The following is a 57,671-nucleotide window of genomic DNA, read 5'->3' on the forward strand; positions in this document are numbered from 1 at the left end:
TTATAAGTCCAATAAATTTTTGACTGAATAACGGCAATGATTTTTTTCATGATTAACCCCTTCTTTCTTTTTTATTTCACATTGGCATTAGAACAACCTGGAGAACGAGTTTGCTTTGCAATCAAGCATGTCGTTTTTGGCAGCCTTCATCTCGATATATTCCCCGCGTGAGAGCCTATTGGTTTGAACCGTAATGGTAAATAAAATCATATTGATCCTCATGTATTTTCACCTCCTGTAGTCGCATTTACGCACCATCCTTATACCTCCAATAAATGTTTGGCGGAACTGCAATGATTTTTTTCATGATTAACCCCTTCTTTCTTTTTTATTTCACTTTGGCATTAGAACAACCTGGAGAACGAGTTTGCTTTGCAATCAAGCATGTCGTTTTTGGCAGCCTTCATCTCGATATATTCCCCGCGAGAAAGCTTATTTGGTTGAATCGTAATGGTAAACAAAATCATATTGATCCTCATGTATTTTCACCTCCTGTAGTCGCATTTACGCACCATCCTTATACCTCCAATAAATGTTTGGCGGAACTGCAATGTTTTTTTCATGATTAACCCCTTCTTTCTTTTTTATTTCACATTGGCATTAGAACAACCTGGTGAACGAGTTTGCTTTGCAATCAAGCATGTCGTTTTTGGCGGCTTTCATCTCGATATATTCCCCGCGTGAGAGCCTATTTGTTTGAACCGTAATGGTAAACAAAATCATATTGATCCTCATGTGTATTCACCTCCCGTATTTTTAGATTCCTTCGTTAAAATTCCCTTACCAGCCTTAACAATCATCATGAACTCCTCCTTTTCGGTTCCTAGCCGCTTTCGCACAAAAAACCGCAGATTTACTCTGCGGTTTCCAAAAGGGCACACCTGTCCCTCAGACTTCTTATGTTTTGAAAGCGTAAAAAGCCGCAGAGCATCATTCAGCACTGCGGTTTATTTGTATACATACGAATATTAAATCCGTGTGAAATGCCTAAACCATCGGCCGAACTTGCCATATGAACTTGTTAGGTTTGATTTGAACCATTTGAGTTAAGACAGTCATTGTGTTCGACCTCCCATAGAAATTATTTACATGTAAATTATATCCAATGATTTCTGCTAAGTAAATAGGTAAATGAAAACTTTTTGATACTTCTATAAAAACAGGCACTTGTACCACTATACCCAGCAAACCATAAAAAAATACCCAATAAGGCCACTTTATATGTGGACTCATTGGGTATTGGTTAGTATTCTTCTTCATCTGCTTTCTTTTGATATTTAGCAGATAATCCAAAAAACGCTGCGGACCCGAATAATGCGACAGTTGCTGATGCAACAAGAATCTCTCTCGATGATATGCTTACGCCTTCTTTCGGCAGGACGGAGCCGGTGAAGAAGAAAAAGCTGATTATCAAGAGCGTGACCGCAAATCGTTTGTAATCTTCGACCTTCGCTTTCATAGCCAAAGCTCCTCTCCACATAAACGCTAAAACAATCTTATCATGAAGAGTGTTGTTGCCTAACAAGCAATTAATGACAAACCTGCCAAGTGAGAATCTTATTTCCCTAATGCCTTGACCATTTGCATCGCTATATGCGCTGAATGGCGTGCTGCCTTGTCTAGGAATTGTTCAAAGGAGACATCACTCTCTTTTCCGGCAATGTCGCTTAATGCACGTGTAACCACAAAAGGAACGCCAAATTGGTAGGCTACTTGGGCAATCGCTGCCGCCTCCATTTCTACTGCTTGAAGCTCAGGGAACTGTCCTCTGACAAAATCAGCACGTACAGGATCTGACATGAACACATCGCCTGTCACAATCAGTCCTTTTCCTGCCTGGACGCCTTCAATTCCAGCGGCAATCCCTGATGCGAGCTCCACAAGCTTCTCATCTGCAACGAAACCAACCGGAAGTCTTGGTACTTGTCCATATTCATAGCCAAAAGCTGTTACATCCACATCATGATGCCTTACCTCTGTGGAAATGACAATATCTCCAACATTCAATTCAGGATTATATCCTCCTGCAGACCCGGTATTAATGATGAAATCAGGTTTGAACTTTTCTAATAAGACCGCTGTTCCCATTGCGGCATTCACTTTACCGATGCCTGATTTAAGCAGAACAACATCCGTTCCAAACATTTTGCCAGATGTGTATTCCGTGTTAGCAATAACCACCGATTCACTCTCTTCAATATTCTCGCGTAAAACCGCAACTTCTTCTTCCATTGCGCCGATGATGGCAATCTTCATAATCTAATCTCTCCTTTTATTCTATGTAATCATTAAAATTTCTTCAGTTTAAAATGGACTGCTGCCGAATATGTTGGCTTGCCTTCGGGACTCGTATAAATTTGGTAGGATACCGTATGGACGGTCAGCATGATGGCTTTATTATGGTCAATCTGTTCCTCTATTTGCCTCTCGAGTGCTTTAGGGCTTGATGCTTCAAAGATTTCAATCTTATCTTCAATCAAATCTAATGAGAATTCCATCCGAGCTTTTCCTCCTGTTTATTCTGCCATGCAAAAAGCCGAGTTTCCAACCCTCGGGAAACCCGGCACGCAGAAGCATTAATTCTTATCGTTCGTCTTTAGCTTTTCTACCTTGGTCGGTTTCCATCCTTCACCATCTACCCATTGGATATAAACACGGTAAGTGGAAGAATTATCACTTGGACTGATGGTTCCGACAGCTGTATCAGGCGACCCCCCGTTACCGAGCCAGTACACATTCATGCCTTCCTGACTAATACCTGCACCATAGGCAAGAGCTTTCTCCATTTCCTGCCAGTCAACAGACCCTTTTTCATACTGGGTTACATGGTCGCCGCTTTGCTCAGTGCCGACAGGCTCCCAGGCTGAGTCTGAATAAGCTTCCTCTACATTGCTGTCTGAAGGTGTTTCCTCTTTAATTTCAGATTCCTTCTTTTCGTCCTCTGCATCAGCGGAATCCTTGTCATCAGATGTCTCTTTGTCAGCGTCGCTTTCTTTCTCTTCATCCGACTCTTCCTTATTTGCTTGATCATCTTCAGAATCGGTTGCAGCGCTATCCTCATCCTCCTTGGATGCGGCGTCATTATTATCATTGCTGTTGCTGTTATTTGCTGTATCTGATGATGTTTGTGGATCATTGCTGGTGGTTTTATCGTCATTTCCACCGGTGAAAATAACTGCACCGACCACGACAATCAAAAGTACAACAACAGTTATTAAAATATTATAGACTTTATTGACCTTTTTATCTTTGCGCTTTGCAACGCGTGAGGAATAACGATCCTTTGCCATAACCTCTTCCTCCTCGCTTATATTGGAATACCCATTATTTTATCATGGATTTCTTTGTCCTAAAAGTTATTCAATCTTTTGTAAATTATTCTCTCCGTCTGTATGTATTTGATAGATTCCATTGACTATCTCCAGATAAAGCGAGCTAATGGAAGCCGACTGCCCGCCTGTTTCCAAATTAACGACCACCATGGCGTACTTTGGTTCCCGAAATGGAAAATAACCGGCAAACCATTTATTATACAGCTTGCTTTCCTTCTCCCCAACCTCTGCCGTTCCACTTTTTCCGGCAACCTCATATTTAGCTGATCTCAACATCCCGGCTGTCGCAAGCGGTCCTTCTTCGGTAACCACACCTCGGAGCAATGACTGAAGCTTTGCTGCAGTCACAGAAGAAACCACGTTTTTCTGCCCCGGCTGCTGTTTAAAATGAGCAATCGTAAGCCCATTATCATCCACCGCCTTTAAGGCCGCCCGCACCATCATCCTTTCTCCTCCCCTCGCAATTGTGGCCATCATATTTGCAGCGGCAAGCGGAGTTACCTTCACATCCAATTGCCCTATAGATGTATTCGCCACGTAATTAGGATCCTCCTTCATAGCGGTATCCTTCCAGACCGTGCCCTTCCGCTCCTCCGGCAGCTGATGGAGGACAGGGGTACGAAAGACGCTTCCCGTCCATCCATTCAAGTCTATTAATCCGAGCTTACCTGCATAGCGTTCGATCATTTCTGGATCCTTTTCAGCAAGTTCTTTGCCTAGTACCCCAAATACCTGGTTGGAGCTTAATGCAAAGCCTTGCTCAAAGGTCACTTCACCAAGTCTTCTTCCTGTTTGGCCATCAACTTCCCGCCCCAAGTGATCAAGATTGCCATTAAAGATTCTGCCCTCAAGGGGAATCCCCTCTTCCATCGCTGCGGCAGCGATGACTGTCTTGAAGATGGAGCCAGGTGTTTGCGGCAGTAGCATTTGATTCATATTGCCCTGAGCATGAATGTCCTTATCATTTTGCTCAGGCATAGAGACCATGGCTAGGAGATCATTCGTTTGAATATCAAGAATGACAATCCCGCCCTTTTTCATATGATGATTCTTGGCCGTCTCCTCTGCCAGTCTTTGTATATCACGGTCAATAGTGGTTTGTATATTAACTCTTTCTCCTGTTCCGCTTGTATCTAGATACCGGACATCAACCCCAAAAAGAGGCAATCCGTTAGCCGCTTTGTGATAAAGAAGACGTTTAGACCCATTCCCCTTCAAAAAGAGCTGGAAGGCCTTCTCTAGACCTGAGCTGCCAACCTTTGTTCGATAATCAGTACTGTCAAAATCCTGTCCAGCTGTATGAGCGGAGTCAATTACTTCTTTATCCAGCGTTAAAGTACCCAGTAAATGTCCGGCCATCGCCCGGTCTTCGGCAAACCGCTTTTTGACCGCTATGATACCTGGAATATGTAAATCATTAATTTCTTTGATTTGACTGTCACTAAGCTCAAATATTTTCTTGTCCTCAAGGATAAACGGTTCATCTGCTTTCTGCAGCTTTTGTTCAAGCTGCCGTACATCCAAGCCGACAATCGCGGCAAGCTCTTCTTTTGGCCAATCTAAATGTCTCACAAATGGAAACATCACAAGGACAGCTCTCTCCTGATAGGATATCGGTTTCCCATTACGGTCAAGAAAGCCGCCCCTCCCATCATCAAGAGAAATTTCATCAATCCGCTGCTGAACGCTTTTTTCCAGTAAGTTGATTCCATGCTTTGAATAATCCTTTGTTTTCACTAATTGAATCTCGACTAATTTGGCGATACATAAACCCATTGCGAGCAGGATGGAGACCGCTGTAAAAAGGATTCTCTTTTTCATATTCGGACACCTCTGTCCTATTGTTGGCAGCAGAGATTCATTTCAAACACATAATTGTCAGAAAAAAGAAAAAGAACTGCCAATCGGCCGCAGGATATGCAGCCGAAAAGGCAGTTCATTCATAGTCATTACAATCCTTATTGGACAGAAACAATCACAACTTCCATGTCTCCGCCTGGAGTGGCAACAGTAACTTTGTCGCCAGGCTTTTTGCCCATTAGAGTGCGGGCAATCGGAGAATCATTGGAGATTTTATATTCAAATGGATCTGCCTCTGCAGAACCTACGATTGTGTATGTTTCTTCCTCGCCGTCAGGCAATTCTTTGAAAGTGACAGATTTTCCAAGTGTTACGACTCCATCCTGCGCCGCTTCGCTGTCGATAATCTGGGCATTACGAATCATATTTTCAATGGTTGTGATTCTGCCTTCCACAAATGCTTGTTCTTCTTTTGCGGAATCATATTCGGAGTTCTCAGAAAGGTCACCGAAACTGCGGGCAATCTTGATACGTTCAACCACTTCTTTACGTTTAACTGTTTTTAAGTGTTCTAGTTCTTTCTCAAGCTTCTCTTTTCCCTCTTTAGTCATAGGAAATACTTTTTCAATTGCCAAGAAAATTCACTCCTTCTGTACTTTCACCATGCAGCAAAGTAAGCTTCTGGTGATACATGTATATATATTCACCGTGTTTATATGTATATACCTGATGGTATATTAATTGCGCGTTTGAAAATCAAACGCGCAAAAGCTCTCTTTGTTAGCTTAGTGGGTTTTTCAGGATTTGTCTATTGATTTTATCAAATTATTTATAAAATTGTTCATTTTTATGTGGAAAATATTAGAAAAAATCAACAATAATCCGAAAGTTCTATAACATAGACTTTTGTTCTAGTATCGTTTGAATCTTCGTCACCATTAAATCAATTGCAACAAAGTTATGACCGCCTTCAGGAATGATGACATCAGCATACCGCTTTGTCGGCTCAATAAATTGATTATGCATTGGACGCACGACAGAAGTGTATTGCTCAATGACAGAATCAATGGAGCGTCCTCTCTCCTTAATATCACGCATCATACGGCGGATAATACGGAGGTCGGCATCAGTGTCAACAAACAATTTGATGTCCATTATATCACGAAGGCGCTCATCTTCAAGGACAAGGATTCCTTCAAGGATGATAACATCCTTCGGCTCGACATGGATTACTTCCTCAGATCGTGTGTGCATCGCATAATCATAGACCGGCTTGTCAATGCTCTCATAATTAAGCAATTTATTGATATGCTCAAGAAGAAGATCATTATCAAATGCAAGCGGATGATCATAGTTTGTTTTTAAGCGCTCCTCAAATGGGAGATGGCTTTGGTCTTTATAGTAATAGTCCTGTTCCAAAATCATAATGGAATGGCCTTTAAATTTCTCATAAATCGCCTTCGTTACACTCGTTTTCCCTGAACCCGAGCCTCCAGCAACCCCGATGACAATCGGTTTAGTCATAATGGATTAATTCCCCTTTCTCATCATATCATATGGATGAACCGGTTTATCGACCTTCAAACGAACAATCATTAATGGGTGTCTGGCAGCATCAAGCTCATTGCCTTCCTCATCCCAGATCGTCCCGACAATTTGCTTAAAGTTATCGATGTGCGGGCCGAAGAATTCAATCTCGTCCCCCGGTTTGAAATAGTTTCGTTGTTGTAGTGTTACCATGGATGTGTCTTCATCATACGATAAGACAAGCCCGGCGAAATCATATGTCGTTTGTTTGCTATGATTGCCAAACATTTGCTCTTTATAGCTTGGTACGCCTTCAAAGAAAGCCGGTGCCGTTTCACGGTTGGCGCATTTGTCCAATTCCTGGGTCCATTCCTGCTTGAAGACGAAATTGTCCGGGTCAGCACAATAAGCGTCAATAACCTTGCGATAAACGCTGACAACTGTTGCGATATAGTGGATGGATTTCATCCGCCCTTCAATTTTCAAGCTGTCAATACCCATTTCAATCATACGCGGGATGGACTGAACAAGCGTAAGGTCTTTCGGACTCATGGCAAATGGCGAGTCCCCTTCCTCGAATAACGGCTTCTCTCCTTTCTCTGTTTCTGCATATAGATCATAATCCCAGCGGCAGGACTGACAGCAGCCGCCGCGGTTTGAATCACGGGCCGTCATATGATTGGAGAGGGTGCATCGGCCGGAATAGGCTATACACATTGCCCCGTGAATAAAAGTTTCAATCTCAATGTCGACCTTTTCCTTCATCTCGCGAATCTCATCTCCGCTCGTTTCACGTGCAAGCACGACACGGTCCAGGCCCTCCTCCTTCCAGAACTGAACAGCCTTCCAGTTGGAGAGAGATTGCTGTGTACTCAAATGTATCTCTAGCTTCGGCGCTGCCTTCTTACACGTTTCAATAATGAGCGGATCCGCGACGATAATACCTGTCACACCTGCGGATTCGATATCTTTCAAATATTCTTCAAGACCTGGAATATTTTCATTATGAGCAAAGATATTTGTTGTTACATAAATCTTTGCACCGTATTGATTCGCAAAGTCTACGCCTTCCTTCATTTCAGCAATCGAGAAGTTACCCGCATTTGAGCGCAGACCATATTCCTGTCCGCCGATAAAGACGGCATCTGCCCCATAACGGACAGCAATTTTTAATTTTTCAAGGTTACCGGCAGGAGCCAGTAATTCCGGTTTCTTCACGATGATGCGTTTTCCATCTACCACTTTTGATATTTGCTTCTCCATAACGGACATTTGGTCTTCCCCCATTTCCTTGTTAATAAACTGTCTCCTTAAAGAAGAATCCCGTATCTAACATTCTGTTTTCAGGCTGCAGGCTTTCTGCCTCTTCAAGCAGGCTGTCTTTTACATCCTCATAGGCATCAGGATCCTCTGCGCAAAGGTCAATTGCCTTGCGGTAAAGCTTGGTCACCCCGATGAGGTATTCAGGCTTCTTGAGAACTCCATCAATCTTGAAGGAATCAACGCCTGCTTCTACCATTTCCATGAGCTCATCAATGATGCAGATATCATTCGGACTCATGATATGTGTTCCATTCTCATCTTCAAAGATTGGATACTTCGTATTCCGTTCAGGGTCATGGAGGAAAAGATGCCCATCTGCTTCTAAGTCATCTACCTTCATATTTCTGCCCTGATAATTAAAGTAATTGCCAATCAGGCGGCGTTTGGATTGGAACATAGCCGTCATTCCGTGCACTTGCACTTCAATTTCAACCTCTGCATGCTCCTTTGTTTCAACAATGGCATCCATATTGATTTCACGAGCTAACACAGCCCGTTTAGCCCCCTTCTGCCCCCAATAATTGCATGTGAACCAGTTTGTTGCTGTTGTTTCTGTATTCCAGTGCAGCGGCATATTCGGCGCTGCTTCCCGTGCTGCCATTAAGACAGCCGGATCCCCGAAAAGGACCGCGTCTGCTCCTGCCTCAGCAAGGAAACGTAAGTAATCTGAAAGCTCATCAACCTTTTCATTATGAAAGATGGCGTTCATCGCCACATATACCTTCCTGCCGCCCTTATGGGCAATCTCAATAGCAGCTTTCACAGCCTCACGATTAAATTCTCCAGCAAGCCTTAGCCCGTATCGTTGTTCCCCGATGACAAATGCATCTGCACCTGCCTCCATTAACGGTTCGATATCTTCTATCTGTGTTGGCGTTACTAAAAGTTCAGGCTTTTTCATGCCGAATCCCCCTTTTTCATGCTGATGGCTAATCCATCTCCAACTGGGAGAATAACTGTCTCATAATCTTCGTTTGAGATTAGCCATTCATTGTATCCTTTAATCTTCTTCACAAGATTCCTTGTTCGCTTGGATTCGATGGATTCCAAATCCTCCGCGACCAGTCCCTTAAAGAGTACGTTATCCGTGAAGATAATCCCTCCTGGGACAAGATATTTTTCATACATTTCAAAGAAGCGCTGATATTGTCCCTTTGCTGCATCAATAAACAGGCAGTCAAACGGTCCTTTCTGAGAGACAAGCTCCTCGGTTTCAAGGGCATCTCCCTCAATGACGGAAATACGGTCTCCCATACCGGCTCTTTTGATATATTCATGGGCTCTGCCTAAACGTTCTTCATCACGTTCAATTGTCACGATGGCTGCATTCGGCAATGCATGAGCCATTCTCAAGGCGGAATAGCCTATCGCCGTACCAATCTCTAATATATTTTGCGGTTTTTGGATTTTTAGAATCTGCAGAAGCGGCTCCATCCCCGATAATTCCATAATCGGTACACCATTAGCTTTCGCATAAGCTTCCATTTCCATTAGAAGATCATTACGCATCGGGGCATGAGCTTCCAGATAGCGGTCGAGATTCTCATTCATCCTGATTCCTCCAAATCCTTAAACTTCCTTTATCCCAAAAAAATGAGAAAGCCTAAAATGGCTTTCTTACATTCGTGTCGTAATTTTACACTTCGACTATTTTAGCATAGATAGGTTGGGGAAGGGAAATGTTTCTTCTTAACAATCCTTCCCCCAAATAATGCTAATTATTCGTAATATGCTTTGCCTTATCCTTATTATGCTCTTCCAATGTTTCATTAAAGAGTACTTCACCGGAAGGAGTTGCTAAGAAATACAAATCCTTAATGTCAGCTGGATTGAGCGCAGCGGCAATAGATGTTTCTCCTGCATTGGAAATCGGCCCCGGTGTCAATCCTTTGTTTCGGTAGAGGTTATACGGTGAATCGACCTCCAAATCCTTATAGGTCACACGGTCTTTATGTTCACCGAGCGCATATAGGACGGTAGGGTCAGTCTGAAGCATCATATCAATTTCCATCCGGTTCCTGAAGACAGCTGAAATCTTATCTCGATCGGCCTGCTCAGTTGCTTCCTCTTCAATTAAGGAGGCCATGGTGAGGAGTTCATGGACAGTCCAGTCATCTCCCATTGCTTCTTCATATTTAGCGATGACTTCATTCGTCTTCTTAATCATCATGCTAAGGACAGATTCAAGAGAAGGCTCCTCCTCATAGATGTAGTAAGTCGCCGGGTAGAAATAACCTTCTAGCGGATAGCGGATATTCTTATCAAAGATTTCATCCGTAAGCAGATCCGGGTACCCCTTCATCATGCTGTTGATAAATTTCTTATCATTCATCACATCAAGGACTTCCTTCGACTTTATACCGAGCGTTTTGCCGATAACGGCAGCAATTTCTTCTAGGTCCCGTCCTTCTGGAATGGTAATCTTATAGGTTTCTGCAACCTTCCCATTCTTGATCATGTCAATTATTTCATCCAAGGTCATGGATGGTGATAAATTATAATTTCCTGCTTGGAATCCTGCCTCATTGTTAAACTTGATATAGTATTTAAAGATTTGTGCATTTTTTATGATCCCGTTCTCCTCCAATATGGAAGAGATGGTCGAAACCCCAGATCCAATTGGTATCTGAACCTTAACGGTTTCCTTATTATCCGGATCAACCGGCTTTAAAGCTGATGAAATGTAGAAATAACCAGCTGCCGCGCCCACAATCACGATGGCAATAAACACAGCTAAGGATATCAGTACGATTTTTCTGACTACCTTCGCTTCACTCTGTCTTTCTAAAAGCTTCATTTTCATCTCGCTCTTCCATTCTTGTTTATCTTCACTCATTTAGCTGCCCCCTTCAATAAGGCATTTCCCCATGACTCGAATTGCCCTCTTTATTTATTGCAAAATATACCGGAACCTGTCAATGAAATTACAAGAAATTTGTAAAAAAAATCCCGTTCTTCCTTTATTATATTCGCATATTTCGCCATTCTTTGCAGTAAATAACAAAAAAACTCTTCCGATCACCCTTGATCGGAAGAGCCATAAAAAAGAAGCTTATTCTTCTTCATCTTCAAAGAATGTATTGATGACTTCTTCAACCATCGCCCATTCTTCATCATCTTCAATATCGTTCAATGTGCCGACTTCTCCGCTTTCATCCGGGATATAAGAAGCAACATGAATTAAATCTTCATCATCATCTGTTCCTACTGGAGCAAATACAACATATTGTTTATCGTAATCATCTAATTCAAATGTAAGCAAAATCTCATGTAATTGCTCATTGCCTTCTTCATCAATAATTGTAATCATGTTTTCTTCCATTTCAATCACCTCTAGTTTAATTAAAGCTTCCCGCTGTCCAGAAAACCTTGCAGAATCAAGACAGCCGCCATCTTATCAATCACTTTCTTGCGTTTCTTGCGGCTGACGTCTGCATCCAAAAGCACGCGTTCAGCAGCCATTGTCGTTAATCGCTCATCCCACAAGACAACAGGCACTTTGTAGCGTTTCTCAAGCTTCTCAGCATAATGCTTGCTTGCTTCGCCTCTTGGACCAATGGTTCCGTTCATATTCTTCGGCAAGCCAACCACAAACTTGTCCACTTTATACGGTTTCAGCACCTCATCAAGCCGCTTCAGCCCAAGTTGATTCTTCTCTTCATCAATGGCAATGGTCTCCAAGCCCTGGGCTGTCCATCCCATCTCGTCACTAATGGCCACACCCACGGTCTTTGAGCCAACATCCAGACCGACTATTCTCATTCTTATCCCTCACGATGATGCTTTAAATACGATTTAACTAATTCTTCAATAATCTCATCACGCTCAAGCTTGCGAATGAGATTACGCGCATCTTTATGGCGCGGAATATAAGCCGGGTCTCCCGATAGCAAATAACCGACAATTTGATTGATCGGATTATAGCCTTTTTCATTCAGAGCATTGTACACTTCCATGAGGACCTCGCTAACATCATGCTCGAAGGAATCATCTGGAAAATTAAATTTCATTGTCTTATCAAATGAACTCATCTTTGCACCCCGCTTCCTATTTGAGAACAAGCTATTCATCGTTCCTTACACATTGTACACTAATTGAACCTGATTATAAACGTCAAGAACCAAGCTTATTGTTTACCGTCCATATGTCTAACATACCACCACTTGCTAGAAATGGAAAGCGAGAGGGCAGGTATTCCCTGCCCTTCTCATCCCATCTATTAGTGCGCTTCAACCAGTTCTTTCACGGCTGCAAGAGCAGCATCCAATTCATTTGGATTCTTACCGCCAGCCTGCGCCATATCTGGACGGCCGCCGCCTCCTCCGCCGCAGCGTGTGGCCACTTCCTTAATGATCTTGCCTGCATGATAGCCCTCATCCACTAAATCCTTCGTTACAGCAGCAATCAAGTTAACCTTGTCGCCTTGTACACTACCGAGAACAATAACGGAAGAACCAAGCTTCTGCTTCAAGTCATCAGCCATATTACGTAAATTGTTCATATCCTGCGCTTGAACCTTTGCAGATAAAACCGTTACCCCATTAATTGTTTCAGCTTTGGATTGAATATTGCCTGCTTCAATATTGGATAGCTTCGCAGCCAAGGATTCATTTTCCTTCTGAAGATCCTTTACCTCTCCAAGCAAAGAATCAATCTTCCCTGGAAGGTCCTTAGGATTGGCTTTAACCTTTGCCGCCGCTTCGCGCAAAATGCTGATTTGCTCTGTCAGCTGCTGGTAAGCTGCCTCACCTGTCACAGCTTCAATCCGTCTTGTTCCTGCGCCGATACCAGATTCAGAAACAATCTTGAACAAGCCAATGGCAGAAGTGTTTGGCACATGGCAGCCGCCGCACAATTCTAAGCTGTAATCGCCAACTTGAACGACGCGAACGATATCTCCGTATTTCTCACCGAAGAGAGCCATCGCACCCATCGCTTTTGCTTCAGCAATTGCTTTATTTGAGATGGATACATCGATATTTTTCCAAATCTTATCGTTAACAATTTGCTCAATTCTTTCAAGCTCCTCTGCTGTCACTTGACCGAAATGAGAGAAGTCAAAACGAAGACGGTCAGGCTGAACAAGGGAACCTGCTTGGTTAACATGTGTGCCGAGCACATCCTTCAGTGCTTGGTGAAGCAAGTGTGTAGCCGTATGGTTTTTCGTGATTTTGCTGCGGTTAGCCGCATCTACCTGGGCCTTTCCAGTTGTCCCTTCCTTCAACAATCCATATTCAACAACGGCTGTGTGAAGGTTTTGGCCATTAGGCGCTTTTTGAACATCCTTGATGAAGATACGTAAATCATCGTTCTCAAAGAAACCTCTGTCAGCAATTTGTCCGCCGCTTTCAGCGTAGAATGGCGTACGGTCGAAGATGATTTGTACCTCTTCACCAGCCATCGCATCTTCCGCTCTTTCACCGTTTTTGATGATGACGCTGACACTTGCCTTACATTCAAGCTGGTCATAGCCGATGAACTCGCTATCAACTTTGATGTCGCCTAGGATTCCGCTTTGAACCTGCATGGAATCAACATCCTGGCGAGCTGCACGGGCACGTGAACGCTGTGCCTCCATTTCTTTCTCAAAACCAGCATGGTCCACTTTCATGCCTTCATCTTCAGCATATTCTTCTGTCAATTCAACCGGGAACCCGTACGTATCATACAAACGGAAAATATCGGAGCCGCTGATTGTATCGCTGCCCTTCTTCTTCTCTCCTTGGATGACCTCAGATAGAATTGCCAGACCATCGTGGAGCGTCTCATGGAAACGTTCCTCCTCATTGCGGATAACTTTAGCAATGAAGTCTTGGTTCTTCTTCACTTCTGGATAGTAATCAACCATGATATCAGCCACCACAGGAACTAACTCATACATGAACGGCTTATTAATGCCGATTTTCTTCGCAAAACGAACGGCACGACGGAGCAATCTGCGAAGAACGTATCCGCGTCCTTCATTAGATGGAAGGGCTCCGTCTCCAACTGCAAAGGCAACCGTACGAATATGGTCAGCAATCACGCGGAAAGCAACGTCTTTCTCACGAGTAGTACGGTACTTCTGACCGGAGATTTCTTCTGTCTTATGAATGATTGGCAGGAAGAGATCCGTATCAAAGTTTGTTTCTCCATCCTGGAAGATGGACGCCATACGCTCTAAGCCCATGCCTGTATCAATGTTCTTTTTCGGCAGCTCAGGATATTCACTGCGCGGAATTTCCGGATTAGCATTGAACTGGGACAAGACGATATTCCAGATTTCAATGTAACGGTCATTTTCTATATCTTCTTCAATCATGCGGATTCCGATATTCTCAGGATCATACTTTGTACCGCGATCGAAGAAAATTTCTGTATCCGGGCCGGACGGGCCTTCCCCGATTTCCCAGAAGTTATCTTCAAGAGGAATTAGGTGGTCATCTGGCACACCAAGACTTCTCCATACATCATAGGAGTCCGTGTCAGCTGGGTAGTAGGTGATGTAAAGCTTGTCCTTTGGCATTGCGAACCACTGTTCAGATGTCAAAAGCTCCCATCCCCACTTAATCGCATCTTCCCGGAAGTATTCCCCGATGGAGAAATTGCCGAGCATTTCAAAGAACGTATGATGGCGGGCTGTCTTCCCGACATTCTCTATATCATTTGTCCGAATAGACTTCTGTGCATTCGTGATACGCGGATTATCCGGAATGACCCGGCCGTCAAAATATTTCTTCAATGTAGCAACACCAGAGTTAATCCAAAGAAGCGTTGGGTCATCTACCGGTACAAGGGATGCACTCGGTTCGATCCTATGTCCTTTCTCTTGAAAGAAATCCAAAAACATTTGGCGAATTTCTGCGCCTGTCATATACCTCATTTTTCTCTTCCTCCTTAAAATTGTACACAAAAAAGCCCTCGAACCCCATAAACAGGGACGAGAGCTTGACTCGCGGTACCACCCTGATTGCGAAACCTTCAGTCTCGCCACCTCGGAAACCTTAACGCGGTTTGAACGGCAGGTTTTTTCCTGCATTCCGGACTAGCTTTCTGTTTCTCTTCTTCAAAAGTCTCTTCCAGCCAAGGAGACTTCTCTCTAATTCGTGCAAAAAATGTCTGCACGTTGCTGAAGGGCTTAAACATACTTTGTTCCATCAACATTTTTTCGTTAATTCCGTTATATTTTGGATTATAGTCATTCCTTTTTTCTTTGTCAATCGAATGAGGGCAGTTTATCCCTTATTCGTTAATAATTTTCTATGGGCCAGCATGACCTTAACCAGAGCTAAGATTGGCACGGCTAAAATCAAGCCAGCCACTCCAGCCGCCTTCCCTCCGACAAGCAGGGCAAAGATAATAACCAGCGGATGCAGCTTCAATGTCTTGCCCATGACGATAGGCGATATAACATTGCCCTCGAGAAACTGAAGGACAATAATGATGCAGGCAACTTTAATTGCCATGCTGCCTGAAATCGTTAAGGCAACCAGAATGGCCGGCACTGCTCCTATAAAAGGGCCAAAGTAGGGAATCACATTCGTCACGCCAATAATGAAGCTGAGCAAGAGCGGATAATTCATCCCGAACAAGTAAAACAGGATCGCCGCACTCGCCCCGATAATCAAACAGACAAGCAGCTGTCCACGTATATAGCCACCAAGAGAGCTGTCGACATCGGTAAGGAAACGCCTCGTTTGTTCCCGCTTTCTTTCAGGGATGAGCAGGAGTCCTTTTTCAAGCAGCCGCTCGCTGTCCTTTAATAAATAGAAGGAGATGACTGGAATCAAGACAATCAAGATCAATACATCCGACAAGCCGCTTAGAGCCTCAACCAGCACATTGACTGATTCACCAAGTCTCAGTTCCATCGTATTGATGATTGACTCAAGCCGGTCATGCAGCCCAAATGGCCAGCCTGTCGTATGGGTATGAAATTTCATAATATACATTCGATATAATTCTGCCATCTCAGGGGCCCGAACGGCGATATCGTTCAATTGATCGACAAAAATGGGGATTCCCTTATATATGCCATAACCCGCCAAACCAAACACAACTAGATAAAGCAGCGTGATTGCTAAACCGCGGTTCATTCCACGAATTTGCAAATAGCCAACAAGCGGGTGAAGCAGATAACTGATGAACGCTCCGAATAAAAAGGGAGAGATTGCCGTCATGGCAATTTGCAGAACAGGCATCCACATAGGCCTGAGCAAATAAAAGACAAACAGCACAATAAATAAAAGCAGAAAGAAGCCTAGCCTGTAAAACCATTTCACTTGTATGTTCATCGTTCCCACCTCTTTACTATTCTTCTAAACGAGCTAGAAAATATGTAAAAAGAGACTTAAAAAAAGACTGCGGCTCCCTAAGGAATGATGCCGCAGTCTAAGCCTTTATAAAATATGTCGTTTGACGAATCGTTTCATTTGCCTTTTGCGTTTTCTGTACATGCCGTTGGACATATTGCCAAAGGCCATGCCCGCTCCAAAGCTAATCATTGAGGATACCATACGGTTCATACGTCAATCACCTCGGGTTCGTCCGCCAAAAATTATAGGCTTATTTGCCGGTCATCTTCACTGAAAAGGTCATCTAAGGAGCTCAGCAATCCATCCTCTTCTACTTGATGGACATGCATGACTCCCTTGCCGATGGAAAGCTCCACAAAGCAATTCCAGCAATAGAATTGATTGACCCCGATCTTTCCAATATCCTTGCTCGCGCAATTTGGGCATTTCATCATTACCTTCACCTCGTTCTTTCAATCAGTCCTTAGGTTTCAGCATGCCCTTTTATTGGAAAAAACATTCAAGAAAATGTCCGGCAATTGCTAGTTTAGCCAGAAGTCATGAAATCATAAGGTGTAACGTTTTCCATTCCAATCATCGGATCGGTCGCAAAAAGACGCTCCTCATACGTCATTTCTGCCATCACTTCCGCATTAAGCGGCATGTCGCCTTGGTCGGCCAGCTGTTGATTATTGGAATGGCTGTCAGAAGGTTTTACTGCTGCAAACCCCTCTTTAAGTTTCTCAAGCAAGGTTGTCTTTCGCTCTTCCTCTCCGCTTTTTGAGACGCCATAGCGTAAGGCTTCTTCCTCTCCGCACAGGATGAGGAATTGCTTGCTGCGTGTGATAGCCGTATAAATTAAATTTCTTCTCAGCATGCGATGATAGCTCTTGACGACAGGAAGGATAACAATCGGGAACTCGCTCCCTTGTGATTTATGGATGGAGCAGCAATAAGCATGGGTAATTTGATTTAATTCCTGCCGCGTATACTTCGCTTCAATTCCGTCAAAGGAAACATGGATTTGGTCAACCTTATCTTCATTTTCCTTTGCATAAATAATAGCGATGATCTCCCCCATATCTCCGTTAAAGATACCGTTTTCCGGCTGGTTGACAAGTTGAAGCACTTTATCGCCAACCCGGTAAATACTATCCCCAAAGGCGAGCTCCCGCTTTTTCTTTCCATGGTTATCATTCAGTATTTCTTGCAGCAAGACATTCAGCGCATCAATGCCTGCACTTCCTCGGTACATCGGGGCAAGCACCTGAATATCTTTGGAGGCAAAGCCTTTCTTCCGGGCATTCATGACCACCTGCCTGATAACGTCAGCTACCTGATTTGTTTGGCAGGCAAAGAAGGACCGATCCTTTTGAGGCTTACGGATATCTGCTGGAAGCTGTCCCTTCTTGATTGAATGGGCAAGCTGAATAATCGATGAACCATCCTCTTGGCGGAAAATGGATTCAAGCCGGGTCACCGGGATAACAGCCGAGTCCAGCAAATCCTTCAGCACCTGTCCTGGACCGACAGAAGGCAATTGATCCTCATCCCCGACGAGAATCACTTGCATATCATCAGGAATGCACTTAAACAAGTGATTGGCGAGCCATATATCGACCATCGACATCTCATCGACAATTAAGAGCCTGCCCTGAATCGGATTATCCTCGCTCCGCTGCACATCTGACCCATTCCAACCAAGAAGGCGATGAATCGTGACAGCAGGGAGTCCCGTTGATTCCTTCATGCGCTTGGCGGCGCGCCCGGTTGGGGCAGCAAGCACGAAAGGATACGGATGCTCCTTGTCATAATCTTTTGGATTGAGCGATACACCATGCAGTTCGGCATAGAGCTCAACAATTCCTTTAATGACCGTCGTTTTCCCTGTGCCAGGTCCGCCGGTCAAAATAAGCATGGGGGAGTGAAGCGCCTTAAAGATAGCATCCTTTTGCTCCTCTGCATACTCCATTCCAATCCGTTCCTCAAGCTTGCCAAGCTCGAGCAGGAATTCCGCCTCAGGGAATTGCTCCTCATAGCCTTCCTGGGACATGATTCGCTTTAGGTTCGTGACGATGCCTTTTTCCGAGAAATACAGGGAAGGAATATAGAAACGCTGTTCTTCCCCAACCAGCTTGCCCTCTTCAGAAAGCTGGACCATCTGATCCGTTATCATCTCATAGGTAATCTCGACCTTCTGATTCTTCTCCAGGAGCTCCTTCACTCCGACCAGCAAAGGTTCTGCCTCAAGATATGTGTGGCCGTCCTGCATGCAGAAGCGGTCCAGAATATAGAGAATCGCTGCCTTGATCCGGGATGGATGGCTTCCCCCAAGCCCGAGCGTCTGCCCAATCTCATCTGCCTTCGCAAAGCCAATGCCTTCAATCGTTTCGACCAATTGATATGGATTGGATTCGATTATAGAGATCGTATCCTGCTTGTACACCTGGTAGATTTTCATGGACAGCTGGGGACCAAATCCTAAGCCGGATAAGGAAATCATGATTTCCTCAAGACCTTGATTTGCTGCTAGCGTATCGTATAATTCCTTTGCCTTCTCTCCGCTTAACTTTGGAATCTGGTCCAAGACCGACGGATTAGCCAGGATTTTAGAAATGGCCTTCTCCCCTAGCTTATCGACAATCAGCTCGGCTGTTTTTTTTCCAATTCCCTTAAACATAGAACCGGATAAATAAGCAATGATGCCATCCTTTGATTCAGGAAGCTCCCGCTTAAAGCTGTCCACATTGAACTGAAGGCCGAATCTAGGATGCTCCTTCATCTTTCCGTAAAACGTATAGATTTCTTCCTCATGAAGGGCGGGAAAATAGCCTGTAATGACAGCCTCTTTCTCTTCATATGGAATATTCGTATCCTTTACCCTTATGCGGGCTACTGAGTATAAATTTTGTTCATTATGAAAGATGGTGACTAAGTGTGTTCCTTTAATAAAAGGCTTGTCATTGTCCGTAAAGACAAAGGACTCCTGTTCCACTTTCATCATCTCCCATTCAGCTTAATTCTTTCATTTGCTTCAATCCATTTGCCGCAAGCATATGGTCCGGCTGGATCTCAAGCGCCTTTTCGAATAATTCAATTGCCTTATTCACATCTCCCTTAACCCCGCCATAAGCGACACCGAGATTAAAATAGGCATCAGCATGATTCTCATCCACTTCGAGCGTCTTTTTCCATGCCTCAATCGCCATATCATACATTTCTGCCCCCGCAAGCGCCAATCCGTAATGGAATTTTGCTTCCGCATCTGTTTCATTCAGCTCAATGCTGCGCTGGAAGTATGGCAGCGCCAATCGAGGCTGATCAAGATGCAAGAGACAAAGCCCCAGCATGAACATCGTATCTGCTGACTCCAGACCTTTCTTGATGGCTTGCTCATAGCAATCCTTTGCCTTCAGCAAATCATCCTGATCATAATAAATGCCGCCTAGACCGTAATACGCTGTTGCTGCCTGCGGATCAAGCTCGATGGCTCTTTCGAAAAACTTGATGGCTCTTTCTGTATCATTCATGGATGCTAGTACATTTCCAAAATTGATATAGCCGATGGGATCTTTTGGATTTTCTTCTATCATTTCACCAAAGATTTTTGCTGCTTCCTCCATTTTACCTTGTTCCATATATTGAATTGCTAATTGATTTTTATCCATTGCTGTTGTTCACTCCTACTATTCTTACGATAATGAATGCCAATAGTATACCATAAAGGGCCTAACTCTTTCCCTCAATCCATCAACAAGTGTTCTCCATGTTCTCTTTTCATCGAATAAGGGTATAAATTCAGTGTAACTTTCAACATAGGAGGACTACACAATGAGGAAACTAATCATCATTATCCTAACCGTATTCGCCATCGCCGGCATTGGATACGGCTTGTATGCCTATCAATTTGATGCAGACTTAAAGCCTGCTAACGAGAAGTCTATCATCGCACTTGGGGACTCCTTAACCTATGGGATTGGAGACAAAACGGAGCAAGGCTATATCGGCCAGCTGCAGAAAAAGCTCAATCAGCAAAGCGACTATTCGTTCACTATTCGTAATTTTGGGATACCCGGTCAGGAATCAAGCGACTTACTTAAACAATTGGATTCCATGAAGGTCAATGAAACCTTTAACGAGGCGGATTGGGTCATTGTATACATAGGAACAAATGATTTACGCGTCGCCACAGGCGGCAACTTCCAGACCATCTCCAAAAAGGCAATCGCCCAAAAGAAAGAACAGTATACGAAAAATATGGAGGAAATTTTGCCTGCGATCCGTGGATTCAATTCTTCCGTCCCCATTATTGTTGTCGGTCTTTATAATCCATTCCAGCAGAGCGAAAGGCTCAATGAGATTGTGAGTGATTGGGATGATTCCATCCAAGAAATCACCGAGCATCATGAAGATACATACTTCATTCCGACAAATGATTTATTTACGGATAAAAATAAAGAAGACTATTTTAGTGATGCCCTTCATCTAAACCATAAAGGCTATAAATTGATTGCTGACCGCATCGGCAATTATATGGAGGAAGAAATGCAATAATAGCAAAAGTTAAGGTTGGGACATAACTAGATTTGCAGTGCCCAAAAAATATTGTATAAAATTTCATTAAACGAAAGGCTTAGTTGATCTAAAGCGTTGATTTACGTTGCAGGTGGTTGCGCACCTAGGGCGGTCGGGGAGCCTCCTCGAGTGCTTGTTCGCATCTGCGGGTTCTCCCCTGTCCGCTAATCTAAACAAGGAGTCAACCGTCTGAAACGTTAATCACCGATATTCTAATAACACTATATATCTATAACGGAACTAAACTAAAAACCGAACTATTTTAATAGCGTAACTCAAAATATTCGGTTTTTTAGTTGTTGGAAACCTGCCGCCCCTCTTTCCATTCTTATCCATATCACTTCATACCCGGATTTCCGTTACCCTTATAATTCCCCCCTCTGCTGTCATCAAATAGCCCATAGAAAGATATATAAATCCCGCAGATACCAAACATTATTCAAGGAAGCTGTCCAACCGTCTCTTTGGTTTCAGCGCCACATACCATGAAAACTAACCCTTTCGTTTAACAGAGCCTAAAAAACACGAGGTCTTGGCATGCTGTCCAATTCCTCGTGTTTTTCTTTTCGTTTATTTCACCGCGCTTGGGTCTTATCCTTTTCTACATGGCGCAGGATAGCCTTTACGATTTCATTAATGAGAATCGTCACCAAGGCACAGCCGAAAACAAGCAGCCATTCTTTAAAGCCAATCGTTTCTAATTTAAGTAAATTGGCAACTGGCTCAATATAGACGATAGCAATCTGCAGGATGACCACACCGATGACAGACGCATTCAAATAGCGATTATGGAATAATTCTGTCTTCCAGATTGGATCGCGCAAATGCCGGACATTAAAGACCTGGATATAGCTGATAAAGGTTAAGGCCATAAAGGCAATCGTCTGAGCATAACGTAATTGATAATCTGTCAACTCCTTGAAGTGGACATCAAAGATGGAATCGAATCCACCTGCCCACTGAACACCGACCAAGAAGGCCAATAAAGCAGAGAATCCAATTAAGAGACCGTTCATAATCATGAAGTAGACGGCGTTTCTCGTAAATATCCCTTCCTTTTTCGATCTTGGCTTTTCATCCATCACATGCCTGTTTGTGTCTACACCGAGGGCAAAGGATGGAATGGAATCTCCCACAAGGTTCAGCCAAAGAATATGAATCGTCAAAAGCGGGGTCGGCCAACCTAAGAGAATGGCAAATAACAGAACAAGCACTTCCCCGAAATTACTGGTGACAAGGAAGAGAATTGATTTACGGATATTGGCAAAGATATTCCTGCCTTCTTCAACCGCCTTGATTATGGTCGTGAAATTATCATCCATTAGCACCATATCAGAAGCACCCTTTGCTACATCGGTGCCACCGTCCCCCATTGCAACTCCAATATCCGCCTCTCTTAAGGAAGGTGCATCATTCACACCATCTCCGGTCATAGAAACAATATGACCATTTTCCTTGAAGGCACGGACAATCTGGACCTTATGCTCAGGTGAGACACGAGCGAATACACGTGTCTCCTTTGCCGCTTCCTTCAATTCCTCACTCGACATTCTATTCAATTGTGCACCCGTGATAACCTGATTATTATCCGGTGCAACAATACCAAGCATACGAGCTATCGCGACCGCTGTCTGAGGGTGATCGCCTGTAATCATCGTGACTTCTATTCCCGACCGATGGGCTCTTGCAATTTGCTCCTTCACCTCGGGCCGCGGAGGATCCATAAGACCCACAAATCCTAGAAGAATCATCTCATTTTCAATTTCATCATCATTTATGTTATGTATATCCGGTTCACTAATGGGCTTAATGGTTACGGCCATGACGCGCAGCGCCTTTTGTGACATACCGAGAACAGCCTGATCAATGATAGCCAAATCTTCTTTTGTTAGTTCCTTCACATTATTGCCCAGCTGAATTTTCGTAACCCGGGGCAGTAAGACATCAACCGCACCTTTCGTAATCGCCAAATAACCGCCTTCATAATGATGAATGGTTGTCATCCGCTTCCGGTCTGAATCGAAGGGAATTTCAGCAACCCTTGGATATTGTTCTTCAAGCTCCTGCTTTTCCTCTCCATTCTCATGAGCTGCCTTGACAAAGGCTATCTCAGTCGGATCGCCGGTTTCCTCCGGATAAAAGGTGGCGTCTGAACAGAGCGCGAGCATTCTCACAAGCTCTTTATCATCCTCCTCATAAGGATCTTCAACGGTTCTAGCCTGAAGATTAACGAAGCGTTCAACGACCTGCATCTTGTTCATCGTTAATGTGCCGGTCTTATCTGAACAAATCATACTCACAGAACCAAGTGTCTCAACTGCCGGCATTTTACGTACGATGGCCTTTTGCTTGATTAGTCTTCTGACCCCAAGAGCAAGAACAATAATGACCATCGTTGGCATACTTTCCGGCATGGCAGAAACAGCGAGGCTTGTGGCAATCAAGAACATCTCGCCAGGGTCCCTGCCTTGAAATAACCCAATGACAAAAAGGCCAAGACATAAGAGAATGGCATAAAGACTCAATTTCTTTCCGAGCTTATCCATGTTGATTTGCAGAGGGGTTTTATTGGTATCTTCCTCATGAAGCATAGCGGCAATCTTCCCGACCTCTGTTTGGAGACCTGTTGCAACCACGATTCCAACTCCGCGGCCATTCGTAATTTGGGTCGACATGAAGGCCATATTTTGATAATCACCGAGAGCGAGATCTGGTGAATCCATCTTCCATTTCTCATCTTTCAGAACCGGCAAGCTTTCCCCTGTTAGAGCAGATTCCTCAATCTCAAGGGAATGTGATTGGAATATTCTGATATCTGCCGGCACGGTTCTGCCTGCTTCCAGCAAGACTAAATCTCCCGGAACGAGCTGTGCCGCATCCACTTCTTTTACATGACCGCTTCGTCTAACAAGTGCTTTCGGTGAAGCGAGCCGTTTTAATTCCTCTAATGCACCTTCGGCTTTTTTCTCCTGAATGACGCCAATAAACGTATTCACAATAATGACAAACAATATAATGAGCGCATCACTCGGCTCCCCGACAATGAATGATACAACACCTGCTGCCATAAGGATGTAATTCAGCGTATTGTTCACTTGAGTCCAAATCATCTTCAGCAGGCTGTCCTTCTTCTCTGTCCCAAAATCATTTGGTCCATAAATGGCTGTTCGTTCAGCAGCATCTGTGTCAGTCAGTCCATCTTCAGTATTCGCTGCAAAGCGACTGAGCACCTGCTCCTTGGATAAAGCATATTCATACAGGTTCTTCTCCATCTCACTCACCCACATTATTTTATATGTATAATCAGCAATGAGCCTGCCCCGCTTGGAACAGACTCATTGCTTTGTATTTAATTACCCTACGTAATCTAATTTTACACCTTTTTTGTAGATTTCATCAATTGTTCCACCACCAAGGCATACTTCACCATCATAGAAAACGACCGCTTGACCAGGGGTAACCGCACGGATTGGCTCAGCAAAGATGACTTCTGCACGCTGGTCATCCAATACACGCACTGTCACTTTATTATCCGGCTGACGATAACGGAATTTCGCTGTACAGCTGAATTCATCTCCGGCTTTGCGAGGAGAAATCCAATTCAGCATAACCGCTTTAATTGAATCGGAATACAGGCTGTCATGATGGAAGCCTTGCTCCACATAAAGGACATTATTCTTTAAATCCTTGCCAACAGCAAACCATGGCTCGCCGCTTCCACCGATGCCAAGGCCGTGACGCTGTCCGAGCGTGTAGTACATGAGGCCTTCATGACTCCCTTTCAGCTCGCCGTCCATCGTCCGCATTTCGCCTGGCTTCGCTGGCAGGTACTGGCCGAGAAATTCCTTGAAATTCCGCTCCCCAATGAAGCAAATGCCGGTTGAATCTTTCTTCGTTGCCGTCGGCAGACCAGCTGCCAAGGCAATTTCACGAATCTTCGGCTTATCGTACTCTCCGATTGGGAACATGACCTTGCTTAATTGTTCTTGTGTCAATTGGTTAAGGAAGTACGTTTGATCCTTGTTGGAATCTAATCCACGGAGCATTTTGTATTCCCCGTCCTCATAGACAACACGGGCATAATGGCCTGTTGCTAAATAATCCGCGCCAAGGCTCATCGCATGTTCAAGGAAAGCCTTAAATTTAATTTCTTTATTACACATGACATCCGGGTTCGGTGTACGTCCAGCTTTATATTCTTCAAGGAAGTATGTGAACACCTTATCCCAGTATTGCTTTTCAAAATTGACTGCATAGTAGGGAATTCCGATATGGTTGCAGACACGGATGACATCCTCATAGTCCTCCGTCGCTGTGCACACGCCAAATTCATCGGTATCGTCCCAGTTTTTCATGAAAATTCCTACTACGTCATAGCCTTGCTCTTTTAAAAGATAGGCTGCAACTGAAGAATCCACACCACCGGACATTCCTACAACGACTCTTGTTTCCGCTGGGGATTTCATATATTTCACCTCTAACTATTTATCTCGCTAAACGATTGGCTACTTTAATCGCTGTTAAGGCAGCTCGTTCGATTTCTTCCGTCGTATTATTCAGCCCGAAGCTGAAGCGGATGGAGTTTTTTGTTCTCTCTGATTCTTTGCCGAACATCGCTACCAGTACGTGAGATGGCTCAATGGATCCCGCTGTGCAAGCAGACCCGCTTGACACAGCAATACCTGCCAAGTCCAAATTGACTAGGAATGCTTCGACACTTACACCCGGGAAGCTGATATTCAAAATATGAGGAAGAGACTCATCCAAGGTACCATTGATGGCAAATTCAATTCCTGATTCCTCGAGCAAACGAATCATTATTCCTTTAAATGTCTTGTACATGGCTGTCTTTTCCGCAGCTGTCTGCTGGATAATCTCAGCAGCCTTTGCAAAACCCGCCGCGCCGGCTACATTTTCCGTACCAGCCCGGCGCTTGCGCTCTTGTTCACCACCGAACAATAATGGCTTAAAGGGAATGCCTTTCCTTGCATACAGGAATCCGATGCCCTTTGGCCCATTGATCTTATGAGAAGAAACACTCATGAAATCAACACCAAGCTCCTTCACATCAATCGGAACGGCTCCATAGGCTTGTACGGCATCTGTATGAAAGAACGCTTGATGGTCTTTAAGCAGTCTTCCAATCTCCCTGATTGGCTGCAAGGTGCCGACCTCATTATTGCCATACATGATGGTTACAAGAATGGTATCGTCTCTTAACGCTTGCTTTACCGAATCAACGGATACCCTTCCAAGCTCATCAACCGGCAAATAGGTCACATCAAACCCATGCTTTTCAAGCTCCTCGCATGTATGAAGCACGGCATGATGCTCAATCTCACTTGTGATAATATGATTTCCTTTATCTCTTAACGCCTGGACAGCACTGAAAATCGCAGAATTATCTGCTTCCGTTCCGCCGCTCGTAAAAATGATCTCATCAATGGATGCTCTGATACTGTCAGCAAGCACCTTTCTTGAATCATCCATTCTCTTTCTTGCAGCCCGTCCAAATTGATGGATACTGGATGGGTTTCCAAATGTATCATTCATCACATCCGTCATCACACGGATAGCCTCTGGATGCATCGGTGTAGTTGCTGCATGATCAAGATATATCGTTTCCAATGGCCGATACCTCCTTGCCACACTGTTTACTTTATTCCTATAGCGTTGTGATGGAAGCCAACTAACCATCCGCCAAGGGTCTGATCTCGGGAGCGGCAGATGATTTCATTCACCGCTGGATTGATTCTCTCCTAGTTGATTAACAGGGAAAGCTTGGATTGGCTATCTATCATTAAATGTAGAACATATAAGATTCTGTTTCTCCGCCATCCGGGTCATAGGAGGCTAAATCTGCCAAGGTCGTATTATCGAGCACATCTTTTACGGCATCACGGATTTTTATCCATAGCTGCCGTTTAACCGGCTCTTCTTCCTCTATACCCTCAACAGGCGTGATAGGTCCTTCGAGTACCCTGATGACATCTCCAGCTGTAATCTCGTGCGGATCCTTTGTTAATTTATAGCCCCCATAAGCTCCTCTCACACTTTTCACGAGTCCCGCATTTCGAAGCGGTGTGACGAGCTGCTCTAAATAGTGTTCAGAAAGCTCATTGGCTTGGGCGATTGATTTCAGGGAAGTCGGGCCTTCTCCATGCCTTTTCGCTAAATCAATCATTATGGTCAGTCCGTATCTTCCTTTAGTGGAAATTTTCATGGTCCTAGCACCTCTAGCCTAATAGATTCTCCCAAAAGTATACCATACATTAAATCATTGCCTCATATCAATGCTTCACGATGGGTTTTTAAAAAAGTTTTTTCCTTTCTATTATGACAGATAATCAGCTTTTGTAGACTTTTTATATATTTCAGGCATTTATCGATGCAAAATAAAAATTTCATAAAGGAAATACCTCCCTCTTTCCAGAATTTCTTTAACATAACGGTTATTAAAGGAGTGATTGTAATGGCTAAATCCCTTTTCAAAGGACTGGAGGGTATCTTCATTCCGGTTAAGGACCCAGTTGAATCAATGATTTGGTATGAGGAGATACTCGGATTTAAGCGAATCTACCACGAAGAGGACGCTGCCGTAATGAAGATAGACGAACAAGCCCAGACAGTCGTCTGTCTTGTCAAAGCCCACGAACACCTGGCAATGAGCTTTCCGGATAATTCCTTTGGGGTCGGCAAGTATTATAACTTTATCCCCTCAGGCCCGATTGAAGATATATATCGCTCATTGAAGGCATTGAATGTCCGTACAGGTGCATTGGGAGGTGATGGAGAAACCCGCTTTTTCACCTTTTATGACCCGGACGGCAATCCCCTGGGCGTATGCCAATAACCCCCTTTCCCAGCTCGAACTTAATCTATGGGAAATCAGTCTTTTTACAGCTATAATAAGAAAAGCTACTTATGATTAATGGGGGTTATCGATTTGAACGGAGAACCACTAGCCTACCGCATGCGGCCGAAAAACCTAGATGAAATTATCGGACAAAAAGAAGTCATCGGCAAACAAACGAGCCTCTACCGCATGATCAAAAACGGACATGTACCATCCATGCTTCTATATGGGGACCCCGGTATTGGAAAAACATCGATTGCTTTTGCGATTGCAGGCGAGACGAAAATTCCCTTCATCGCCTTGAATGCGACAACCGCCGGCAAGAAGGATATAGAGGCTGTTGTGGAAGAAACACATTTAACCGGTAAGGTAATCTTATTCCTTGATGAGATTCACCGTTTCAATAAAGCACAGCAAGACTACCTGCTCCCTCATGTTGAGCGGGGAGACATTATCCTCATTGGTGCTACGACCGAAAACCCATTTCACGATGTCAATCCCGCAATCAGGAGCCGATGCGGGCAAATCAAGCAGCTCACCCGTCTCTCGACAAATGAAGTGATTGAATTATTGCAGCGGGCTTTGCAGGATGAGAAAAATGGTCTTGGCAAGCTGGACATCAAAATTTCGGAGGAGCAAATTGAAATGATTGCCGCCCAGTCAAATGGGGATGCAAGAAAATCCCTGACCTTGCTGGAATCGGTGATCTATTCCTCTCCGAAGGATATGAATACTTATGTTGTAGATGATGAAACAATCCATGATTTGGGCGGCAATATCGGGGTTTACGGGGATAAGAAAGGCTCAAACTTTTATAATTTGCTATCGAGCCTGCAAAAGAGCATCCGGGGAAGCGATGTTCATGCAGCTCTCTATTATCTCGCCCATTTGCTTGAGACAGGAGACTTAGTTGCCGTGAACAGGCGGCTTTTAGTCATTGCTTATGAGGATATTGGACTAGCAAACAGCGCGGTCGGCAACAATGTCCTTGCCGCGGTGACCGCAAGTGAACGGCTGGGCCTGCCGGAAGCACGCATTCCGCTTGCCGTAGCTGTCGTTGAAATGTGCCTCTCCTCCAAGTCAAATTCTGCCTATAAAGCACTTGATGCAGCTATTGCAGATATACGGGCCGGCCATGTCGGTGAGATTCCAAAGCATCTCCGCGATGCCCATTATGCAGGAGCGAAGGAGCTTGGCCATGTCGGCTATAAGTATCCGCATGATTATCCAATCGGAACATTCGGCGGCTGGGTCAATCAAGAGTACCTACCGCATAACTTAAAGGATAAGAAATATTATGAACCAATTGAGTCCGGTGAAGAGAAGCGGCTTGCAGCCATCTATGAGCGGCTCGAGGAATTTAAGAAGAAGAAATAAGGAAAGCGCCTCAGAAATAAGCTGAGGCGCTTTCTTTATTCATGAATGATTCGGCATATTGGCAACTGTCCCTCCATCTACCAAAATATCTGTTCCAGTGATATAGGAGGCTTTATTGCTTACGAGAAATTCAATAACAGAGGCCATTTCAGCCGGCTCTCCTTCTCTGCCAAGCGGCGTTCTCTTTAGCATGAGTTCCATTTGCGGCTGCTTAGATGCCTCCTGCCGTCCCATCGGCGTATTGATTGTGCCAGGGGAAAGAGAGACAATCCGCGCTCCCTTTTGTCCCCAATCCCATGCCTGATCCTCAACGAGGAGGATTACACCAAGCTTTGATAAGCTGTAAGCTGCTCCACTGTCGCCCTGTGTAAATCGTTCCAGCTTCTCAACCACATCAGGCAATAACGGTTTCTTCAATAATTCTGTGTAAGGCCCCTCCTTCGGCACCATATGGCCGCTCATGGATGAAATACAAACGGCAGTCGAACCCTTTGCTGCAATCGGGAGGAACCCATCTAATAATTGACCGGTTCCAACAAGGTTGACCTCAGTGATACGCTTTGAGTCAGCCATCGTTGGTGAAAGCCCTGCCGTATGGATAAGCGCCTTGAAATCCCCTAAAGAGGCGGTCTTCTGTACAAGCGCCTCCACCTGCTCAGGCGAGGTAATATCGACAGTCAAGCAATGTACATCCGTAATTCCCTTATCCGCGAGTTCTGCCTTTGTTTCTGCAAGCCGCTCCTCAGATATATCCGCCAATAACACCGTTCCTTTTTTGCCCACAAGCCTTGCTGTCGCTTTTCCCATACCGCCGGTTCCGCCTGTGATTACGTAAACATCTTTCATTAGAAATCCCCTGCTTTCTTTAAAAGAAGTTTCTTTCGATTTACGCAGTATTTCTTCCTTCAATTCCATCATATTGTACTTGTTCAGGGGCTGCAAATGGAATGGAGCGTTTACTCTTCCATTTATTTATACCTAACAAAAAACGTCCCATCCAGCTAGACTTTCCAGCTGGATGGGACGTTCTCGTTTATGCATGCTGCAATAATTTATGAACAGATGCTTTCACTTTTTCCAAACCTTCAGCAATGATTTCCTCGGCTTTGGAAGGATCCGCATTATGACCCTCAATAATCACCTCATCTTCGAGCTTCATGCCGAACATGTTGATGACATGGTGTACATAGTTAGCAGCCATTTCAAGAGGTGCCATTTCAGGAGTAGAATATACCCCGCCTCTGGCGCATAGAATAACAGCTTTTTTATTCCCAAGCAGACCCTCTAGCTGGCCTTTCTCATTATAGCGGAATGAAAAGCCTGCTTCGAAAATATAGTCAAAGAATGTGTGCAGCCGTGCTGGAATCGTTAAATTCCATAATGGGAAGGCGAATACAATGGTATCCGCAGCCGCGACTGCCTCTTTTGCTTTTTGTTTTGCAGCTAACAGGCGTTCCTCTGCCTCTGTTAGCGCTTCTTTATTTTGAAGTTTGCCTATGGCAGTGAACAGCTCCTGTCCAAAGTATGGCATATCTTCAGCAAACACATCGAACTCTGCAACATTTATATTGGATGCTTTCGCTTCCGCTATATATGTCTCATACATTTTTGTTGATATTCCATCTGGACGATTATTGGCTTTGATAACTAATACGTTCATGATGATCTCCTCCTAGATGAATGGGTGTCTCAGTAATGAGTTTCATTCTATTTTGTCCATATTCCTGTGCCATCCTATAGCTCTCCTATGGAATGTGAGAAAATATATGGAACAAGGTAACATATTACCACCCTTGTAGTGGTATTGCAGGAATTATGCTCAAAAAGCATAAAAAGAGCAAAACAAAAAGCTCTGTCAACATTTACAGAGCTTTTCATTTATCTATTCGTTAATCATTTACTCGGTTTAATTTAATATCCTTCAATGCCACTTTGACAACCCAGCTTGCTGCAATTAATCCTGCTGTGGAGGGGACAAAGGCATTTGATGAAGGCGGGAATTTCGCTTTGCGGATTTCTGCATCCTGATTTCCAACCTCTTTAGTGACATCGATTTTTGGCACAATTGGGCTCTCATCTGAGAAGATGACTGGAATTCCTTTATGAATGCCTTCTTTTCTCAGCTTTGTCCGGATGACCTTCGCTAATGGGTCTGTATGCGTCTTGGAGATATCTGCGATTTGGAATCTTGTCGGGTCCATCTTATTGGCCGCACCCATACTTGAGATCATCGGAATGCCTCGCTTTAAGCACTCCTTCATTAGATGGATTTTGTAAATAATCGTGTCAGAGGCATCAATGATAAAGTCCGGCTTCTGTGCAAAGAACTCCTCATACGTTTCCTCTGTATAAAACATCTTCAAAGCCACGACATCACACTCAGGATTGATTTCCAGAACACGCTTCTTCATCGCATCGACCTTTTGCTGGCCGACCGTTGATAAGAGGGCATGAATCTGACGGTTGACATTAGTAATATCGATATCATCCTTATCCACTAAAATCAGGCGCCCTACACCGGAACGCGCTAATGCTTCAACCGCAAACGAGCCAACTCCTCCAATCCCAAGAATGGCGACAGAGGTATTTTTTAATGTTTCAAGTCCGTCTTTGCCTATGGCAAGCTCATTTCGTGAAAATTGATGCAGCATAAGTACATTTCACTCCAATATATATTAATTTCTTTTCTCTTTTCCTTGTTAGCTTATTCTAAACATCATGATAACTTCCAAAACGGCAATCCTGCCATTCTTTTATCTCACAGATAGCCAGATAAAATCATATCATATTTTACAGATAGGTTTAAATGTATTTATGATAAAAAATAAAAATCCGCCTTGCGAAATGGCAAAGCGGAAATAATAGAAAACGTATGTACAGACGTCCCGACATGTGCCGTTTGATGCCTGATGCTTTGGCCCGCCCTCGGCAGGTGGGTGTCCTGTTCCGTTATGTTACAAGTCCCCTCAGACAAGGCATTTGTGCAAACGGTAAACGCCGGACTCCCGTTAAAAGAAATGTTCGGTCAAAACAATAAGGTTGCATAACGTACACTTCAGGACGTCCTTTAATATAATTAAATTTTATCAGAATTATCTTAGTTTTTCAAGGTAGATTCCTTTTTCGTGACCTTTAGACTAAGTTCTTCAAGCTGGCTTTCAGACACCTCACTAGGTGCTTTTGTCAGCATACAGCTTGCACTTGCTGTTTTCGGGAATGCAATGGTATCGCGAAGGTTTGTGCTTCCGGAAAGAAGCATTACCAAACGGTCAAGACCAAGGGCGATTCCGCCATGTGGAGGTGTGCCGTACTCGAAGGCCTCCATAAGGAATCCAAATTGCTCATTTGCTTCCTCTTTCGTAAATCCTAGGGCTTCAAACATCTTCTCCTGGATGTCGCGTTCGAAAATACGCAAGCTTCCGCCGCCTAGCTCATAGCCATTTAAGACAAGGTCATAGGCTTGGGCTTTTACATCGATTGGATTTTCATCAAGCATCGGCAAATCCTCACGTACCGGCATAGTAAATGGATGATGGGCAGCATAGTATCTGCCTTCCATGTCATCATATTCGAATAATGGCCAGTCAGTCACCCAAAGGAAGTTGAACTTGCTTTCATCGATTAATTTCAGCTCTTTACCAAGCTTCACACGAAGCGCTCCGAGGGAATCAGCTACGATTGATTTTTTGTCAGCAACAAAGACTAATAAATCGCCAGCAACGGCTTCCGTTGCCTCAATCAATGCTTTTCCTTCTTCATCTTGGAAGAATTTCGCAATCGGTCCTTTTAAGCCTTCTTCCTCCATCTTCATCCACGCAAGACCTTTCGCACCATAGCGGCCGGCAAATTCTCCTAAAGCATCAATATCTTTTCTAGAGTAATTCGCCGCAGCTCCTTTGATGTTAAGGGCTTTTACCTCTCCGCCGTTTGCAACAGCTGAAGCAAATACCTTGAATCCAGAATCCTTGACTAGTTCACTTAAGTCAATCAGTTCCATACCGAAACGTGTATCTGGTTTATCAGAGCCGTATCTGCCCATTGCGTCCTTATACGTTAAACGTGGAAGTGGGAGGGCGATCTCAACGCCTTTGACTTCCTTCATCACTTTCTGCATCATACGCTCAGTCATGTTCATGATATCCTCTTGGCTCATGAAGCTTGTTTCAATATCAATTTGCGTGAATTCCGGCTGGCGATCTGCACGAAGATCCTCATCACGGAAGCAGCGAGCAATTTGGTAATAGCGTTCAAAGCCGGAGACCATCAATAATTGCTTAAAGATTTGAGGAGATTGCGGCAATGCATAGAATTCTCCTTCATGCACACGGCTTGGTACCAAATAATCACGTGCTCCCTCTGGTGTGCTCTTTGTCAGAATGGGTGTTTCAATATCCAAGAATCCTTCTGAATCTAAGAAATCACGAATGGCTTTGGTTGTCTGATGTCTCATCTTAAAGGTCTCGAACATCGCGGGACGACGCAAGTCTAAATAGCGGTATGCTAAGCGAATATCCTCTGAAGCATCCGTTTTGTCCGTAATGGAAAACGGGGGTGTCTTCGCTTCATTCAAGATGGTCACTTCAGACGCTAGAATTTCAATGGCACCTGTTTTTAAGTTTTTGTTGACAGTACCACCTTCACGGGCAATAACTTTACCTGTTACGCTAAGGACATATTCACTTCTGATTTTTTCCGCTGTACTGAGCGCTTCAGGTGAGGCATCCGGATTGAAGACAACCTGGACAATCCCTGTACGGTCACGAAGGTCAATGAAAATCAGCCCGCCAAGGTCTCTTCGCTTTTGTACCCATCCTTTGATTGTGATAACTTCTCCAATAGCTTTCTCTGGCACTTCGCCACAAAAATATGTTCTCCCAAACATCCTTCTTCCTCCTCAAATAGACCCAAGTTTAGATTGTAATACTGTCACAAGCTCAGTGAGAGCAATGGTTTGCTGCTCGCCGCTTTCCATATCTTTCAAGGCAATTTGCTGTTCCTTCAATTCATCTTCACCAAGGACAGCCACATATTTGGCTTGTACACGGTCAGCTGCTTTGAATTGCCCTTTTGCCTTACGCCCTGAATAATCCTTCTCTGCTGAAATGCCATTCAAGCGAAGGTCATTGACAAGCTTCACAGAATAATCCTGTGCCGCTTCTCCTAAGGAGACGACAAAGCAGTCAACTTTCTTCTCAATCGGCAATTCAACTTTCTCTGCTTCAAGAGCTGAGAGCAGACGCTCGATGCTGAAGGCGAATCCGATTCCAGGCGTTTCAGGACCGCCCATTTCTTGAACCAATCCATTGTACCGGCCGCCTCCGCAAAGGGTTGTAATAGCACCGAAGCCCTCTGAATCAAGCATGATTTCAAAGGCAGTATGATTATAATAATCAAGTCCTCGAACCAAGGTTGGGTCAACCGTATACTCAATGCCAATTTCATCCAGGTATCCAGTTACCTTCTTGAAATAGGTCAATGATTCCTCATTTAAGTAATCAATAATAGCCGGCGCCGTTTCCATCAACTCATGATCGCGGTCCTCCTTGCAATCAAGGATACGAAGCGGGTTGCGCTCAAGCCTGTTTTTGCAATTAGAGCAGAACTCGCCAATGCGCGGCTCAAAGTGTTTAATCAATGCTTCCCGATGCTTTGTCCGGCTTTCTTTATCCCCAAGGCTGTTAATGACAAGCTTTGTATTCTTTAAACCAACCTTCTTGTAAATATTCATTGCAAGTGAGATTACTTCTGCATCAATTGCCGGATCTGAGCTTCCAAGTGCCTCCACGCCAAATTGGACGAATTGGCGGAATCGGCCTGCTTGCGGACGCTCATAGCGGAACATTGGTCCATTATAATAAAGCTTAACCGGCTGAACGGCGTTTCCGTGCATTTTGTTGCCGACAAAGGAACGAACGACCGCTGCCGTACCTTCCGGTCGAAGGGTTAAGCTTCGATTCCCCTTATCGGTAAATGTGTACATTTCTTTTTGTACGATATCTGTTGTATCCCCCACGCCCTTTTCGAACAGCTCTGTGCTCTCAAAGATTGGTGTGCGGATTTCCTGATATTGATACAGGTCACATAGTTCCTTCGCCACCCGTTCAATATACTGCCATTTTTCTGATTCGCCAGGAAGAATATCCTGAGTTCCCCTTGGAATTTGAACAGCCATCTGAAACTTCCTCCTTAATTTACTCTCTATCCTAATTCCCTAATGGAATGAAAAGGTATTTTTAGGTAAAATAAAAAACAACCCCCATCCCATGCAATATGCAAGGGACGGGAGTTGTTACCCGCGGTGCCACCCTAGTTGGAGACATAAAAGCCTCCCCACTTTAACAGTTAACGCCTGTGAACGTTCAACCCCTACTAGATACGTGATTTTTCAGGGAGAATCCTACGGTGTGTTCGTTCATTAAGGCACATGTAGAAACGTTTTCAGCCCAGGGCGTTTCCTCTCTTTTCATGTGGGATCAAAATTACTCTTCACCATCATTGGAATTGATTTATTATGTATTTTTATTTAATTAATATTACGAAGTAAAAGTTCCTTTGTCAACCTTTATGAGCGCCCTAATTTCTTTTTTAACTGTTTCACATCGCGGACCGATAATCCAAATTCAGAGGCAAGCTCTACCATTGAATTATGCTCCTCCTTTACCAAAAAATCATGAAAGTCCACACCAAAGAGCTGATTATCTACATTCTGAGCCAAAAAGGCTTTGTCACTATGTCTTGTCATCTATATGCACTCCTTAAACATTATGTTCAATCTTTCGTAGCCTTTATCAGTATTCCCGAAAAGATAGCGAACCTTTCAGGTGATTTCAAAAAATGCACGAATCCTGTCAAGTAAATAGACAAAACGTCCATCAGCCATGGTTGAATCAGGTAAATTAGAAACGAAAGGATGAGCATAAGATGAGAAAGCTCAATCGAAAGACGGGGCTAATCGCCCTGACCTTACTTTTGTCTCAAACCGCCCTAATGCCAACAGCCTTCACTAAGCAAAATGAGGTTATCGTCAAGGACAGCCTGATTAATGTCAGGAGCGGAGCAGGTCTTGATTATCCAATCGTCGCGAAAGTGGAGGAAGGGAACCGTTTTACGGTTCTAGAGCGTAAAGGAGAATGGCTCAAAATTCAGGTGAATGATGAGAAGAACGGGTGGGTCGCAGAATGGCTCGTGACTGCCAAAGGCGAGAACTCGGAACAGGAATCAGTCTCTACTTCAGGGACCATCACTGCTGAAGGATTACGATTGCGCAAAGGTCCTGGAACCAGTTATCCCATTGTAAGTGTCCTTTCCAAGGATACCAAGGTCGAGGTTACAGGCCAGTCTGGCTCATGGGTTGAAATTCAAGCCGGTTCTAGTATTGGATTTATTTCAGAGGAGTATATCCGAATGGATTCTGCCGATCATACAATAGGCACCATTACCGCAGACTCTGTTCATTTGCGAAGTGGACCTTCCCCCACCGCAGAAATACTCGGCAAAATCAAAAAGGGCTCATCTGCTGAGATCATAAACGCAGAAAATGGATGGACAAATATTCAGTATCAAGGACATTCTTACTGGATTAGCAGCCAATATATCAACAAAAGAAAGTCCGACTCCCGCAGCGGGAAATTGAGTATAGAAATTACTGCTTCTTCCCTGAATGTCCGCTCTTCTCCTAAAATGAGCTCACATGTCATCGGCTCGGTAAAGAAAGGAAATACATATAAGGTGCGGAAGATAGATGGCCGTTGGTATGAAATTATGCTTGAGGATGGACAAAAGGGATGGATTGCCTCCTGGTATGCTAAACCACTGGATAATAAGACAAGCCCAAAAAGAAAAAAAGAGGCCGGCAAGCAAATCACCATCACCCGTGACAAGATTAATATTCGGACAGGCCCTGGAACAAATCAGCCGATTGCAAAGCAAGCAAACTTGGGAGACTCCTATAAGTTAATCGGGATGAAAGATAACTGGGCCGAGATTGAACTGAGTGATGGAAGCTCTGGCTTTATCGCAAATTGGCTTTTATCTTCTGATTCAAAGGTACGACCAGCATCTGCTGTACAGGCTGGGTCCCTAACTGGAAAATTGATTGTTCTTGATGCAGGACATGGCGGGATGGACAGCGGTGCCATCGGAACAAGCGGCCTTTTTGAAAAACAGCTAACTCTAAGGACTGCTCTTCTGCTGTCATCAAAGCTTAAACAGCAAGGAGCCAGTGTACTTCTCACACGCGGCGGCGATCAATATATCTCCTTAAGTGACCGTGCTCACCTTGCCAACCAGCAGGATGCAGACGCCTTTATCAGCATCCATTATGACAGCGCAGCAGATATCGGAGCTGGCGGAATCACAACCTACTATACGCATGGGCATCAGCTGGAACTCGCCTCCCACATTCAGCATAGCCTGCTGACAAACAGCCAGTCACAGGACAGAGGCGTGAAGCAGGCAAGCCTCCGGGTATTACGTGAGAATAAGCGCCCTGCTGTCCTCGTTGAATTAGGTTATATCAGTAATCCAGCTGAAGAATCACTTCTTCACACAGCCCGCTATCAAGAGCTGGTCACTAACGGTCTTTTAAATGGTCTCAAGAGCTTTTTAAATAAATAATAAAAGAGCAAAGGCTTGTGCCTTTGCTCTCTTTTTCATTTACTCTCCAAGATCAGGGTAACAGGTCCGTCATTTATCAAGGCAACATCCATCATGGCTCCAAATGAACCCGTTGCTACCTGTACTCCATTCTCTCTTAAACAATCATTGAAATAATCATAAAGCTCTTCTGCCAAATCTGGTTTGGCGGCAGCCATGAAATTTGGGCGGCGCCCTTTACGGCAATCCCCATAAAGCGTGAATTGCGAGATAGACAAGATTTCTCCCTTAACGTCCAACAGGGAATGATTCATCTTGCCGTTCTCGTCTTCAAACACACGCAGGTTCACGATTTTATCCGCTAGATAGCGGCAGTCCTCCATCGTATCTTCATGGGTTACCCCCACTAACAAAACAAAACCATTGGAGATCTGACCAACCACTTCACCAGAAACGGTAACGGACGCTTCCTTTGAGCGCTGTAACACGACTTTCATCTATCCTAACCCCTAACTCATCAGTCTTCTGACGGAATAAATATCTGGTATTTGCTTAATTCGATCCACGACCTTCTGCAAATGAGACACATTATAGATGGAGATTGACATCGTGATCGCTGCACTCTTATTGCGGTCCGTACGGCCGGAAACGGCCGTAATGTTCGTTTTCGTCTCACTGACAGCTTGAAGCACTTCATTCAATAAGCCATTCCGGTCAAAGCCGCTGATTTCAATGTCTACATTATACTCTTTCCGGTCAGACATGCTGCTTTCCCACTCAACCGGGATGATTCTTTCCTTGCTCTCTTCATCTAGTACATTGACACAATCTGCACGGTGAACCGAAACCCCGCGCCCTTTCGTAATGTAACCGACAATCTCATCACCAGGAACCGGATTACAGCAGCGGGAAAGACGGATGAGCATATTGTCAATGCCCTTCACCCTGACACCAGAATCCTTCTTCTTCGTTGTCGGTATCATCCGAAGCTCGCTCACCGCATCAATTAAGCTGACCTCTTGCTCCTTCTCACGCTTCTTGCGGAGTTTATCCGTCAATCTTGTCGCAATTTGTGCTGCCGTGATTCCGTTATAGCCTACCGCTGCATACATATCTTCTTCATTGGCAAAATTAAATTTCTCTGCTACCTTTTGCAGGTTTTCAGGAGTGTATACATCCTTTATGTCAAAGTCGAGAGCCTTTAGCTCTTTTTCGACCATTTCCTTGCCTTTTTCGATATTTTCCTCTCGGCGCTGCTTCTTGAAGAATTGTCGAATCTTGTTCCTTGCCTGGGATGTCTTCGCCAGCTTAAGCCAATCCTGACTTGGTCCGTATGAATGCTTAGAGGTTAAAATCTCGACGATATCGCCTGTTTTCAGTACATAGTCAAGCGTGACCATCTTCCCGTTCACCTTCGCACCAATGGTCTTATTGCCAATCTCTGAGTGAATCCGGTAAGCAAAATCAATCGGCACTGAACCAATTGGCAGTTCAAACACATCGCCCTTAGGCGTAAATACGAAGACCATATCGGCAAATAAATCAAGTTTGAGAGATTCCATGAATTCCTCCGCATTCGTGGATACATCCTGGAACTCAACGATTTGTCTGAACCAATCGAGTTTCTTATCCATTCTTTGTGTGGAGGTTAAGTCCTTGCCCTCTTTATAAGCCCAGTGGGCGGCAATCCCATACTCCGCTGTCCGGTGCATCTCAACCGTTCTGATTTGCACTTCAAGCGGCTCACCCTTTGGTCCAATAATAGTCGTATGGAGAGACTGGTACATATTAGCCTTCGGCATCGCAATATAATCCTTAAACCGTCCCGGCATCGGCTTCCAGCAAGTATGGATGATACCAAGAACCGCGTAGCAATCCTTAATGCTGTTCACGATAACACGTACGGCAAGCAAATCATAGATTTCCTCAAATTGCTTCTTCTGAAGGACCATTTTGCGATAAATGCTGTATATATGCTTTGGCCTTCCGAAAATGTCTGCATGAATAGAGACTTCGGCAAGCTTATCTTTCATTTCAGCAATAACATCTGCTAAATATTCCTCCCGCTCAGCCCGCTTCTTCTTCATCAGATTGACGATTCGATAATACTGCTGAGGGTTCAAATAACGGAGAGCCGTATCCTCCAGCTCCCATTTAATTGTGGAGATCCCAAGCCGATGGGCAAGCGGAGCAAAAATCTCTAATGTTTCATTGGCAATACGGCGCTGCTTTTCAACAGGCAAATGCTTTAATGTCCGCATATTATGGAGCCTGTCGGCAAGCTTAATCATGATGACGCGAATGTCCTTCGCCATGGCAATAAACATTTTTCTGTGATTTTCCGCCTGCTGCTCTTCTTTTGATTTGTACTTAATCTTACCGAGCTTTGTTACCCCGTCGACGAGGAGAGCGACATCCTCATTGAAGATTCGTGTGATATCCTCGAGTGTCACATCCGTGTCTTCCACGACATCATGCAAGAAGCCTCCAGCGACCGTGAACGTATCCATTTGAAGGTCTGCAAGAATGGCTGCCACCTGCACAGGGTGAATAATATAAGGTTCGCCCGATTTACGGAACTGTTCCTTATGCGCTTCTTTTGCGAATTCATAGGCCCTCTCTAAAAAAGCCACTTCGTCTTCGGTCATATAATTTCTTGCTTTATCAAATACCTGCTCGGCCGTATAAATTTGTTCATTTGCCATGAGATCACCTTTTACTCCGTATTTCCACGTTTTTGCCTTTTCACTCTATATAAAAAAACCCTAATGGGTTAGCGTTAAAAAGGAGGATTGTATCTATTATCTTCAAAAAAAGTTTTCTTGTAAAGTAACGAACGTCAATTTGCTGTATAGTTTCGTCAATAAACGATTATTGGTACGAGAAAAGGCGTTCTAGCTCCAGAACGCCTGTTAATATATGCTTAATATTCCATTAATGTGAGGATATCATAGCCTTGGAGCTTATCACGGCCCTCAAGGTATGTCAGTTCAACAAGGAATGCCAATCCGGCAACGACTCCTCCAAGCTGTTCAACAAGCTTGATGGTTGCATCCATTGTTCCTCCTGTTGCAAGCAAGTCATCTGTGATGAGCACGCGCTGACCAGGCTTGATGGCATCTTTATGAATAGTCAGGACATCTTTCCCATACTCCAATCCATATTGAACCTTGATGGTTTCCCTTGGAAGTTTCCCTTCCTTCCGTACAGGAGCAAAGCCAATTCCCATTGCATAAGCAACCGGACATCCGATGATGAATCCGCGAGCTTCCGGCCCAACAATAATATCGATTTCTTTTTCTTTGGCATATTCGACGATTTGGTCTGTCGCATCTTTATATGCGGCACCGTCTGCCATAAGAGGAGTTATATCCTTAAATTTGATACCTGGTTTTGGCCAGTCCTCTACGATTTCTATATAATTTTTTAAATCCATTGCTTTGTTTCCTCCTTGTAATCATCACGAGATCCAATCTGCTGGTTGAAGTATTGATATAGTTGATTGGATGGGGCATACAATAGTTCCTGTTCTAATTCCATTCGTGCTTTTCGTGCTTGATAGGTGTCAGACTCTGCCAAGTCCCTCTTTGGGCTATTCTTCTCTAAACTAATGAGTCCGTTTCTTATTGTAACAAATTCCAGCTCAAAAAACACCTTTGTCATAAAATCGATTGTATCTTTTGGCCAGCCCTTGAAATGGGTAATCCTCTCAGACATGTCCTTGTAATCCATCGGTCCCTTTTTGAGCAGCATCGCATAATACCATTTGAATTGCTCTCTTGTCGGGAATGCCTTGAAATAATCATCGCCGCCGTTTCGGAAGTAAAGATACACTCTCGCCGGCTGCTTTCCTTCCAACAGGGCTTCAATCATCCCTTTTTGATTTGGAAGGTCTAAAAAGGCGATATTCATCCCGTCAAGCTCCTCCGCTTTAGCTGCCTCGAGCGTTTCAATGAGAACACCTTCATCCTCATTAGCCAGCATGGATTTGCTCTCCTCACGGAAGAGAATCATTTTCCGTTTCTCTGGAATGGCTGCTGGTTTAGGATTAGTTTTCGCATTCCCTCGGCAATCAAATAACTGCCAATCTGCAACAGCCAAATCATGCAGGAATAATTGAGGCTTCTTTAAGTTATTCCATTCATTGACTGCCAGCTCGCCAATAACAGACACCTTCGCATAGGGAGATAAATGATCACAGATTTCGCCAAGCCCGAATCCGATACTATCTAATTGTACACCATTTTCTAAAAGAGCAAGCTTTAAATGCGTTTTATCCGCACCAATTTTCCGCATGCTTGCGACCTCTGCACCTTCTATCAGAATGCGCGGCTTCGGGTTTTGCATGCCATAAGGTGCCAATCCGGCCATTTGACCAATCAGCTTCAAGCTAACCTCCTCAATGGAGATTACTCCATCGATTTCTGTCACCGGCTGGAAATCCTCCTCTTTCAGAATGTCCTTTGCCTGCATACATAGACGTAAACGGAGTTCATCTACATCCTCTATCTTCAGCGTCATCCCAGCAGCCATAGGATGCCCGCCGAAATGCGGAAGCAGCTCCCGGTTTAAGGATAGATTTTGAAAGAGATCAAACCCTGGGATACTCCGTGCTGAACCCTTCGCCGTTCCTTTCTCGCGGTCTATGCTCAAGATGATGGTTGGACGGTAATATTTCTCCACAAGCTTACTGGCAACAATACCGACCACCCCTGGATTCCATCCTTCCTTTGCGATGACAAGGACAGGATAATCCTCGAGCGGGAAACGGTTTTCCACTTCAGCTATCGCTTCCTGCGTGATTTCCTTAACAATGGATTGGCGCTCCTTGTTCAAGAAATCAATCTCCTCCGCAATCCGCTCTGCTTCCGCCTCATCATTCGTCAAGAGCAATTCAACAGCAGGATCTGCATCCTCCAATCGCCCGACCGCATTTATTCTAGGCGCAATGCCAAAGCCAATCGAGTCCTCATTAAAGCTGTCCATCGCGATCCCGGCCTTTTTGTATAAGGCAAGCAATCCAGGTCTTTTCGTGCGCTTCAATGCTTGCAGACCTCTTAAGGCAATCAGCCGGTTTTCGTCATGAAGTGGAACAAGGTCAGCAATCGTTCCAATTGCTGCAATACCAATCAGTTCCTCAGGCAGTTCCCCCAAAAGAGCATGGGCGAGCTTCATGGCTACTCCTGCTCCGGCAAGTTCGTGAAACGGATATGTCTCGCCAGGCTTTTTCGGATGAAGAATCGCTAATGCCTCTGGCAATACCGGTCCTGGTTCATGGTGATCTGTCACAATATAATCCATGCCGAGTTCCTTCGCATACTGTGCCTCCTCAATGCCTGAAATTCCACAGTCTACGGTAATTAATAGGGATGTTCCCATTTCCTTGATTTTTGCGAAGGCTTCCTTATTCGGTCCATATCCTTCTGTAAAGCGATTGGGGATATACCAATCAACCTGTTCTGCACCAAGCTGATTTAAGGCAAGCTTTAATACGGTCGTACTGCTGACACCGTCAGCATCATAATCTCCATATATCATGATTTTCTCATTGTTTTTGACTGCCTTGACGATCCGTTTCACTGCCTCTTCCATTCCGGAAAGCAGAAACGGATCATAGAAATCATGTTCATCGGCATATAAAAAAGACCGTGCAGCATCTACGGTCTTTATACCTCTGTTGACCAAAAGCGCAGCCACAATCCGCGGCTGATTGAGCTCGTTCATTAATGTATGAATAATCGTTTCATCGGCTTTTTTTAACAGCCATCTCGTTTTTGATTGTAACATCATGTCACCCCTCTGACTTACCTATTATAAAAAAATAATGTCAAAGGTTCAATGCAGGAGATAGAAAATTTTCGTTCATTCCTCATGTTCCTCTTCCCTGCCAAGCTCTTTTTTCAGCTTTTTCAGCTCTTTCGACAGATGAAGAATCCTTACGGCCAATACCGACCCGACAATTACCCCACCCATGACAACCGACCCTAATATAACGAGAATAAGCGGCCAATAGGCCGTTCCAAACACATAATTAACGGCTACATCCTCTACATTGACAACCGCAAAGACAGCTACTGTGACGGTAAACACGATGCCAAGTATAACAAACCATTGCAATTTCTTCATTCCTCATGTCCTCCTTCCATTCAAGAAAACAAGAAAACATAAATATATTTGCCATTTATCTATTCCCTTTTCCTATGTAAATAGACATCCTACTCCTTTACGTACACAAAAAAGCAGCCCGGATGATCGGACTGCCTTAGGTTATTCCAGCTTTATACTTGCGGCTGGTCAGATGTAACTCGTTTTTCCTTGTAGGTCTTTAATGTTCCTTTTTTCTTTAATTCCCCGCCCTTTAAGATTGCATATAATGGTGCCGCAATCAGGACTGATGAATACATGCCCGTTACAAGACCAATCAGCAAGGCCAAGTTAAAGTTATAAATGGACTGACTGCCAAAGATCATCATCGCGATTACAACAACAAGCACGGTGATAACCGTATTGATCGAACGCACCAAAGTTTGACGGATACTGATATTGATAATTTCATTAAGCTCAGCCCGTGTCTTAATACGTTTCTTCTGACGCATATTCTCACGAATCCGGTCAAAGGTAACAATCGTATCGTTGATCGAATATCCGATAATCGTCAGTACAGCAGCTATAAAGGTTAAATCTACCTCAATTTGGAATATGCTGAATATCGTGATAATCATAAATGCATCATGCAAGAGCGCCAATACAGAAGGCAGGGCCATTCTCCATTCAAAGCGAATGCTCGCATAGATAATGATACCGATTGATGCAATCGCAGTTGCTATCATGGCATTCTTCGCTAATTCCTTCCCAACGGTTGGAGACACAGTATTTACATTTGGCTTATGACCATATTTATCATTGAAATAGGTGCCAAGCGCAGCAATTTCGTCCTTATTGAACACCTGCTTCGTTCTCACGACAACGGATTTATCATCATCGCCGGTCAAGACAATATCCTGGGCTTCAATATCATTTGCCTTAAGATCAGCTTCAATCTTCTCTACGGAAATCTTCTCATCTGACGTAATTTGAATCCGTGAACCGCTTGAGAAGTCAATTCCCAAATCCATCCCCCTTACAAATAAGGAGCCAATACCAATCAGCGTAACGATGATGGAAAGGATAAAGAATTTCTTAGAAGGCTTAATGAAATCCCATTTATCAAATTTCGTTGGTAAATATTTATCCTTCTTGAATTCATTTAAATCATGAATTTCGCTTTTCTTAATACCAAACCAGCCTGGACGCTTATCAAGGAAATTACTGTTTACCCATAATCCCATAATGAGGCGGGTTCCATAAACGGCTGTGATAAAGCTGACTAAAATACTGACAATCAAGCTTGTCGCAAAGCCTTTAACAGAGCTTGTCCCATACACAAACAAGACAATGGCTGCTAACAGAGTCGTTAAATTGGCATCGAAGATCGTGGAGAGGGAGTTTTTGTTCCCTTCCTTGAAGGCTGCTTTGATTGTTCGGCCCTTTCGAATTTCATCACGAATCCGCTCATTGGTGATAATATTCGCATCGACAGCCATCCCAACCCCTAAGATAAGGGCGGCGATACCCGGCAGTGTAAGCACGGCATTCATCCAGTCATAGACTAGAATGATTAAATACACATAAGCAGACAGGGTAACGACAGCTACCACACCCGGCAAACGATAGTACAGCATCATAAATAGGAAGATGGCTAAAATACCGATCACACCAGCTAATAGTGTACTGTTGAGCGCTTCTTCCCCGAAGGATGCTCCGACTGATGTGGAGTAAATTTCGTCTAATTGAACAGGAAGAGCCCCTGCATTCAAGACAGATGCAAGCTCCTTCGCTTCCTCAACTGTAAAGTTTCCGGAAATCATAACTTCATCAGAATTAATCTGATAGTTTACATTAGGAGCGGAAATGAATTTCGGGTCTTCCTTTGCTGCCTCTGCTTTATAGGAATCCTTTCCTTCTTCAAAGTCCAGCCAAATGACAAGCTGATTATTTGGTGCCATGGCGAGAATTTCTTTCGTGACTTCGCCAAACTTCTTCCCATCCTTCAGCTTGACAGAAACAACGGGCTGGTTCGTTTCATCATAGCTTTGGCTGGCTCCGCCTTCCTTCAGGTCGCTTCCGTCAAGCATGATTTTGTCATTAACATCACGGAAGGTTAGATTTGCAGAGGTGGATAATATCTCACGTGCATTTTCTTGGTCTTCTACACCGGCAAGCTGAACCCGAATTCGGTTATCATCCTCAATCGAGATGACCGGCTCGCTTACACCGAGAACATTAATCCGTCGGTCGAGCGCACTTGCCGTTGCAGACATAGTATTATCATTAATTTTCTGGCCTTCCTTAAGCGGTTCAACCTTATACAGAACTTCAAAGCCGCCTTGAAGGTCGAGGCCCAGTTTAATTTTCTTCATAACATTTTCTGTCGTTCCAAGCATTGTCCCGCCTAATACGAGAACAATGAGCAAGAATGCGACGATTCTGCTTCTTTTTACCATTATGTAAATTAGCCTCCTAATTGAAATTTTCCGATTGAAGCAGCATGAAAGGACGCTATGCTTGGTAAAACATGTGCCTAGTTGATTCAATCAAAAAGATTGCTTTCCTATAACGTTCTTATTATGAAAGATTGCGGGTTAAGTGTCAATTTGATTCCACAATATATGGAAATATTTCGTTCAAAAGATGTGAATTTTCTTACAAAGATTGACGCATACGGGCCATTGCTGACCCAAGCCATTTCCATCACGAGAATAGATCCTTAAAATCCTCCAATCCAGCGGCGATATCCTTCTTCATGCTCTCACCCTCAATCAAGGCAGCAGTAGTGGCATAATTCATGTAATCTGACACTTTCAGCTGCATGATATCTTGAATGATTTCATATTGTCGTGCCTCAGCATTAGCCTTCTTCCATTTCTTCTGAATCAGACATCTCCAAATGTCCTCCTCTGTGATTTCTGGATAGCCGAGCAGCTCAAACTCTTCCTGCTTGCTTTTCAGCGCAGGATGCATTTCTTGACGATATTTCTCATATGGGTGTTGTTGTGCCATAATCATCATCCTCCAAGCCAATATAGTATGTATTTTTCACTAAATCCTTGAAGCTTGTCATGGTTGGCCCATTTAGCTGCATATAGATTAATTGTAATAGATTGCAGCTTTTTTGAGAAGGTAGGGAATTGAATGTCTAGTTTTATCAGGGGCACAGTGATCTTGATGATTGCAGGCTTGATTACGAGAGTGCTCGGTTTTGTGAACCGAATCGTCATAGCCCGCTTTATCGGGGAAGAAGGCGTAGGGTTGTATATGATGGCATTGCCCTCCTTATTTCTAGTGATTGCGGCGGTTCAGCTCGGCATGCCGATTGCGATATCAAAGTTCGTGGCAGAAGCAACGGCACGCGGGGACCATCAGAAGACGAAAAAAATTCTCGTTGTAGCGTTAACGGTTACAGGTGGTTTATCTGCCATCTTTACCCCCATCTTATTCTTGCTGGCTCCTTATCTATCCACCCATGTTTTTACAGATTCACGGACATATTATCCTTTAATAGCCATAATCCCCATCATTCCGATTGCGGCTATATCAGCCGTTCTGCGGGGATATTTCCAAGGTAAGCAGAATATGAAGCCCCATGCCATTTCCATGGTGGTTGAACAGGTAATTCGTATCTCCATGATCGCTGCTTTAACAAAGGCTTTTCTGCCATACGGAATTGAATATGCCGCAGCAGGCGCCATGATTGCTTCTGTTATTGGGGAGCTTGCATCGCTCCTTTACTTAATGTTCATGTTTAAAGTGAAAAAGCCCTTCCGTCTTCGCAAACAATTTTTCCGTTATGCTGCAGGAGGCAAGGATACATTGATGGAGCTGCTATCCATCTCTATCCCGGCAACGGGGAGCCGTATGGTTGGTTCTATCACTTGGTTCATTGAGCCGATTGTCGTAGCGAGAAGCCTTGCCGCAGCAGGTGTCGCAACAGGCGTTGCCACAGCCCAATACGGGGAGCTCGCGGGTTATGCTGTTCCCTTGCTCATGCTGCCTTCCTTTATCACCATATCACTTGGTGTCTCACTTGTCCCAGCTGTAAGTGAGGCCTATTCAAAAGGGAATATTAAGCAGGTTGTTCATCGCATCCAGCAGTCTCTCCGTCTTTCTTTCCTGAGCGGGACGCTCGCGGTGGTCGTTTTATTTGTGTTAGCTCATCCCATCATGGAAGCTGTTTATCATAATGAGCATGCGGGTGTATATGTACGCTTCATGGCTCCATTCTTTATTTTCTTTTTCTATCAGGGGCCGCTTAACTCGGTTCTGCAGGCATTAAATATGGCTAAAGCAGCGATGTTTAACAGCATTATCGGCTCATTGGTCAAGATTGTCTTAATCATTACACTTGTTGCCCAGCCATCATTCGGTATTATGGGAGCTGCAATCGCGATTTGTGTCAGCACTGTCCTCGTGACCATGCTTCATTTCGCCAGTGTCATGAAAAAGATCAGTCTAACCATTTATCTGCATGAATATTTAATGGCGCTTATCGTGATGGTGTTTACCGGCATCATTGGACATATGCTCTATTTCAACTGGCTGACGGACGTTCCTGCCCTGAATCGAATTCTTCTCTCTGCTTCTGCCATGAGCTTGTTCTTCTTGGCAGGCAGTATGTTAACAGGAATCATCCGCAAAGATGAAATCCGGAGAATACCGATCATTGGGCCAATCCTAGCCGCATTAACACCATTCAAATAAGTCTGTCATTCCTTTCTAAAAATGCGTAAAGCGTTATCCTCCAGGCTGCATAGAAAGACATCTTTCAAATCAGGATGCCCATATCGCCTAAGCTCAGCTGTGAGCCAGCTTTCTGTTCGTCCAATCCCCTTAAGATTTTCCTTCATGACTTTTCCATCCTGAATGAGGGTAAGGATTGGCGCTGGCTTCACAGCAGCCAATGGCGCCGGCTCCTCAAATTCATAGACAGACAGCTTTCCAGACGCCTCCACAATCCCAAACTCCACCTCACTGATATTCCTGACCCCTTTTTCGCGAAGCTGCATCAATAAGTCATCCATGTTATAGCGCAGCTTTTTCATCGCCTTTTGATTGATTTTACCATTATGAATAAGGAACGTCGGTTCACCATCTATCACCTTGCGCAAGAAGGGGAGCTTCAAAGATGCAAAGGCAATGGTCATTTGAATGATAAACAGGGTGACAATAGGCAATACCGCCTCTATAATCTCTCCATCATAATTCTCAATTCCGATGACAGCAATATCAGCAATCATGACGAATACAACCAAATCAAGCAGGCTTAACTCTCCTATTTCTCTCTTTCCCATAATCCGAAATACAAAAAATATCACGACATAAAGAAACACTGTCCTCCAGATAACCATTAAATAATCCATGAAACCCACTCGCTCTCCTCTTTTTCCAATCTAGCAATGAATAGTATTTGCTATAACCTCAAGGCTCAATCACATTAAATGACGGGTTGTACAAAAAAACATTCTAAATATTCCCAAGCTGAATAAAGTATTGGTAAGACATACTTTTTTGGTTGAAAGGAGCTGATTCCAATCGAATCGAGAAACTTAGGTTCAGCAATTCTATACGGTGTCGTGACGATCTTCATCATGGCTGCCGTATTCAGCCTGTTCTTCTCTCTTATCCTGAGATTCACCAATGTTGCAGAATCTTCCCTGACGTATATCATCATGATTTTGTCTTTTCTCACCCTTTTTATCGGCGGCTTCATTGCGGGCGGGAAAGGAAAGAAGCAAGGGTGGCTCCTTGGGGGCGGGACGGGACTTATTTATACGCTGATTGTCTTTCTCTATCAATACCTCGGTCTTGATGCCTTATTCACATCTAAACAGCTCATCTATAATGCCTGCTTCATCGTGACGGCGATGATGGGCGGTGTCCTCGGCGTAAACTTAAGCGGGGGCCCAGAAATGAAAAAAACCTAGCCAGCTTAAGCTGGCTAGGTTTTCTATTATTTATCCGTTACTGTTTCAGCAGTTGCTACGGATTCTTTCTTTTGGACTACTTGGCTTACGCAGCGCTTTTCAAACGTTAAGCGTGAACCATCCGGGCTCTTAAGGATGACCTTATCTTCATCGACAGCATCCACAGTTCCGTGCAAACCGCCAATAGTAATGACTTTATCTCCCTTTTGGAGATCGTTTTGCATCTTAACTGTTTCTTTTTGACGTTTTTGCTGTGGTCGGATCAATACCAAGTAAAAGAACACCAAAAGAATGATTGGCAATAAGAATTGAGATAACATATTTTCACTCCTTTCTATTGATGTGTATCAAAGGTTAGAAGTTTTTCGCATTCGGTTTATTAAACCCGTATCTCTCAAAAAATTCTTCCCTGAAGTCCCCAAGCCTGTCCTCCATGATAGCTTGTCGAACTTGTTTCATTAAGTTTAACAGAAAATAAACATTATGATAAGAGGTTAAGCGTATTCCGAATGTTTCGTCACATCTGATAAGGTGGCGAATGTAAGCGCGTGAATAGTTTTGACATACATGGCAATCACAATTCGGGTCAAGAGGGCCAAAGTCCATTGCATATTTGGCATTCTTAACGACTAGTCTTCCCTCAGAGGTCATTAATGTTCCATTACGGGCAATCCTTGTCGGCAATACGCAGTCAAACATATCAATGCCGCGGATGGAGCCGTCAATCAAGGAGTCCGGTGATCCCACTCCCATGAGGTAACGAGGTTTATCCTTTGGAAGGAATGGAGTCGTGAATTCAAGCGTACGGTTCATGACATCCTTTGGCTCCCCTACACTGAGTCCGCCAACGGCATAACCAGGGAAATCAAGCGATACAAGATCCTCTGCACTCTGGCGGCGAAGATCCTCATATTCTCCCCCCTGCACGATTCCAAAGAGCCCTTGGTCTTCGGGACGAGCATGCGCCTTCAAGCAGCGCTCGGCCCATCTAGATGTACGTTCAACGGATTTCTTCATGTAGTCATACTCAGCAGGATATGGAGGGCATTCATCGAAGGCCATCATAATATCAGATCCAAGAATGTTTTGGATTTCCATGGCTTTTTCCGGAGAGAGGAACAGTTTATCCCCGTTAAGGTGATTGCGGAAATGCACGCCTTCCTCTTCAATTTTCCTGAACTCGCTTAAAGAAAACACTTGGAAGCCACCAGAATCGGTCAGGATTGCCCTGTCCCAATTCATGAATTTGTGCAAGCCGCCGGCTGCTTTGATGACTTCTGTGCCAGGACGAAGCCAAAGATGATACGTATTTCCGAGAATAATATTCGCACCCATCTCCTTTAATTCCTCTGGAGACATCGTCTTTACCGTTGCGAGCGTGCCAACTGGCATGAACGCAGGTGTGTCGAAGGAGCCATGAGGTGTATGGACACGGCCCAGCCTCGCTCCTGTTTGTTTACAAGTCTTAATTAATTCATAACGTATAGCTGTCAATCTTGCTACTCCTCTCAAATATCCTACTTAATAAACATCGCATCGCCAAAGCTGAAGAAGCGATAGTGCTCTTTCACTGCCATTTCATAAGCATTCAATACATGCTCACGGCCTGCGAGCGCACTGATCAGCATGATCAAGGTGGACTTCGGCAGGTGGAAATTCGTAATCATTCCGTCAATCGCCTTGAATTCAAAGCCTGGATAGATAAAGATATTCGTCCATCCGCTCGCCTCAACAAACTTCCCATCATGATCCCTTGTAATGGTCTCAAGCGTTCTTGTGGAAGTTGTGCCAACCGAATAAATCTTGCCGCCCTCTTCCCTGACCTTTGTCAAAAGCTCTGCTGTCTCAGCATTCATTTGGTAAAACTCCGCATGCATATCATGTCCTTCAATCGTATCAGAGGAAACCGGACGGAATGTTCCTAGACCCACGTGAAGGGTAATAAAGGCAAGATGAACCCCCATTGCCTTGATTTCTTCTAAAAGCTCCTCTGTGAAATGAAGACCTGCTGTAGGCGCAGCTGCAGAACCTTCCTCGCGGGCGTACACCGTTTGATAACGGCTTCGTTCCGCAAGACGCTCCTTAATATATGGAGGAAGAGGCATTTCACCGAGTTCCTCAAGCACCTCGTAGAAGATTCCTTCATAACGGAACTCAAACTCTCTCCCGCCATGTTCAAGCTCCTTCACACAGACGGCACTTAGCTGGCCGTCACCGAACACGACCTCTGTACCCACTTGAATCCGTTTTGCTGGCTTTGCAAGTGTTTCCCACACATCTCCTTCAATTTGTTTCAAAAGGAGCAGTTCAATATTGGCGCCGGTATCCTTCTTCGTTCCGTAAAGCCTAGCCGGGAGCACTTTCGTATCATTGAGGACAAGACAATCCCCAGGCTTTAAAAAGCTGGTAATTTCTTTAAACTTAGTATGCTCCAAATCACCTGTTTGCTTATCAAGAACCATCAAACGGCTCTCTGCCCTTTTCTCTAGAGGGGTTTGCGCAATAAGCTCCTCAGGCAAGTGAAAATCAAATAAATCCACTTTCATGATGACACTTCCATTTCCAATTACTTATTTAAATCTTCCTATTACATATAACAGACCCGTTAATATGACACTGACAATAATGGAGGTCATTAACGGGAAGTAGAAGGTTGTATTCTCCTTCTTGATGATGATGTCGCCTGGCAGCCGGCCGAGCTTGATAAATTGCATCAAAAATCCGACGGCAAAAATAACCACACCCACTATCATAATCGTTTTTGGCAATTGATTCATGGATTTGGCACCTCAATATTAAAATGTCTGTACACATGATCGGTGACAACCCGCCCTCTCGGCGTGCGCTGCATAAACCCAATCTGCATTAAATACGGCTCATACACATCTTCAATTGTTCCCGACTCTTCCCCGATTGTCGCTGCAATCGTATCCAGGCCCACAGGTCCGCCCTTAAATTTCTCAATAATGCCAAGCAAGAGCTTCCGGTCAATTTGATCCAGACCAACCTTATCAACCTGCATGAGCTCAAGGGCATAATCCGCTAGTTCAAACACAATATTTCCGTCACCACGCACCTGGGCGAAGTCTCGAACCCTTCTAAGAAGGCGGTTGGCAATCCGCGGAGTTCCACGAGAACGGCGGGCGATTTCGCTTGCCGCATGCTCGTCAATTTCCGTATCAAGCACTTGTGCGGTACGTTTAACGATTTCCCTTAATTGAATCTCTGAATAGTATTCCAATCGGGACACAACCCCAAACCTGTCCCGCAGAGGGGCTGAAACGGAGCCCGCTCTTGTCGTTGCTCCGACAAGGGTAAACGGAGGAAGATCAATGCGGACAGACCTAGCACCTGGCCCTTTTCCTATGACAATATCAAGGCAGAAATCTTCCATCGCAGGATAGAGAACCTCTTCCACGGATTTAGGCAGGCGGTGAATCTCATCAATAAATAATACCTCTCCAGGCTGCAAGGCGCTCAATATGGCTGCCAAATCACCCGGGCGTTCAATAGCCGGGCCAGAGGTTGTCCGAAGAGCCACCCCCATCTCATTGGCAATAATCGCAGCAAGCGTCGTTTTCCCGAGTCCCGGCGGTCCGTATAAAAGGACATGGTCGAGGGCTTCCTCCCTCATCTTGGCCGCATCTATAAAAACGCGCAAATTCTCCTTCACCTTATCCTGTCCAATATACTGGCTGAGGTTTTGCGGCCTGAGGCTGAACTCAAACGCCTCATCCTGATTTTGTGCCTCTATGTCCATGATTCTCTCATCCATGTTCATACCTCCTATTTCAGCATGAGCTGTAAGGCATCCTTAATATACTCTTCAGTCGTTTTCTTTTCTTTCTCAAGTTGTGCTACAACCTTCTTGATCTCCTTGCTTGAATATCCAAGGGCTTCAAGCGCAAGCAAGGCTTCCTCGAGTTCATGATTGGTCTTGCTGTAGCCGCTCAACTCCTTACCGCCCTCTGTGGAGAATAGATCTGGGAAGGCATCAGGAGCCACATCATCGAGCTTGCCCTTCAAGTCGAGAATCATTTGCCTTGCTGTCTTCTTCCCGATTCCAGGGAATTTCACAAGGAACTTCTCATCCTCTGCCTCAATAGCCTCAACAACTTGATCCACACGGCCTGTCGCAAGCACCGCCAGCGCACCTTTTGGACCGATTCCTGTCACATTGAGCAGCTTCATAAACAGCTTCTTCTCCTCGCGGGAAGTAAAGCCATAAAGAGCGACCGCATCCTCCCTGACATAATGGTGAACAAAGATTTTCTTCTCTTCATCTCCGCCAGAGAACACAAACGGGTTGGGTGCCTGAATCAGATAGCCAATCCCGTTCGCTTCTATTACTATATATTCAGGACAGACATAGTCTACCCTTCCTTTAATGAAATCGTACACCTTGACCTCTCCTCTTTTTCGACTGTAAACCATTGTACCACACTATATTTATCCATCATACTCAACTCAGCACAAATGTTTGCATTTTTGACTTATAGGCACATGAGTGGATAAAAAAAGAGGCAGGGACAAAACGAAATAAATGATTCTCAAAAACGAGTGTTTGCAGCATAATCTTCCTATTCAATAGCAGCTGGAAGTACAAGTATCTTCCATTGTGTGAAATTCACTCGCTTTCCGCTGAGGAAGCTGAGCCTCCTCGGCACTTACGCCTGTGGGATCTCAGGCCTTTTCTCTACTTCCCGCAGGAGTCGAGTGCATTTCGCTCCATCCCACTATTCACTAATAGTAGAAAGCCTCAATCAACTCATGCATGGAATACAACAAATAAAGACCCGAATGATTAGACGATAGATTCATTCATGACCGTCTAATCATTCGGGTTTATGATTGGCTGAATTACTTATGTCCCAGCCTCTTCCTTTTTAGTGCAGAGTTTTCATAGTCGAAATGGAGTATGGCTTATATACCTCCAAAAATTGCTTATACCGCTCCTTATTCTCAATCTTAACACCCTTTAAGAGCTCCGTTTGCTGGCTTGATTCCAGCTTTTTCAGATCGATTTGGTAAAAGGACTGAATGACCTGATCTTTTACTGGCTTCCCATTGAAAATACTGATTGTCCCATCAGCTTTGATTCCAAAATACCCATTGCCTTTCAAAAGAGGCGAGATATCATCCACATAAGTCTGGAATACAAGCTGGCTGTCATTCTGGTCAACTAGCAGCCATTTATCATATTTCCGCCAGAAGTCATCCATTGAAATAATCGTTTCCTCAATTGTTTCTTCGCTTATTTCTCCGTCTAAATAGACACGCTGCAAGATGATGGTCCGCTGTATTGGAACCGGCTCACCAACCTCGACGGATGGATTGACCGCAGCCTCTGCCGCTATATTTACTGGACCCTCCGCTCCTTGGATCCCAAACAAAGACAACAAAACCCAAGCTGTAATAAAGCCGCGTAACCTCATCCTCTTACACCCCATCCCATCTTTTATATTCATTCTCATGAACTAGTATGTCCGGAATGAAAGAAGATTATTACAAATTATCCACAGCATGCTTGATTTTCTTGAAAAAGCGCAGTCTCTCCTGATAATCATTAAGCGTATACTCATGCATGACCCTCATTCGCCGGCGGTCAGTCCACAAATTATCCCGGCAAATACGGTTCCATTCACGATAAATATCGGTCGGATAACCAAGCCCTATCAAGAATTCACGGCTGACTGCATAATCACGAAAGGGCCGCATAGACAGAATATTCTCTAAGGAATAGCCATTATAGACTAATAGTCTGTTCGCATATTGAAGATCATCAACGATAGCGGGACCTCTTGCCATAAGATCGAAGTCTATTAAGAAAAGCTTTCCATCCTCCCGCCTTAAGAAGTTATGATGGGCAAGGTCGCCGTGAATGATGACCGGCTCCTCCCCTTCACCAATTTCCTGGCCTTTAAGCTTCCTAAGTGCCCATTTCCCCATCGAAGCATATCCCTGATACACCTTTTCTGGCAGGAACGACCTCAAGATGGTCTCATTTCGTTTGAACTCTGCCAATCGTTCTTTCCATTTACTCACCTGATTATACGGCAGGTCAGGCAGATATCTCAGGCGATGAGATATTCGGATTGATGCGGCATGCATCTTCTTCAGCAATACAAGTCCCTCTGCCCTTTCCCGTTGATTTCGATAGGTGAAGGACTGCTCATGAGGCGGGATATAAGAAAGAAACCCAATGCTTTTTGCACCATATTCGAATGGAGGAAAAGACTCGCTGAATACATAGGAGTTATGAAATCCCGATTCTCTAAGGAGAGTCAGAAATTCCATTTGCCTTAAAAGGCTTTTCTCGCCTTTGAATCGCTTTGCAACCAATGTCTTGCCCTTCTCTGTCTGTACAAGCATTAAATCAGGCTTGATTGGCTTCATTGCGCGGATTGGGACATTCATCTGTTGAAAATACGAAAGGAGACAGCCCCTAAGGGTGCCTCCTGCACGTTTTCCGCTCATGACTGACCGTCTTGCTCACTGCTTTCTTCATCGTCAGCTCCAGGCCGATCAAAAGCTGCAGGATTAATGCGAGGAATCATTTGAGAGGCGTGGGGATTATAGAATGGCACACTTTCTGAGCTTCCCTTCATCCCGCTCACATCTTGATAGGGCATTGGCTGAGATGCAAATGGATTCTGCACATTTGGCTGCGGCATCGGTTCAGAATATTGCTGGGCCGATTGAGTAACCGGCTGGTAATAAGCACCCTGACCTCCCGCTTGCGGTGAAGGCGTAAATCCGCATTGCGGAATATACCCGTCATAAGGCATGTAAGCACCGCCATGGTTATCATTGCCTGATTCTCCATCCTGTCCATGCATCATCATTCCATCATGGCCCATCATGCCATATGGCTGCGGGTGTTGACCGTAGCCATAGCTTGGCATAACCGGCTGCTGTGGGATCATATAGTATGGCTGCGGCTGCATAACCATTGGCTGCGGCATAACACCCTGCGGCATTTGTCCTTGACCATGCATTGGAAATTCCATTGATTCCTGCTCATAGTGGAAGCTTTCCATCGCAGAAGCCTGGCCTTGAGGATTCATCATCGGCTGGTAATATGGAGCAGGAATTGGCTGCGGCATGTATGGCATTTGATACAGATAGCATGGATTATACATGTACGGGTAACAGCAAGGCTCATAATAAGGGACCACTGGCGGACAATACTCATACTTCGGCGGTGCTGGCATTGGCTCAGGCATCGGCATTGGCTCAGGGGATTCCACTTTCGGCATTTCCTTGATTGGCTGTTCTTTCAGAATGACCGGCTCCTCTTTCTTTGGCATTTCCTTATAAATCGGCATCGGCGGCGGCACTTCCATCTTGGTCATATTCATCATGTAATAATTATTGATATCTATGTCCGGGATAATGGGTTTAACCGTTGCCTTTGGTGCCACATACGGCATCTTCGGCATTTCTTTTACACTTTCCTTCTTCTGGGTCGGCATCTTCGGCATTTCCTTCACAGCAGGCTGCTTCATTGGCTGCGGTTTGGCTTGCGTCACATTCTGGATTGGTGCTTCCTTCACCCCAAAATTCACCTTTGTATCTGTTTCTTTCTTGGGAGAAGAATTCGTTTCAGGAATTTTTATCTTCATGCCGGGCATAAGCATATCTGGATTGCTAAGCTGTGAGTTCGTTTTCTTTAACAGTTCAAAATTCACGCCATACTTCTTAGCAATCTTCCATAATGAGTCGCCTTTTTGGACGATATGAATCTTCACGCCTCATCCCTCCTCACACAAATGTCCATATATACTATGATTGATTGGGCAGATTGCTATTATGTTTCAAGAAAATTTATGCGATGCCCTATCTATTTATGAGAAAAAACCCCTGTGTTACAATGAGGACAAACAGGAAAATAAATTTCCAAAAGAAATAAGGAGGATTGGACTTTTGGAGAAAAAGTACAGTGCGGATGAACGCAGAGACTATCTTGTCAGCATTTTAAAAGAAGAAACAA

The 57,671-nt window shown here is 44.3% G+C and carries 57 protein-coding genes, 1 other RNA gene and 1 other annotated feature (1 of these 59 cut by a window edge); of the genes, 7 read left to right on the forward strand and 51 right to left on the reverse strand.

Annotated features, from left to right (window positions below):
- Window positions 1-87: 87 nt before the first annotated feature.
- The 23 genes from ACY8DX_RS15910 to ACY8DX_RS16020 all read right to left on the reverse strand — a co-directional run bounded on the left by ACY8DX_RS15910 (window position 88) and on the right by ACY8DX_RS16020 (window position 19,923).
- A complete protein-coding gene (locus ACY8DX_RS15910; protein ID WP_462405591.1) occupies window positions 88-222 on the reverse strand; it encodes a hypothetical protein in 135 nt (44 codons plus the stop codon).
- 122 nt (window positions 223-344) lie between these two features.
- Window positions 345-479: a hypothetical protein gene (locus ACY8DX_RS15915; protein ID WP_269431774.1), complete on the reverse strand. Its 135-nt coding sequence runs from the start codon at window positions 477-479 to the stop codon at window positions 345-347.
- Between the two features lie 121 nt (window positions 480-600).
- Window positions 601-735, reverse strand: coding sequence for a hypothetical protein (locus tag ACY8DX_RS15920; RefSeq protein ID WP_269431773.1), 135 nt, complete (start codon window positions 733-735; stop codon window positions 601-603).
- Between the two features lie 508 nt (window positions 736-1,243).
- Window positions 1,244-1,459, reverse strand: coding sequence for a YrhC family protein (locus tag ACY8DX_RS15925; protein WP_049670065.1), 216 nt, complete (start codon window positions 1,457-1,459; stop codon window positions 1,244-1,246).
- Window positions 1,460-1,557: 98 nt separating this feature from the next.
- Window positions 1,558-2,256 (reverse strand): 5'-methylthioadenosine/S-adenosylhomocysteine nucleosidase, encoded by a 699-nt coding sequence (mtnN, locus tag ACY8DX_RS15930; protein ID WP_049670064.1) that lies wholly within the window; start codon window positions 2,254-2,256, stop codon window positions 1,558-1,560.
- A gap of 32 nt (window positions 2,257-2,288) precedes the next feature.
- Window positions 2,289-2,498 (reverse strand): DUF2536 family protein, encoded by a 210-nt coding sequence (locus tag ACY8DX_RS15935; RefSeq protein ID WP_049670063.1) that lies wholly within the window; start codon window positions 2,496-2,498, stop codon window positions 2,289-2,291.
- 78 nt (window positions 2,499-2,576) lie between these two features.
- Window positions 2,577-3,290, reverse strand: coding sequence for a YrrS family protein (locus tag ACY8DX_RS15940; RefSeq protein ID WP_049670062.1), 714 nt, complete (start codon window positions 3,288-3,290; stop codon window positions 2,577-2,579).
- Window positions 3,291-3,356: 66 nt separating this feature from the next.
- Window positions 3,357-5,153: a peptidoglycan D,D-transpeptidase FtsI family protein gene (locus ACY8DX_RS15945; RefSeq protein ID WP_462405592.1), complete on the reverse strand. Its 1,797-nt coding sequence runs from the start codon at window positions 5,151-5,153 to the stop codon at window positions 3,357-3,359.
- Window positions 5,154-5,290: 137 nt separating this feature from the next.
- Window positions 5,291-5,767, reverse strand: a complete 477-nt coding sequence (gene greA / locus ACY8DX_RS15950) for a transcription elongation factor GreA (RefSeq protein WP_439802105.1) — start codon at window positions 5,765-5,767, stop codon at window positions 5,291-5,293.
- Between the two features lie 256 nt (window positions 5,768-6,023).
- Window positions 6,024-6,656 (reverse strand): uridine kinase, encoded by a 633-nt coding sequence (gene udk, locus ACY8DX_RS15955; protein WP_049670059.1) that lies wholly within the window; start codon window positions 6,654-6,656, stop codon window positions 6,024-6,026.
- Window positions 6,657-6,662: 6 nt separating this feature from the next.
- Complete coding sequence (locus ACY8DX_RS15960; RefSeq protein WP_462405593.1) at window positions 6,663-7,946, reverse strand: peptidase U32 family protein; 1,284 nt, start codon at window positions 7,944-7,946, stop codon at window positions 6,663-6,665.
- A 7-nt stretch (window positions 7,947-7,953) separates the two neighbouring features.
- Entirely contained in the window at window positions 7,954-8,883 is a 930-nt protein-coding gene (locus ACY8DX_RS15965) for a peptidase U32 family protein (RefSeq protein ID WP_439802107.1), read from the reverse strand.
- Window positions 8,880-9,533 carry an O-methyltransferase gene (locus tag ACY8DX_RS15970; RefSeq protein ID WP_462405594.1) on the reverse strand — a complete coding sequence of 218 codons (654 nt, stop codon included), beginning with the start codon at window positions 9,531-9,533 and terminating at the stop codon, window positions 8,880-8,882. Before ACY8DX_RS15970 ends, ACY8DX_RS15965 begins: the two co-directional genes overlap by 4 nt.
- 163 nt (window positions 9,534-9,696) lie before the next feature.
- Complete coding sequence (gene mltG, locus ACY8DX_RS15975; RefSeq protein ID WP_439802109.1) at window positions 9,697-10,818, reverse strand: endolytic transglycosylase MltG; 1,122 nt, start codon at window positions 10,816-10,818, stop codon at window positions 9,697-9,699.
- Window positions 10,819-11,034: 216 nt separating this feature from the next.
- Entirely contained in the window at window positions 11,035-11,310 is a 276-nt protein-coding gene (locus ACY8DX_RS15980; RefSeq protein ID WP_049672795.1) for a DUF1292 domain-containing protein, read from the reverse strand.
- Window positions 11,311-11,324: 14 nt separating this feature from the next.
- Window positions 11,325-11,744, reverse strand: coding sequence for a Holliday junction resolvase RuvX (gene ruvX / locus ACY8DX_RS15985; protein WP_462405595.1), 420 nt, complete (start codon window positions 11,742-11,744; stop codon window positions 11,325-11,327).
- Window positions 11,745-11,746: 2 nt separating this feature from the next.
- On the reverse strand, window positions 11,747-12,013 hold the full coding sequence (locus ACY8DX_RS15990; protein WP_049670053.1) for an IreB family regulatory phosphoprotein: 267 nt from the start codon (window positions 12,011-12,013) through the stop codon (window positions 11,747-11,749).
- A gap of 188 nt (window positions 12,014-12,201) precedes the next feature.
- Window positions 12,202-14,844, reverse strand: a complete 2,643-nt coding sequence (alaS, locus tag ACY8DX_RS15995; protein WP_462405596.1) for an alanine--tRNA ligase — start codon at window positions 14,842-14,844, stop codon at window positions 12,202-12,204.
- A gap of 352 nt (window positions 14,845-15,196) precedes the next feature.
- The gene (locus ACY8DX_RS16000; protein WP_049670050.1) at window positions 15,197-16,255 is read right to left on the reverse strand and encodes an AI-2E family transporter; all 1,059 of its coding nucleotides are present in this window, start codon (window positions 16,253-16,255) and stop codon (window positions 15,197-15,199) included.
- A 105-nt stretch (window positions 16,256-16,360) separates the two neighbouring features.
- Window positions 16,361-16,486, reverse strand: coding sequence for a DUF3918 family protein (locus ACY8DX_RS16005; RefSeq protein WP_082197020.1), 126 nt, complete (start codon window positions 16,484-16,486; stop codon window positions 16,361-16,363).
- A gap of 32 nt (window positions 16,487-16,518) precedes the next feature.
- The gene (locus ACY8DX_RS16010; RefSeq protein WP_049670049.1) at window positions 16,519-16,710 is read right to left on the reverse strand and encodes a hypothetical protein; all 192 of its coding nucleotides are present in this window, start codon (window positions 16,708-16,710) and stop codon (window positions 16,519-16,521) included.
- A 92-nt stretch (window positions 16,711-16,802) separates the two neighbouring features.
- Window positions 16,803-19,256 carry an SF1B family DNA helicase RecD2 gene (recD2, locus tag ACY8DX_RS16015; RefSeq protein ID WP_462406962.1) on the reverse strand — a complete coding sequence of 818 codons (2,454 nt, stop codon included), beginning with the start codon at window positions 19,254-19,256 and terminating at the stop codon, window positions 16,803-16,805.
- A 10-nt stretch (window positions 19,257-19,266) separates the two neighbouring features.
- Window positions 19,267-19,923: a tetratricopeptide repeat protein gene (locus ACY8DX_RS16020; RefSeq protein WP_439802110.1), complete on the reverse strand. Its 657-nt coding sequence runs from the start codon at window positions 19,921-19,923 to the stop codon at window positions 19,267-19,269.
- 163 nt (window positions 19,924-20,086) lie between these two features.
- Here ACY8DX_RS16020 and ACY8DX_RS16025 point away from each other — a divergent pair, with 163 nt between their 5' ends.
- The gene (locus ACY8DX_RS16025; RefSeq protein ID WP_049670046.1) at window positions 20,087-20,809 is read left to right on the forward strand and encodes a DUF459 domain-containing protein; all 723 of its coding nucleotides are present in this window, start codon (window positions 20,087-20,089) and stop codon (window positions 20,807-20,809) included.
- Between the two features lie 596 nt (window positions 20,810-21,405).
- Here ACY8DX_RS16025 and ACY8DX_RS16030 read toward each other — a convergent pair.
- From ACY8DX_RS16030 to cymR, 4 genes are all read right to left on the reverse strand, one after another.
- The gene (locus ACY8DX_RS16030; RefSeq protein WP_462405597.1) at window positions 21,406-24,102 is read right to left on the reverse strand and encodes a cation-translocating P-type ATPase; all 2,697 of its coding nucleotides are present in this window, start codon (window positions 24,100-24,102) and stop codon (window positions 21,406-21,408) included.
- A gap of 81 nt (window positions 24,103-24,183) precedes the next feature.
- On the reverse strand, window positions 24,184-25,296 hold the full coding sequence (gene mnmA, locus ACY8DX_RS16035; RefSeq protein WP_049670044.1) for a tRNA 2-thiouridine(34) synthase MnmA: 1,113 nt from the start codon (window positions 25,294-25,296) through the stop codon (window positions 24,184-24,186).
- A 19-nt stretch (window positions 25,297-25,315) separates the two neighbouring features.
- Entirely contained in the window at window positions 25,316-26,458 is a 1,143-nt protein-coding gene (locus tag ACY8DX_RS16040; RefSeq protein ID WP_049670043.1) for a cysteine desulfurase family protein, read from the reverse strand.
- 172 nt (window positions 26,459-26,630) lie between these two features.
- Window positions 26,631-27,053 (reverse strand): cysteine metabolism transcriptional regulator CymR, encoded by a 423-nt coding sequence (gene cymR, locus ACY8DX_RS16045; RefSeq protein WP_049670042.1) that lies wholly within the window; start codon window positions 27,051-27,053, stop codon window positions 26,631-26,633.
- Between the two features lie 249 nt (window positions 27,054-27,302).
- On the opposite strand from cymR, the gene ACY8DX_RS16050 reads away from it, so the two are divergent.
- Window positions 27,303-27,683 carry a VOC family protein gene (locus ACY8DX_RS16050; RefSeq protein ID WP_049670041.1) on the forward strand — a complete coding sequence of 127 codons (381 nt, stop codon included), beginning with the start codon at window positions 27,303-27,305 and terminating at the stop codon, window positions 27,681-27,683.
- A gap of 93 nt (window positions 27,684-27,776) precedes the next feature.
- Window positions 27,777-29,063: a replication-associated recombination protein A gene (locus ACY8DX_RS16055; RefSeq protein ID WP_049670040.1), complete on the forward strand. Its 1,287-nt coding sequence runs from the start codon at window positions 27,777-27,779 to the stop codon at window positions 29,061-29,063.
- A 39-nt stretch (window positions 29,064-29,102) separates the two neighbouring features.
- Here ACY8DX_RS16055 and ACY8DX_RS16060 read toward each other — a convergent pair whose 3' ends face one another.
- From ACY8DX_RS16060 to ACY8DX_RS16090, 7 genes are all read right to left on the reverse strand, one after another.
- A complete protein-coding gene (locus ACY8DX_RS16060; RefSeq protein ID WP_082197019.1) occupies window positions 29,103-29,981 on the reverse strand; it encodes an SDR family oxidoreductase in 879 nt (292 codons plus the stop codon).
- 115 nt (window positions 29,982-30,096) lie between these two features.
- Window positions 30,097-30,723 (reverse strand): FMN-dependent NADH-azoreductase, encoded by a 627-nt coding sequence (locus ACY8DX_RS16065; RefSeq protein ID WP_049670039.1) that lies wholly within the window; start codon window positions 30,721-30,723, stop codon window positions 30,097-30,099.
- A 229-nt stretch (window positions 30,724-30,952) separates the two neighbouring features.
- Window positions 30,953-31,714: a tRNA threonylcarbamoyladenosine dehydratase gene (locus ACY8DX_RS16070; RefSeq protein ID WP_049670038.1), complete on the reverse strand. Its 762-nt coding sequence runs from the start codon at window positions 31,712-31,714 to the stop codon at window positions 30,953-30,955.
- Window positions 31,715-31,941: 227 nt separating this feature from the next.
- Window positions 31,942-32,128: non-coding RNA, 6S RNA (gene ssrS / locus ACY8DX_RS16075), on the reverse strand.
- Window positions 32,129-32,160: 32 nt separating this feature from the next.
- Complete coding sequence (gene aspS / locus ACY8DX_RS16080) at window positions 32,161-33,945, reverse strand: aspartate--tRNA ligase (RefSeq protein ID WP_439802117.1); 1,785 nt, start codon at window positions 33,943-33,945, stop codon at window positions 32,161-32,163.
- 12 nt (window positions 33,946-33,957) lie between these two features.
- On the reverse strand, window positions 33,958-35,235 hold the full coding sequence (hisS, locus tag ACY8DX_RS16085) for a histidine--tRNA ligase (RefSeq protein WP_439802118.1): 1,278 nt from the start codon (window positions 35,233-35,235) through the stop codon (window positions 33,958-33,960).
- Window positions 35,236-35,335: 100 nt separating this feature from the next.
- Window positions 35,336-35,568 (reverse strand) — a binding site (T-box leader).
- Window positions 35,569-35,625: 57 nt separating this feature from the next.
- Complete coding sequence (locus tag ACY8DX_RS16090) at window positions 35,626-35,805, reverse strand: hypothetical protein (RefSeq protein WP_049670035.1); 180 nt, start codon at window positions 35,803-35,805, stop codon at window positions 35,626-35,628.
- 179 nt (window positions 35,806-35,984) lie between these two features.
- On the opposite strand from ACY8DX_RS16090, the gene ACY8DX_RS16095 reads away from it, so the two are divergent.
- Window positions 35,985-37,679 carry an N-acetylmuramoyl-L-alanine amidase family protein gene (locus ACY8DX_RS16095; RefSeq protein ID WP_462405598.1) on the forward strand — a complete coding sequence of 565 codons (1,695 nt, stop codon included), beginning with the start codon at window positions 35,985-35,987 and terminating at the stop codon, window positions 37,677-37,679.
- Window positions 37,680-37,714: 35 nt separating this feature from the next.
- On the opposite strand, the gene dtd is transcribed toward ACY8DX_RS16095, so the two are convergent.
- The 7 genes from dtd to ACY8DX_RS16130 form a co-directional block, all read right to left on the reverse strand.
- The gene (dtd, locus tag ACY8DX_RS16100) at window positions 37,715-38,155 is read right to left on the reverse strand and encodes a D-aminoacyl-tRNA deacylase (RefSeq protein ID WP_049670033.1); all 441 of its coding nucleotides are present in this window, start codon (window positions 38,153-38,155) and stop codon (window positions 37,715-37,717) included.
- Between the two features lie 12 nt (window positions 38,156-38,167).
- Window positions 38,168-40,363, reverse strand: a complete 2,196-nt coding sequence (locus ACY8DX_RS16105) for a RelA/SpoT family protein (protein WP_462405599.1) — start codon at window positions 40,361-40,363, stop codon at window positions 38,168-38,170.
- A gap of 218 nt (window positions 40,364-40,581) precedes the next feature.
- Window positions 40,582-41,094 (reverse strand): adenine phosphoribosyltransferase, encoded by a 513-nt coding sequence (locus ACY8DX_RS16110; RefSeq protein WP_049670031.1) that lies wholly within the window; start codon window positions 41,092-41,094, stop codon window positions 40,582-40,584.
- A complete protein-coding gene (recJ, locus tag ACY8DX_RS16115) occupies window positions 41,085-43,445 on the reverse strand; it encodes a single-stranded-DNA-specific exonuclease RecJ (protein WP_462406963.1) in 2,361 nt (786 codons plus the stop codon). Before recJ ends, ACY8DX_RS16110 begins: the two co-directional genes overlap by 10 nt.
- A 75-nt stretch (window positions 43,446-43,520) precedes the next feature.
- Entirely contained in the window at window positions 43,521-43,784 is a 264-nt protein-coding gene (locus tag ACY8DX_RS16120; RefSeq protein WP_462405600.1) for a lipopolysaccharide assembly protein LapA domain-containing protein, read from the reverse strand.
- Between the two features lie 152 nt (window positions 43,785-43,936).
- Window positions 43,937-46,201 (reverse strand): protein translocase subunit SecDF, encoded by a 2,265-nt coding sequence (secDF, locus tag ACY8DX_RS16125; RefSeq protein WP_049670028.1) that lies wholly within the window; start codon window positions 46,199-46,201, stop codon window positions 43,937-43,939.
- A 247-nt stretch (window positions 46,202-46,448) separates the two neighbouring features.
- Window positions 46,449-46,757 (reverse strand): post-transcriptional regulator, encoded by a 309-nt coding sequence (locus tag ACY8DX_RS16130; RefSeq protein WP_053103714.1) that lies wholly within the window; start codon window positions 46,755-46,757, stop codon window positions 46,449-46,451.
- A 132-nt stretch (window positions 46,758-46,889) separates the two neighbouring features.
- Here ACY8DX_RS16130 and spoVB point away from each other — a divergent pair, with 132 nt between their 5' ends.
- Entirely contained in the window at window positions 46,890-48,455 is a 1,566-nt protein-coding gene (spoVB, locus tag ACY8DX_RS16135; protein WP_439802122.1) for a stage V sporulation protein B, read from the forward strand.
- A 5-nt stretch (window positions 48,456-48,460) separates the two neighbouring features.
- Here spoVB and ACY8DX_RS16140 read toward each other — a convergent pair whose 3' ends face one another.
- Window positions 48,461-49,045 (reverse strand): DUF421 domain-containing protein, encoded by a 585-nt coding sequence (locus ACY8DX_RS16140; RefSeq protein WP_462405601.1) that lies wholly within the window; start codon window positions 49,043-49,045, stop codon window positions 48,461-48,463.
- A gap of 282 nt (window positions 49,046-49,327) precedes the next feature.
- On the opposite strand from ACY8DX_RS16140, the gene ACY8DX_RS16145 reads away from it, so the two are divergent.
- Complete coding sequence (locus ACY8DX_RS16145; RefSeq protein WP_231589481.1) at window positions 49,328-49,678, forward strand: TIGR04086 family membrane protein; 351 nt, start codon at window positions 49,328-49,330, stop codon at window positions 49,676-49,678.
- Window positions 49,679-49,704: 26 nt separating this feature from the next.
- Here ACY8DX_RS16145 and yajC read toward each other — a convergent pair whose 3' ends face one another.
- From yajC to safA, 9 genes are all read right to left on the reverse strand, one after another.
- Window positions 49,705-49,998 (reverse strand): preprotein translocase subunit YajC, encoded by a 294-nt coding sequence (gene yajC, locus ACY8DX_RS16150; protein ID WP_049670025.1) that lies wholly within the window; start codon window positions 49,996-49,998, stop codon window positions 49,705-49,707.
- Between the two features lie 34 nt (window positions 49,999-50,032).
- Window positions 50,033-51,172, reverse strand: coding sequence for a tRNA guanosine(34) transglycosylase Tgt (tgt, locus tag ACY8DX_RS16155; protein ID WP_049670024.1), 1,140 nt, complete (start codon window positions 51,170-51,172; stop codon window positions 50,033-50,035).
- A 23-nt stretch (window positions 51,173-51,195) separates the two neighbouring features.
- Window positions 51,196-52,224 (reverse strand): tRNA preQ1(34) S-adenosylmethionine ribosyltransferase-isomerase QueA, encoded by a 1,029-nt coding sequence (gene queA, locus ACY8DX_RS16160; RefSeq protein ID WP_049670023.1) that lies wholly within the window; start codon window positions 52,222-52,224, stop codon window positions 51,196-51,198.
- Between the two features lie 24 nt (window positions 52,225-52,248).
- A complete protein-coding gene (locus ACY8DX_RS16165) occupies window positions 52,249-52,455 on the reverse strand; it encodes a DUF2905 domain-containing protein (protein ID WP_082197016.1) in 207 nt (68 codons plus the stop codon).
- Window positions 52,452-53,453 carry a Holliday junction branch migration DNA helicase RuvB gene (gene ruvB / locus ACY8DX_RS16170; RefSeq protein WP_049670022.1) on the reverse strand — a complete coding sequence of 334 codons (1,002 nt, stop codon included), beginning with the start codon at window positions 53,451-53,453 and terminating at the stop codon, window positions 52,452-52,454. Before ruvB ends, ACY8DX_RS16165 begins: the two co-directional genes overlap by 4 nt.
- An 11-nt stretch (window positions 53,454-53,464) precedes the next feature.
- Window positions 53,465-54,079, reverse strand: coding sequence for a Holliday junction branch migration protein RuvA (gene ruvA, locus ACY8DX_RS16175; protein ID WP_049670021.1), 615 nt, complete (start codon window positions 54,077-54,079; stop codon window positions 53,465-53,467).
- A gap of 485 nt (window positions 54,080-54,564) precedes the next feature.
- Complete coding sequence (locus ACY8DX_RS16180) at window positions 54,565-55,113, reverse strand: BofC C-terminal domain-containing protein (protein ID WP_439802123.1); 549 nt, start codon at window positions 55,111-55,113, stop codon at window positions 54,565-54,567.
- A 70-nt stretch (window positions 55,114-55,183) separates the two neighbouring features.
- Window positions 55,184-56,095, reverse strand: a complete 912-nt coding sequence (locus ACY8DX_RS16185) for a phosphotransferase (RefSeq protein ID WP_462405602.1) — start codon at window positions 56,093-56,095, stop codon at window positions 55,184-55,186.
- 56 nt (window positions 56,096-56,151) lie between these two features.
- Entirely contained in the window at window positions 56,152-57,429 is a 1,278-nt protein-coding gene (gene safA, locus ACY8DX_RS16190; RefSeq protein WP_462405603.1) for a SafA/ExsA family spore coat assembly protein, read from the reverse strand.
- A 175-nt stretch (window positions 57,430-57,604) separates the two neighbouring features.
- Here safA and ACY8DX_RS16195 point away from each other — a divergent pair, with 175 nt between their 5' ends.
- Window positions 57,605-57,671: the 5' end (the start) of a transcription repressor NadR gene (locus ACY8DX_RS16195; protein ID WP_439802126.1), read on the forward strand. The gene runs 467 nt beyond the window's last position; only the first 67 of its 534 coding nucleotides appear in the window; its start codon is at window positions 57,605-57,607; its stop codon lies beyond the right edge, outside the window.

The organism is Gracilibacillus sp. Marseille-QA3620 (genome assembly GCF_054950035.1).

Coding starts and splice junctions, on each gene's coding strand:
- ACY8DX_RS16105 (WP_462405599.1), bottom strand. CDS start 40,363: ATGGCAAATGAACAAATTTATACGGCCGAGCAGGTATTTGATAAAGCA.
- ACY8DX_RS15965 (WP_439802107.1), bottom strand. CDS start 8,883: ATGAAAAAGCCTGAACTTTTAGTAACGCCAACACAGATAGAAGATATC.
- ACY8DX_RS16005 (WP_082197020.1), bottom strand. CDS start 16,486: ATGAACCGTATGGTATCCTCAATGATTAGCTTTGGAGCGGGCATGGCC.
- ACY8DX_RS15935 (WP_049670063.1), bottom strand. CDS start 2,498: ATGGAATTCTCATTAGATTTGATTGAAGATAAGATTGAAATCTTTGAA.
- ACY8DX_RS15990 (WP_049670053.1), bottom strand. CDS start 12,013: ATGAGTTCATTTGATAAGACAATGAAATTTAATTTTCCAGATGATTCC.
- ACY8DX_RS15910 (WP_462405591.1), bottom strand. CDS start 222: ATGAGGATCAATATGATTTTATTTACCATTACGGTTCAAACCAATAGG.
- ACY8DX_RS16070 (WP_049670038.1), bottom strand. CDS start 31,714: ATGCTGCATCAATTTTCACGAAATGAGCTTGCCATAGGCAAAGACGGA.
- ACY8DX_RS16010 (WP_049670049.1), bottom strand. CDS start 16,710: ATGATGAAATGCCCAAATTGCGCGAGCAAGGATATTGGAAAGATCGGG.
- ACY8DX_RS16110 (WP_049670031.1), bottom strand. CDS start 41,094: ATGGATTTAAAAAATTATATAGAAATCGTAGAGGACTGGCCAAAACCA.
- ACY8DX_RS16050 (WP_049670041.1), top strand. CDS start 27,303: ATGGCTAAATCCCTTTTCAAAGGACTGGAGGGTATCTTCATTCCGGTT.
- mnmA (WP_049670044.1), bottom strand. CDS start 25,296: ATGAAATCCCCAGCGGAAACAAGAGTCGTTGTAGGAATGTCCGGTGGT.
- aspS (WP_439802117.1), bottom strand. CDS start 33,945: ATGTTTGGGAGAACATATTTTTGTGGCGAAGTGCCAGAGAAAGCTATT.
- recJ (WP_462406963.1), bottom strand. CDS start 43,445: ATGTTACAATCAAAAACGAGATGGCTGTTAAAAAAAGCCGATGAAACG.
- mltG (WP_439802109.1), bottom strand. CDS start 10,818: ATGAGTGAAGATAAACAAGAATGGAAGAGCGAGATGAAAATGAAGCTT.
- hisS (WP_439802118.1), bottom strand. CDS start 35,235: ATGGCTGTTCAAATTCCAAGGGGAACTCAGGATATTCTTCCTGGCGAA.
- ACY8DX_RS15945 (WP_462405592.1), bottom strand. CDS start 5,153: ATGAAAAAGAGAATCCTTTTTACAGCGGTCTCCATCCTGCTCGCAATG.
- ACY8DX_RS16030 (WP_462405597.1), bottom strand. CDS start 24,102: ATGGAGAAGAACCTGTATGAATATGCTTTATCCAAGGAGCAGGTGCTC.
- ACY8DX_RS16180 (WP_439802123.1), bottom strand. CDS start 55,113: ATGAGGTTACGCGGCTTTATTACAGCTTGGGTTTTGTTGTCTTTGTTT.
- ACY8DX_RS16130 (WP_053103714.1), bottom strand. CDS start 46,757: ATGGCACAACAACACCCATATGAGAAATATCGTCAAGAAATGCATCCT.
- mtnN (WP_049670064.1), bottom strand. CDS start 2,256: ATGAAGATTGCCATCATCGGCGCAATGGAAGAAGAAGTTGCGGTTTTA.
- ACY8DX_RS16065 (WP_049670039.1), bottom strand. CDS start 30,723: ATGAACGTATTAGTTATCAAAGCCAATAATCGTCCAGATGGAATATCA.
- dtd (WP_049670033.1), bottom strand. CDS start 38,155: ATGAAAGTCGTGTTACAGCGCTCAAAGGAAGCGTCCGTTACCGTTTCT.
- ruvX (WP_462405595.1), bottom strand. CDS start 11,744: ATGAGAATAGTCGGTCTGGATGTTGGCTCAAAGACCGTGGGTGTGGCC.
- ACY8DX_RS16185 (WP_462405602.1), bottom strand. CDS start 56,095: ATGAATGTCCCAATCCGCGCAATGAAGCCAATCAAGCCTGATTTAATG.
- yajC (WP_049670025.1), bottom strand. CDS start 49,998: ATGTTATCTCAATTCTTATTGCCAATCATTCTTTTGGTGTTCTTTTAC.
- udk (WP_049670059.1), bottom strand. CDS start 6,656: ATGACTAAACCGATTGTCATCGGGGTTGCTGGAGGCTCGGGTTCAGGG.
- ACY8DX_RS15970 (WP_462405594.1), bottom strand. CDS start 9,533: ATGAATGAGAATCTCGACCGCTATCTGGAAGCTCATGCCCCGATGCGT.
- ACY8DX_RS15915 (WP_269431774.1), bottom strand. CDS start 479: ATGAGGATCAATATGATTTTGTTTACCATTACGATTCAACCAAATAAG.
- ACY8DX_RS16140 (WP_462405601.1), bottom strand. CDS start 49,045: ATGGGAAAGAGAGAAATAGGAGAGTTAAGCCTGCTTGATTTGGTTGTA.
- cymR (WP_049670042.1), bottom strand. CDS start 27,053: ATGAAAATTTCCACTAAAGGAAGATACGGACTGACCATAATGATTGAT.
- alaS (WP_462405596.1), bottom strand. CDS start 14,844: ATGAGGTATATGACAGGCGCAGAAATTCGCCAAATGTTTTTGGATTTC.
- ACY8DX_RS15940 (WP_049670062.1), bottom strand. CDS start 3,290: ATGGCAAAGGATCGTTATTCCTCACGCGTTGCAAAGCGCAAAGATAAA.
- ACY8DX_RS15920 (WP_269431773.1), bottom strand. CDS start 735: ATGAGGATCAATATGATTTTGTTTACCATTACGGTTCAAACAAATAGG.
- ACY8DX_RS16000 (WP_049670050.1), bottom strand. CDS start 16,255: ATGAACATACAAGTGAAATGGTTTTACAGGCTAGGCTTCTTTCTGCTT.
- ACY8DX_RS16120 (WP_462405600.1), bottom strand. CDS start 43,784: ATGAAGAAATTGCAATGGTTTGTTATACTTGGCATCGTGTTTACCGTC.
- ACY8DX_RS15925 (WP_049670065.1), bottom strand. CDS start 1,459: ATGAAAGCGAAGGTCGAAGATTACAAACGATTTGCGGTCACGCTCTTG.
- secDF (WP_049670028.1), bottom strand. CDS start 46,201: ATGGTAAAAAGAAGCAGAATCGTCGCATTCTTGCTCATTGTTCTCGTA.
- spoVB (WP_439802122.1), top strand. CDS start 46,890: ATGTCTAGTTTTATCAGGGGCACAGTGATCTTGATGATTGCAGGCTTG.
- ACY8DX_RS16095 (WP_462405598.1), top strand. CDS start 35,985: ATGAGAAAGCTCAATCGAAAGACGGGGCTAATCGCCCTGACCTTACTT.
- ruvB (WP_049670022.1), bottom strand. CDS start 53,453: ATGGATGAGAGAATCATGGACATAGAGGCACAAAATCAGGATGAGGCG.
- recD2 (WP_462406962.1), bottom strand. CDS start 19,256: ATGAAAGTGGAACAGGAGTCCTTTGTCTTTACGGACAATGACAAGCCT.
- ACY8DX_RS16020 (WP_439802110.1), bottom strand. CDS start 19,923: ATGGATAAAAATCAATTAGCAATTCAATATATGGAACAAGGTAAAATG.
- ACY8DX_RS16060 (WP_082197019.1), bottom strand. CDS start 29,981: ATGATGGAATTGAAGGAAGAAATACTGCGTAAATCGAAAGAAACTTCT.
- ACY8DX_RS16090 (WP_049670035.1), bottom strand. CDS start 35,805: ATGACAAGACATAGTGACAAAGCCTTTTTGGCTCAGAATGTAGATAAT.
- ACY8DX_RS15960 (WP_462405593.1), bottom strand. CDS start 7,946: ATGGGGGAAGACCAAATGTCCGTTATGGAGAAGCAAATATCAAAAGTG.
- queA (WP_049670023.1), bottom strand. CDS start 52,224: ATGAAAGTGGATTTATTTGATTTTCACTTGCCTGAGGAGCTTATTGCG.
- ACY8DX_RS16165 (WP_082197016.1), bottom strand. CDS start 52,455: ATGAATCAATTGCCAAAAACGATTATGATAGTGGGTGTGGTTATTTTT.
- ACY8DX_RS16025 (WP_049670046.1), top strand. CDS start 20,087: ATGAGGAAACTAATCATCATTATCCTAACCGTATTCGCCATCGCCGGC.